This is a genomic window from Olleya sp. UBA1516 (assembly GCF_002323495.1).
In the GTDB taxonomy this organism is placed as follows: Bacteria; Bacteroidota; Bacteroidia; order Flavobacteriales; family Flavobacteriaceae; genus Olleya.
Genome location: NZ_DCQO01000023.1, coordinates 1 through 42,083, shown reverse-complemented (window position 1 = coordinate 42,083; position 42,083 = coordinate 1). Strand labels below are relative to the sequence as shown.

The window sequence follows — 42,083 nt, the reverse complement described above, 5'->3', positions numbered from 1 at the left end:
AAAAATTGCATTTCCATTTGTTCAAACTCACGCATTCTAAAAATAAATTGTCTTGCAACAATCTCATTTCTAAAGGCTTTACCAGTTTGAGCAATACCAAAAGGAATTTTCATTCTTCCAGTTTTTTGCACATTCAAGAAGTTTACAAAAATACCTTGAGCTGTTTCTGGACGTAAATATAAATCCATTGCAGTCTCTGCTGTAGCACCAAGTTTAGTACCAAACATTAGGTTAAATTGCTTCACGTCTGTCCAGTTTCTACTTCCTGATAAAGGACAAGCAATGTCTAACTCTTCAATTAATGCTTTAACATCTGCTAAGTCTTCAGCTTCTAAAGATTTTCCTAAACGTTTTAAGATGGTATCAATTTTTTCTTGATATCCAACAACTCTTGGGTTAGTAGAAATAAATTCTTGTTTGTTGAAAGCTTCGCCAAAACGTTTTTCCGCTTTAGCGACTTCTTTATCGATTTTTGCTTCAATTTTAGCACAATAGTCTTCTACTAAAACGTCTGCTCTATATCTTTTTTTAGAATCTTTATTGTCTATTAATGGGTCACTAAAAGCATCTACGTGTCCTGAGGCTTTCCATGTTGTTGGATGCATAAATATTGCTGCATCGATACCAACAATATTATCATTCATCTGTACCATTGCTTTCCACCAATAGTCACGTATGTTTTTCTTTAATTCTGCTCCATTTTGAGCGTAGTCGTAAACTGCGCTAAGTCCATCATAGATTTCACTACTTTGGAATACGTAACCATACTCCTTTGCGTGAGAGATTACTTTTTTAAATTGATCGTCGTTGTTTGCCATAATAGTACAAAGATAAACGATAAATAAAAGTGTACAACCAAAAATTGATTAGTCTTTTTGACAAGTATAAATAAATGCTGGAGGTGCGTTTAATGGCTCAAAACCTAATGTAATATTGCCATTAAATTTTTCTTTTAATGCTGCGTAGTATGTTAAGCTATACTGAAACTGAAAAAAGTAGCCTTTTGAGTTTAAACTTTTAAAGGCACTATCCATAATAATTTGAGTAATTGGCTTAGGAATGTTTGTTAGAGGCAAACTGGAAACAATATAGTCTGTAGTTATAAAACCATGTTGCTTAATTACCTCTTGTACTTTGTCGGCAGATTGTTTTGAAACAATAAACCTTGGATCCTCTATTTTTAATAAATCTTTGTAAAAGGTTTCATTAATTTCAAAGCTAATCAGCTTGGCATCTGGTTGCAATCGTTTTAAAATCTCTTTAGTAATGACACCATTACCTGGACCAAATTCCACTATTAGTTTAGCTGTACTAAAATCTATCCCTTTTAATAGTTTTGACGCTAAGAATCTAGAGCTTGGAAACAAAGTACCTGAAGTTTTTAAGCTTTTTAAGGATTCTTTAAAAAAATTTATTTTGTTCAAAAAAGGGGTTTTTAGAGATAATATAAACGAATATAAGCTTTTTTATTATTTGATATAAAATGCTAAATTAAAACCATTATAAATGACAATGGTGCTATTTAATTATTGTTTAACTATTACTTAAGCATTATAGAGGTGCTTCCTAGTCTTGTGTTATCGTAAAACACGTTTACAAAATAGACACCTTTAGTTAAAGGCTCATCCAAATCTGTAGTTATTAATGTATTAACGTCAATAGCTTCGTTTTTATAGTCAACTTTAATTTTTTTACTAAAAATTAATGACTGCTCTCCAAACGATATTGATCCTTGGTCTGCTACAACATTATTATTAGGATTTAAAATTTGAATGTATAAATCTTTTACTCCTGTTGTTGCTAATTTATTTTTATCCAACGTAAATGACACATATAGCTTATTAGCTTTACTAGCATTTGATGTGCTTACTATGCGTTTTTTAGTAACTCGTTTTACTGCTTTTGCGTCTAAAGAGGCTATACTTAAAAGACTAGCTTTGTCTAAAGCAGTCGACATTTTAGCGTTAGCGGTAACCAATCCTTTATTTTTAGTAAATAAACTTGAGGTATTGTTTTTTGCTACTTTTAAGTTTTGTGTAACAGCTTCGGTTTGTGATGCTAGACGGTTGTTTTCTGTCTTAAGCGTAGATACAACATTTAAAAATGCTGCATTTTCTTTTTGTAAAAGATTAATCTTAGAACGATATAATGACAATAACGAAGCGCTTGGCTGCAACGTTTTTATAGAATCTAGAATATGCGCTACATTAAGTTTTGACTGTTGTAATTTATTACGAAGTAAATCATTATCCACCTTTATATTATCATAACGTATTACCATATCTGACAATTCGTTTTCTAATAGTTTTTTTTCTTGAGACACGTATGTTTTATAATCTACTAGTTGATTATAGTTAGAAAACGTGTAAGATCCTAATATTACAAAAACAACAATCAATGAGCCTATAATTATCCTATAGTTATATGTATGAGGAAAAATTAACATGATTTAATTTTATTTTAAAAAATAAAAATATTGTTATTTATTAAGGTGTCAATTTAAAATCGATAAAGAGGTAAAAAAATTGTTTAAGTCTCTTAAAATCAAAAAAAACGCCTCGTGCACTTCTGCACTTAGCGTTTTTTAATAAATGGATTAATATTTATAATTTACACTAATTAAAAGTTGTCTTAGCACTTCCAATTAATTGATTATCATGATATATGGTTATATAATATTCGCCTTTTAATAAAATTTCGTTTTCAGAAAGGTTAATAAAAACACATGTCTGCAAACTATTATTATTATAATTAATAACATCCAGTTGACTGTACATCAAAGAAGTATCACTAATAGTAACATCTCCTTTATAAGCAATTACGTTATTTTTAGGATCTAACACCTGAAAATATAATTCTTTTTTACCTTGTGTAGCTATGTCATTTTCAGCCACTGTGTAGCAAATATTTAGCATCTTAACACGTTTTGCAGCTGTGGTTGTTTTAATATTGCCACTGTTAGTGATACGTTTGACACCTTCAACATAGATATCACTAATACTTATCATTTTTGCTTTATCTATTTCATTTAAATAGTCAGTATTAAGTTTTGACAAAGCTCTATTTTGTTGCTTTAAAGATTTAGATTGTAAGATTGTTTTATCCATTGCTTCATCAGCTAATCGTGCCTCTTCTTGTAGTACTTTATTTTCTTTATTTAATTGATTAACTAATTCTAATATTTTAGAATTTTCAAGTTTTATAGCTTGCAATTGTTTTTTATAATGATTTAACAGCTTAATATCTGGTGTTATATGCTTAACAGAATCCAAAATACGAATGATTTTAATCTTGGATTGCTCTAGTCTATCACTTAATAATTGGTTATCCGTTTTAAGTGCACTAAAATCGATTGATAATTGATTAAGCTCTGCTTCTATTAAAGCATTTTCATCTACAAGAAAGTTTTTATATTGATTTAAAGAGCTGTAATTATAATAACTATATAAACCAAGCGCACATAGTATAGTTAGTAGCACAATGATAACTAACTTAAGATTATAGGTTTGGGGTTTAATAATCATGAGTTTTAATAATTACCACTAAAATAATATAAATTAATGGAATTGTAAGAATTTTTCGATAACTTGAACATGTTTTTCACTAAAAACTAGACTATTATAGCTTTTTGTATCTATTTAGCATTATTTTTTAATCCAAAATCCTTAATCGTAAACATGAGTTTAAAAGCTTTAGCCAATTTGTTTTTTCCTTTGGTATGTAATGCTTGTAAGGATACATTAACAGACAACGAATCTTTTTTGTGTACCAACTGTAGACACAATCTACCTACTACAAACTTCCATTTAACTCAAGACCCTTTTGTTAAAAACGTCTTTTATGGTCGTGCAAAAATAGAATCTGCAACAGCATTGCTACGATTTGAAAAAAAAGGAATAGTACAACATTTACTACACCAATTAAAATATGGTAAAAATGAAGCTATAGGATCATTTTTAGGTGATTGGTTAGGCGAAGAGCTAAAAACTAATCACGAATATCAAGCTATAGATGTAGTAATTCCTGTACCATTACATCCAAAAAAATTAAAAAAAAGAGGTTATAATCAAGTCTCTAAATTTGGTCAAAACATTGCAACGCTACTTAATGCAGATTATCATGAAGATATTTTAGTTAAAATTACCAATCCATCAAAATCTCAAGCGCGAAAAACTAGATTGGAACGTTGGGAATTAAACAATGAAGCTTTTGCTGTAAAAGAACTAGAAAAACTACAAAACAAGCATATCTTGTTAGTTGATGACATTATTACCACAGGAAACACCTTAGAGGCGTGTATTATAGAATTAAATAAAGCTAAAAACATAAAAATAAGTATTGCTGCTATGGCAATAGCTTAAGGCATTTTTCGTTAAACGAATAATATGTTGTTAATTTGTATCTTCATTTAAATTAGTATGCAAAATCGTTTTTTAAATTTTTGTTTTTTGTGCGCTATAGCGCTTTCTTTTATCAATTGTGCTAATAGAGGAAATATTAGTGGAGGAGAACCAGATATTACGCCTCCAAAAATTACAAAAACTTTTCCTGAAAATTACTCTACAAACTTTAATAGTAAAGAGATAAGAATCTATTTTGACGAGTATATTAAGATTAAAAACCTATCTAAACAGCTTATTATTTCGCCACCAATGGATATCACGCCAGAGATAACACCATTAGGAAGCTCTAGCGACTTTATAAAAATTAAAATATTTGATACTTTAAAACCAAATACCACCTATGCTTTTAATTTTGGTAATAGTATAGTAGACAACAACGAAGAAAACCCATACACGTATTATAAATATGTGTTTTCTACAGGTGATTATATAGATTCTTTAAAAGTAAAAGGTAAAGTAATGGATGCATTAAACCGTACCACAGACCCTTTTATATCTGTTAATTTATATGAAAAGGATTCCACTTACACAGACTCTGTTGTCTATAAAAAAAATCCAAAATACGTGACCAACACTTTAGATAGTACCACAAATTTTACGTTGGAAAACTTAAAAGCAGGAACTTACAAACTAATTGCTTTAAAAGACAATAACAGCAATAATAAGTTTAACCAAAAAACAGATAAAATTGGTTTTAAAGAAGAATTTATTACTGTATCAACAGACAGTTCTGCTTTTTATGAATTAAAATTATTTAAAGAAGAAATAAATTATAAAGCTGAAAAACCCAAACTAGTTTCTGGCGAAAAAATTATTTTTGGCTTTGAAGGTAAAGATTACAAAAACATGAGTATTGATCTACTGTCAGAGGTTCCTGCAGACTACACGTCAAGCTACTATAAAGATCAAGAAACCGACAGTTTAAACTACTTTTACAAACCTAAACTAGAAGTAGACTCATTAGTTTTTAAAGTTAGTTACAAAACTAAAATTGACACCTTTACGGTTAGAATTAAGGACAATAAAAAGGATTCGTTATTACTTAAAGCGACACCTAATAGCAATATAGATTTTATTGAAACTTTAAAAATTTCGGCAAATATCCCGATTACCAAATTTGACAAAAATCAAATTAGTATCATGGATAAAGACTCTACTAATGTTGTTTTTACAACCAAGTTAGACACATTACAAAATACAATAGAGGTTTTATTTGATAAAAAAGAAGACAACAAATACAAAGTCCGATTGTTACCAAATACTGTAACCGACTTTTTTGACAATACCAATGACACTTTAAACTTTAACTTATCTACCGTTAAAGCATCTAGTTTAGGAAACGTACGTGTTAATATTAAAAATGGTGTTTACCCTTTGATTGTGCAATTAGTAGATGACAAAAACGAGGTTAAATACGAAAAGTATATTACCAAACCAGAACCCTTAGATTTCTTTTTAGTTAAACCTAACAAGTATTATATAAGAGCCATTTTTGACTCCAACAAAAATAAAATATATGATACAGGAGTCTATTTAACTTCTAAAAACCCAGAGCGTGTAAGCTATTCTGAAAAACCTATTGAGGTTAGAGTTGGTTGGGATTTAATTGAAGAATTTATTCTAAAATAAAACCATCTTTATCGTCCAAGAAACGTAGTTTTTTCCTGGTAGTATCTACATGAAATTTAGTTAAAGCCACTAGCTTAACAACTTCGGTATTTGGGTTGACATCTACCAATTTTTCGCCTAAAGCATCATATACAGCAGAATGTCCTGGATACTCAAAATTATTAGCATCCAATCCTACCCTATTAACACCAATACAATAACACATATTTTCTATTGCTCTAGCTTGCAATAAAGTATCCCAAGCTTTAATCCTTTTTTTAGGCCAATTAGCCACGTATAAAAGCACGTCGTAATCCTCAGAGATTCTAGACCAAACAGGAAAACGCAAATCATAACAAATTAAAGGTCTAATTTTAAAACCTTTATAGTTAATAATAAGTTTTTGATTGCCTTTTTTATACACTTTATCTTCTCCAGCTAACGTAAACGTATGTCGCTTATTATATGTATCAGTGAGACCATTAGGATGCACAAAAACTAGTCTGTTATAGTAATTATCATGCTCTTTTATAACCAAGCTACCAACTATTGCTGCATTTTTTGCTTTTGCTAAGGACTGCATCCATTGTATGGTTTTACCATCCATAGCTTCTGCAACAAATTGCGGAAACATAGTAAATCCAGAAGTAAACATTTCTGGTAAAACAATTAAATCTACAGTATCAGATATTGCATTTATTTTTTCAGAAAAATTCAGTCTGTTTTGTTCAGGATTTTCCCAAACCAAATCAGACTGAATAATTGCAATATGTAATACAGTGTCCACTACTTTAATTTATTCAGTTTTTGTTCTGCCTTAGTAATATTTGATCTTAACTTTTCAAGTTTACCTTCCCATTTATCAATGTCATTTGGAGACAGCTTTCCTTTAGCTTCAAGCTTTTGATATTTTTTAGTTTCTTTTTCTAATTTAGCATTAGCTTTTTCCAAGTTGCTTTCTGCTTTTTCTATTTTAGCATTAGCCTTTTCTATTTTTTGACGCGCTTTCTCCGATTTTTTTCTAGCTTTCTCAGATCTTTTACGTTCCTTTTCAGCAGCTTTACGTTCTCTTTCTTGTGCCTTAACTTCTCTTGCTTCAGCTTTAGCTTGCTTTTCCTGTTGGCGTTTTTCCTTATCTACTGCTTTAACTGCTTCTTCTGCAGCTTTAATTTCGGCTTTCTTGGTGTCTGCCAAATTATAAATTTCTATTTTTTGAGATTCAGTTAATGTTTCAGAAACATCTTTACCATTTAAGCTAATAACTTTGTTTTTTACCACATAAGATTGATTATCAAAAGTCACTTCTTGAGCAGTTAGTGTATGAGATACTACTGTAATTAGTAGTATTAAAAGCATTTTTATTGTCTTCATTTTAATTATAAATTAGAAAGTAAAAGTAAGGAGAATTTCCTACAAAATAATCTAGTTTAAAGTATTCTTAACTTTTTAAGTAGCTCACCTTTATAAGTTCTTCCAATAGGCAATCTGTGGGTTGTTATAAAGATTTCATTCCCTGAAATTTTAGTCACACTTTTAGTGTTTATAATAAATGATTTATGGATTTGAACAAACTGAGTACTAGGTAGTTTTTCGATCCAGTTTTTAAGTGAATCTATAAAGGATAGTTTTTGTGTTTTAGTGGTAATAGTAATATAGTTTCTATCAGATTCTAAAAACAAAATATCTTTTAAAATTATTTTATGAAGTGTTTTATCCACATTTAAAAAAATAGAATCTTCAGCAGTTGGATTAACAACATCTTGTTTTACAAATCGGTCTTCAGCCTTATTTACAGCCTTTAAAAATCGATCAAAACCAAAGGGTTTAACCAAATAATCTACAATGGTATCCAACTCAAAACTGCTAACTGCATATTCTGGATAAGCAGTAGTCATAATAATTGCTGGTGGATTTTTTACCGTTTTTATAAAATCTAATCCTGAAATATCAGGTAAATTAACATCTAAAAACACCAAATCTACAATGTTAGTTTTAAAGTAATTATTGGCATCCATTGCTGCCTGAAAAGTAGCTAGTAATTGTAACTCCGGAATTTTACTTAAATAATTTTTAAGCAAATTTTGTGCAGGCAATTCGTCTTCTATAATTATGCAAGTCATACTAAATGTAGTGTTAAAACAACTTTAAACTTATCAGAGTTTTCTATTACTAATTGGTGCTTTTCTGGATATAATAATTGTAACCGTTTTTCTAAATTTATTAACCCTATTTTAAATTGTGTAGTATCCGTAATTTTACTTTCAAAATCGTTGATACAAGTACATTTTAAAAGGTTGTTTTCCTCAATAATTTCAATAGAAATAACACTATTTAAAACACTATGTTTAAAAGCGTTTTCAATAATGGTAATTAACAATAATGGACCTATTTTTAAATAATTAGATGTGATACTTGTCGTATAGTTAATTTGCTTTACACCTTCGGTTCTAATTTTTTGAAACTTAATATAATTATCTAAAAACTGTAGTTCTTTATCTAAATCAACATACTGCGCATTACTATCATACAACACGTGTTTTAAATTATCTGAGAGCATCAAAATAAGTTCTGGAGTTTCGGTAGGTTTTTCAATAGAATAAGAATAAATCGTATTTAAATTATTAAACAATACGTGTGGATTAATTTGCGATTTCAAAAACTTTAACTCCATTTCAGTATGTTGTTTTATCAGGTCTTCTTTTTGTTTTTGTTCGTCCAAAAAACGAAACAACATCCATATAAACGAGAAAAATATTAAAGGCACCAAGGTTTGCCATAAATAATCACTTAAGCATTTCATTATAGAGCAACCACACTGTGCAAAAACATTACAATAGACTTGTGTGGCTAAAAATGAAATTGTCATAAATAACAACCCATAAAAAATATACCATTTTCGTTTGACAAAAAATGGCAAGAGTATAAAATGATTAATATATACAATTACTGCAAGTATAGATAAATACTGCAAAAAAGGGTTTTCGACCCAATAATATCTAGAAAATATATATAGCGATACAAATATAAATAGCATCCATCCCAAGAGGTGCACTAAAATTTGTGACGTGTGTTTTTTTAAATCTGTCATAACAAGTCTGAAAGTAATCTAAAAACCTAAAACCATCAAAAAACAAAGTACAAAAGCCAATAAAAGCAATGCAAACTGCATAAATAATTGTTGTTTGTAATCTTAAGTACGCAGTTGGTTAACATTTTTATTTATTAAAAAATATAATAAATAGGTTTGAGTAAATCAAAAAACCAATACATTATGAAATCATTAGTCACCCTTTTTATTTTTATTATTAGTTATGCAACTGCATTTGCACAAACCATAAACCAAGAGGTTATTGATCCTGACGGAAAACCCAAATTATTGGGTGTAATTAATAAAGAAGGACTCCAAAAAGACACTTACAAAGCGTGGTTTGATACAAACCATGACCATTATATTGTTAATGATAAATTGGTAGAAACTTTCTCAGAATCGTTAAAAGATTATACTATCAAAGTATTTTTAGGTACGTGGTGTGGTGATAGCAAAAAAGAAGTTCCGCGTTTTTACAAAGTGTTAGAAACAGCAAATTATAATCTAGATAATCTAGAAGTTGTCGCTTTAGACAATCAAAAAGAGCACTACAAACAAGGACCAAATGGAGAAGAAAAAGGATACGACATCCATCGTGTGCCTACTTTTATTTTTTATAAAGATGGTAAAGAAATTAACCGCATTGTAGAGCATCCAATAGAAACCCTAGAACGTGATATTGAAAAAATTGTAACCAACCAACCTTATAGTTTTAATTACATTGCTGCAGATTATATCCAATATTTACTATCCACTAAAACAATAGAACAACTAAATACAGAGGAAACAAAATTAGTAGCTCAACTATCAGATTTTGTTAAAGGTAGTCGTGAGTTAAATACTTTAGGCTACGTGTATTTGCGTGCAAAAGCATTTGATAAAGCGTTATATACTTTTAAATTAAACACTTTAATTTTTCCGTATAAATCAAACGTGTATGATAGTTTAGGCGAAGCTTTTTTTATGACCAACAATTATACTGAAGCCTTAATTAATTACAATAAAGTATTAGCGTTGCAGCCAGAGGATAAAAATGCTTTGGAAATGATTCAAAAAATCAATCAAGCAAACAAGCAATAAATGCTTACTATTTAATCTATTTTAACAATTTATTATTTGTTGGTTTTTTATCTTTGATGGCATATAAAATCAAAAAAATATGAAATTTTTAAAATTCCTTTTACTGTTTATTACCATCCAAGTATCCGCACAACAAGGTGGTATGTGGATTCCTTCGTTATTAGAAGGTATGAATGAGACCGAAATGACCAATCTTGGTAGTAAACTTACTGCTAAAGATATTTACGACGTAAACAACTCTAGCTTAAAAGATGCCATAGGACATTTTAATGGTGGTTGTACCAGCGAAGTTATTAGCGATAAAGGTTTAATTTTAACCAACCATCACTGTGGTTTTGGTCAAATACAATCACATTCGTCTTTAGAAAACGATTATTTAAAAGATGGTTTTTGGGCAATGTCTTTGGACGAAGAATTGCCAAACGAAGGTTTATACATCGAGTTTATTGTTAGAATTGAAGATGTAACATCACAAGTATTGGCTGGAATTACAGACAGTATGACTGAAAAAGAAAAACAATCATTAATAGATAGAAATAGTAATACTTACCAAAAAACGGTTGCTAAAGAAGCTTGGCAAGACACTAAAGTAAAATCATTTTACGAAGGAAACCAATACTTCCTGTTTGTTACAGAGCGTTTTGAAGACATCAGATTAGTTGGTGCTCCTCCAACAAGCATTGGTAAATTTGGAAGCGATACAGACAACTGGGTTTTTCCTAGACATACAGGAGATTTCTCAATGTTCAGGATTTATGCAGACGCTAACAACAGACCTGCAAAATACAGTAAAGACAACAAACCATACAAGCCAAAGCATTTTTTACCAGTCTCTTTAGATGGCGTTGAAGAAGGTGACTTTACAATGGTATTTGGTTTTCCTGGTACAACTAGCGAGTATCTTCCTGCTGTAGCAATACAACACATTACAGAAGAATTTAACCCTACAAATATTGCTATTCGTGAAGCTGCTTTAAAAGTCATTGATGCTAAAATGAAAGAAAGCGATGCTGTTAGAATTAAATATGCTTCTAAACAAGCACGTATTGCTAATGCTTGGAAAAAATGGATTGGAGAAAATTTAGGAATCCATAAAAGTGATGCTGTTGCTAAAAGACGTGCTTTTGAAGCTACTTTTACCAAAGCTTTAAAAGAAAAAAATCTAGAAGATAAATATGGAAACATCCTTCCTGAGTTTGATAACCTTTACAAAGATTTTGGTCCAATTAATATTAAACGCAGAAATTTTGTTGAAGTCTTTTTGGTTACCAACGAGTTAATGCAAATGACCTTCAGAGTTTATCAAATGGAAGAAGCTATAAAAGCTGACCCAGAGAATTTTGAAAAAGCAAAAGCGCGTCTTGTTGGTACTTTACAAGGTATTCATAAAAATTATGATACAGATGTAGACAAAGGTGTCTTTAAAAATGTAATGCCTTTTTATAATAAAAATGTTGATGCTTCTATTTATGACAAAACAGCCTTTACTAATTTAGATCAAGCTTTAAAGCTATTAGAAGGTAACGCTAAAGAGGTATTAAAAAAATTGAATAAAGATGCTGCTTATCAATACGCTAAACCAATGATTACTGAGTTTTACAATACTATTGACAAAGCTTACCAAGAAAAAAACCAACCTATAACTGCTTTACAAACTAAGTACATGACAGGTTTAATGGAAGCGTTACCAAATGCACGCTACTTTCCGGATGCTAATAGTACTTTACGTGTTACTTATGGTCAGGTTAGAGGGTATTCTCCTAGAGATGCTGTATACTACAATCCTGTAAGTTACCTAGATGGTGTTGTAGAAAAATATGTGCCAGGAGATTACGAGTTTGATGTACCAGAAAAATTATTAGAGTTACATAAAAACAAAGATTACGGTCAATATGCAGATAGTAACGGAAAAGTACCAGTTTGTTTTTTAGGAACTAACCACACTACAGGAGGAAACTCTGGTAGTCCAGCAATTGATGCATACGGAAACCTAGTTGGTCTTAATTTTGATCGCGTTTGGGAAGGCACAATGAGTGACATGAATTATGATCCTGAAATCTGCCGAAACATTATGGTTGACTTACGCTACGTCCTTTTTATTGTAGACAAATATGCTGGAGCAACACATTTAATTGACGAAATGAAATTAGTACATCCTAAGAAAAAATAGTCTGCTAAATAATTACAAAAAAAGCCTGTCGTGTAACGTATACATTGACAGGCTTTTTTTATGCTTGTAAAATCCTTAATGGTCTTATTGCTCTAAAATTTTAAAGGTCTCAATAATTGACATAGCGTCTTCAATATAAGTATCGACATCTTTTTCAATAACTGAATAATAGATTAAATAGTCTTTGTTGTTGTGATTAAATAAGGTTGACAATCTAATTACTTTAAAACCATCTGTAATACTTTTTGATGTGACAATATAATATTTTCCATAAATTGGATGCACTTGTGACCTAACCTTTGGCGTTAAAAACGAAGCATTTTTAACACTTAAAAAATGACGCTCTAATGCCTCTTCTATGTTTTTACTTTTGAATGACTCTGAATTTGAAGACATAACATATATCCCATTTTTAAATTCATTTTCTCTCAAGTCTTTTAAGTTATTAGGAGCATGAGATACAACATCATGAGACCCTACATAAGTACACCAACTATCAGGAATAGTCATACTGTAAAATTTCATTTTAGCTTTAGCTTCAATAGTATCTAAACATTTATAATAGGTTGTGCGCTTAGATGTTTTTGTAACTGTATCGCTTGAACCACATCCTAGCATTACTAATATTCCAAAATAAAGTAAGTATTTGATTTTCATAGTTTCTTTATTTTACTAATTAAGCTTTAAACAATCTCCATTTTTTTAAGCAAAAAACTAGCATTCATATTTTGACAAATTCCTTTTTTAAAGGTGTAATCAAAATACAATTCGTCATTAATAATTTGCGCATCAAAGTAGTAGTTTTTTACTTCTTCTAAATGCTTTTCTATTTCGCATAAGCTTAAATCATGCGTAGCAATAATGCCAGTTGCATGACTTGCTACTAGTTTTTCGACAAATTTACGTGACCCAATAGCTTTATCTGTACTATTTGTTCCTTTTAGGATTTCGTCTAAAATTATAAAGTAATTATCCTGCTTAATAGCATCTACAATATACTTTAAACGTGTTAACTCTGAAAAGAAATAACTACTATCATCTGTTAAACTATCGCTTGTACGCATGCTTGTAATTAATTTAACAGGACTGTAAACTGATGATACTGCACAAACCGGTAAACCAACATTAGCCATTACAATATGTAAAGATACTGTACGTAAAAATGTACTTTTACCTGCCATATTTGCTCCTGTAATAATAAAAAACTGCTGATTTTTTATTTCAAAATCATTATCAACTCTTTTTTCTGTTTTTAATAAAGGATGTCCTAGTTGCGTTACTTTTGTATCACTTTGTTTATCCACAATTTGAGGATAGATGTACTGTTGATGATTAAAAGCATAGTTTCCTAAACTGTTATAAGCATCAAAAAACGCAACAACCTCAAACCAATCTTCAACTTTGTCTTTGTAATTTTCCAACCATTGTTCAATACGATAGGCGTTTTTTAAATCTGTTAAAAAATAACCATTACCAAAAATTGCCGAAATTAAATTATTACGATTATCCAATGCATCCATTGCTTTAGACAATTCATGTAATATTTGGGATGCTTTTTTGTCTTCTAATTTAATTTTAGCTTGTTTTGCTAATAATAAATTAGAGGTAAACGATTCGTTTTCAATAGCACTTAATAGTGATGCATATTGTCTAAACGTATCTCGCATCCTGTCTGTATTAGCAGATAATGTATTTGTTTTTTTTACGTAGCGACCAGTAATAAATAAACCAACAAATAACCAATATCCTATTATTGCAGCAGGAATAATTTGTGCTACAGCTAAACCGATTATTATTAGTGAAAGTGCGCTAATAATTAACGGAACCAACTTAAAATATTTAGGTATAAACGACTTATGCATTTTTAAAAAACTTAAAATAGTACTAGCTTTAGTATCAACTTTAATTAAGCTAGCATTAGCCTGAAATACTTGTCTCCAATCAGACTTATTAGCTAAGTCCTTAATAGCCTCCTGCCTTGACACAATAGCGTTTGTATTATTTGCTTTTAAGCAATTAGCTAAAGTTTTAGACCCTTCACTATTGGTTGTTCTATTTATAAATTGAAAAAAGCTTCCTCTACCAAATAAATCAATATCTAAAGCATAATTATGATTAGCATCCTGAAATTGTAAACCTTCACTTTTATCAAAAAAAGCACCTTTTGTAAACTGTAATTCTTCAGTATTAATAGTGACTAAAACTTTTTTTAGTTCGTATGTATGTTTTAAATCGGTGTACTTATTTAATAAATAAATAAAACCAATAACACCTATAACAACAATCCCTATCAAAATTTGCCAGTTTCCAAAAGCAAAGTAAACGCTAACTCCTGTTGCTATAAACACTAAAAGTCTTGCTATACTTAATGTTGTAAGTTGCTTGTAAAGCTTTGATACATCCTTAGTATAGTTGTCTATATTGCTTTTATAATACTCTAAATGGTTTGCCATTTTTTTTAAAATTCTAAACTGTCAAATGCGGTAAATACGGTTATAATTGTTTGTACTGCATCCTTAAAAAATTGTTGATCAATATTTTCAAAATCGTCAGTCGGTTTATGGTAGTCTTTATGATCTGCAACACCAAAATAAATAAACGGGATTTTAGCTTTATGAAACGCTGCGTGATCACTAGAATAAGTCCAATTATCTCCATCACCTAAACCTTCGTGACCAATTAAAAGATCTACTTTACCAATATCATTAAAGTTTTCTAAAACTGGCTTTAATTGAGGATAATATCTTGATCCCACAGCAAATAGTTGATTGTTATCACTTCTGCTAATCATATCCATATTTAAATTTAAAACAATATTTTTTTGCTGAATAACATTGTCATTAACAAAGTGGTAAGCACCTTTTAAACCTAACTCCTCAGCATCAAAAGCTGCTAAAATAACATTATGTTTTGGTGGGTATTTGGCAAAATATTCCGCGAAAGCGAACAACGCACTAATTCCTGATGCATCATCATCTGCTCCATTATATATTTGACCATTTTTTACACCTTCATGATCGTAATGTGCAGATAATACAATATACTTTGATGTATGTGTGGAACCTTTAATAACTCCTAAAATATTTGTAGCATTGTATGTTTTACCTGCTTCAAAAGTAAAAGGCTGTTGGAAATTACTTCCTAAAGGATCTACACCTAGTTTTTCAAATTTTTGAATGATGTAATCCTTGGCTAAAGTTGCACCTTTTGTACCTGTGCGTCTACCTTCATATACATCAGATGATAACGTTTTAATATTTTCAATTAAGGCGTTGGTATCAAAATAATAATCGATATCTGACGTAGTACTTGTAACAGTTTCAGATGTGTTTACAGCGTCTTCTTTTTGTTTAGACGTGTTTTGTGTTTTGCATCCTACTATTGTTAAACCAATAATTGCTATGTATAATATATTTATTTTTTTCATAAATCTATAGTTAATTGTAAGAGGTAAATCTAATAAAAAAAACCCAAGCATTTGGCTTGGGTTTTTGTGTATTATTATTTGTGCTTTCGCAGAAATGTATTATCCTTTTAAGGCAGCAGATAAGTACTCACGATTCATACGAGCAATATTCTCTAAAGAAATTCCTTTAGGACATTCTACCTCACATGCTCCAGTGTTAGTACAGTTACCAAAACCTTCTTCATCCATTTGTTTAACCATGTTTAAAACACGCTCTGTAGCCTCAACTTTACCTTGAGGTAATAATGCAAATTGTGATACTTTAGCACCAACAAATAACATTGCAGAAGAGTTTTTACAAGACGCTACACAAGCACCACAACCAATACAAGTTGCTGCTGAAAAAGCATCATCTGCATCTTGTTTGTTAACTGGTATAGCGTTAGCATCGATCGTGTTTCCAGATGTGTTTACCGAAATAAATCCACCTGCATGTTGTATACGGTCAAATGCTGTTCTGTCTACTACTAAATCTTTAATTACAGGAAAAGCACTAGCTCTCCATGGTTCAATAGTAATAGTCTCACCATCTTTAAACGTACGCATATGTAACTGACACGTTGTGATTAAACGGTCAGGACCATGCGCTTCACCATTAATATATAATGAGCATGAACCGCAAATCCCTTCACGACAATCGTGGTCAAAAGATACAGGAGCCTCTCCTTTTTCTATTAATTCGTTATTTAAAACGTCTAACATTTCTAGAAAAGACATATCCGGAGATATATTACTGATTGGATAATCAACCATTTTCCCTTTATCGTTAGCGTTTGCTTGACGCCAAATTTTTAACGTTAAATTCATAGCTTTTCTTTATTTATAACTTCTTTCTTTTACTTCAATATTCTCATATACTAATTCTTCTTTATGAAGTATAGCATCTTTTGGTTCTCCTTTGTATTCCCAAGCTGATACGTATTGAAACTCTTTGCGACGCATCGCTTCACCTTCTGCTGTTTGGTACTCTTCTCTAAAGTGACCACCTGCAGACTCTTCACGTTGTAAAGCATCTTTAGCAAACAGTTCTCCTAATTCTAAGAAATCTGCTACACGACCTGCTTTAGCAAGTTCTTCGTTAAATTCATTTTGTGTTCCTGGCACACGAACGTCCTTCCAAAATTCTGCTCTAAGTTCAGAAATTTCAGTAATTGCAGATTTTAAATCTTCTGCGTTTCTTGCCATTCCACATTTATTCCACATGATTTTACCTAAACGCTTATGGAAATAATCAACAGAATGTGTACCATTATTGTTTATTAAATGGTCAATGTTTTTTCTTACTTCAGCTTCAGCTTCAGCAAACTCTTTAGTATCTGTAGATATTGGACCTGTTCTAATATCATCCGATAAATAATCTCCAATAGTATAAGGTAATACAAAATATCCATCTGCAAGACCTTGCATTAACGCAGATGCACCTAAACGGTTAGCACCATGGTCAGAGAAGTTTGCTTCTCCAATTGCATATAATCCAGGAACAGTTGTCATTAAGTTATAATCAACCCAAACACCACCCATTGTGTAGTGTACTGCTGGATAAATCATCATTGGTGTATTGTATGGGTCTTGATCTACGATCTTCTCATACATTTGGAATAAGTTTCCGTACTTATTTTTGATTACTTCTTGTCCTAATTTTTTAACAAGCGCAGCATCATTTTCGTTTAAACCTTTAACGTGAGCAGCTTCTTTACCATAACGTTGAATTGCCGAAGCAAAATCTAAGAATACAGCTTCTCCTGTTGCATTAACTCCAAAACCAGCATCACAACGCTCTTTTGCTGCACGAGAGGCAACATCACGAGGTACTAAGTTTCCGAATGCAGGATAACGACGCTCTAGGTAGTAATCTCTATCTTCTTCAGCTAATTGAACAGGTTTTAATGTTCCTGCTTTTATAGCCTCAACATCTTTCATATGTTTTGGCACCCAAATACGTCCATCATTACGTAAAGACTCAGACATCAATGTTAATTTAGACTGATGATCTCCAGAAACCGGAATACATGTTGGGTGAATTTGTGTGTAACAAGGGTTTGCAAAGTAAGCCCCACGTTTGTGTGCTTTCCATGCTGCTGTTACATTACTTCCCATCGCATTAGTTGATAAGAAGAAAACGTTACCATAACCACCAGTACCAAGAACTACAGCATGCGCTGAATGTCTTTCAATTTCTCCGGTAATTAAGTTACGTGTTATAATTCCACGAGCTTTTCCATCAACCTTAACAACGTCTAACATTTCGTGACGGTTGTACATTTTGATTTTACCACGTCCAATTTGACGGTTCATGGCAGAATACGCTCCTAATAATAATTGTTGTCCTGTTTGTCCAGCTGCGTAAAAAGTACGTGATACTAACACACCACCAAACGAACGGTTATCTAATAATCCACCATACTCACGTGCAAAAGGAACACCTTGAGCAACACATTGGTCGATAATATTTGCTGAAACCTCAGCTAAACGATAAACGTTAGCTTCTCTAGAACGGTAATCTCCACCTTTTACAGTATCGTAAAACAATCTGTAAGTTGAGTCACCATCTCCTTGATAATTTTTTGCTGCATTAATACCTCCTTGTGCTGCAATTGAGTGCGCACGTCTTGGAGAATCCTGAAAGCAAAATGCTTTTACGTTATATCCTAGTTCTGCTAAAGTAGCAGCAGCAGATCCACCAGCTAATCCTGTACCAACAACAATAACATCTATGTTACGCTTGTTAGCTGGATTTACTAAGTCGATATGATTTTTATAGTTAGTCCATTTGTCTGCAATTGGACCTTGAGGTATTTTTGAATCTAAAGCCATAATATCTCTTATTTTTTAGTGGTTTAAAAAGTGGTAAACAGCAATGAAGATGAAACCTACTGGCACACCAATTGCATAAATTTTACTAAATCCTTTTAATCCCTTTGTGTATTTGTTATTTGCTCCAATTGATTGGAAAGCAGAATTAAAACCGTGTAAAAGGTGTAATGATAAAAATACAAACCCTACACAGTATAGCGCTACACGCCATAAATCTTTAAACTTGTGTACTAACTCTTCGTGGTATCTAAACTCGCCACTTGGAAGTGTACCAGACATGTCACCAACAATATATTTGGTGTTAATTTCTGGAATCCAGAAATCGATGAAGTGAATGATTAAGAATACAAGTATAAAACCTCCACTCCAAATCATGTTTCTGCTCATCCAAGAAGAATTTGCAGCTCCATTGTTTTTAGCATAGCTAATTGCTCTTGCTTTGTTGTTTCTGATTTCTAAAACAAATCCCATTACAAAATGGAATATTACACCAAGAATTAATACTGGTTGCAGTAAATATTGTACTGCCCAAAACGTTCCCATAAAGTGAGACGCTTCATTAAAAGCATCTGGACTAAACACAGAAAGAATATTAATTGCAAAATGTTGTAAAATAAAAATCATTAGAAAGAGTGCTGAAAGTGCCATAGCAAACTTTCTCCCTATTGAAGAATTTAAAATTCCGCTCATTATAATTGAAGTTAATTATTTGTTATACAAAGATAAGCCACAAGCGATATACTAACAAATTTTAAAACTTTTTTGTACTATTTAGAATGGGTTTAAGTAATAAAACTTTAATGTAAGGTAATATTTATATTATTAACCCATAATTGGGATCTGTCCATATTGGCATTCCACTGGTCAATCATAAATACGTCATCATAACCTATGATTTTTTCAAAAACTAAAACATGGTTTACGATTACTTTTACTGGTTTAGATAAATCTACCATTTCTGGTGAAATATAAATATTAAACGACCCAACCTTTTCTGTATTTATATCAAATACATTATCAGTAAATTTAGCATTAATCTTTGCAGATTGCCTAGGAAAATCAAATGCATTTTGATTAACATCAAACGCTATAGCATTATCATTATCATCTAATTTTAGCCATTTTGTAATTTTAAAATTAATTGGTTTTTGCGACACTTTAGTCGTTTTGATAGTATCTAATTTAATAGTATTTAACCAATCAATAGTGCCATGTGCATTGTCGTCAAACTCCCATTGCAATATTTTTGAAAAAGGATTTCTTTTTCGCTTAATAAGATCTTCAAACAATATATCATAAGCAGGTTCTGCCTCATCAAAATCTGGAAACCAATGCGGAAAGCCATTATACCTATAATCTTTATAATCCGCCTTAATTTTAGACATAATGCTATTTAAACTATCATTTGCATTTGGCGGATAATAGTAATCTTGATCTGTAGAAAAATTAACAAAACTTCTAGCTTTTACATTCTCTATAAACGTTCCGCCAGTATAGACTTTTGGATGTGTATTAAAACCATAAAAACCAGCAAATTGTGTTGGTTGCTTCATTAAGTATGAAAACGACCCAGTTGCTCCATTAGAGTGACCAGAAACAAATACTTTATCATCATCAATGTTAATTGCTGACTTTATTTGCTTAATAATTTCTGGAACCATAAAAAAGCCTTCATCTCCAATCATCCAATTAAAATTTTTATCAGCTTTTGGAAACACTAAAACAACATCATTAGCGTCTGCACGCTTGGTATATTTTGTATTAGCGTATTTTAAATTACTTTTTGTCTCATAATCCGATAATGTGGTGTAGCGTATTGCTCCATGTAAAAAAACCAACATTGGATATTGATTGTTTGGATTATACGTTTTGGGTAGATGCACAAAATAAGACGTACTAGACGTATCATTTATTTGAAATGAAATAGAATAATCTTGCTTTTTTTTGGGCAAAAAATTGTTTTGACTTTTAATATAATTATAAAGTTGCTCTGCACTTAGACTATCAATTGAAGCGCCTTTTTTAGTACTAAAAAATTCAGCTTCATCTGATGCCAAATTATCAAAAAACTGCGTTTGATTTAATATCGCAGCTTGCTTTAAACTAGACCATCGTTTATCATTAAATAAATTTGAATAGTCCTCTGTTGCATAGTCTCCTAAGACATAATCCCAACCTGGATAACCTTCGTCATCCTCTATTAATTCTGCCAATGGTTGCAAATACTTAAAAGCAACATCATTCATTTTTAAACGACTAGCAATTACACTTGCATTGTACTTAGAATAATCGTCTATACTATCTGGATATTTATTAAACGCATTTTGATAAGTAACAAGTGCTTCTTTTAATTTTAAAGAATCTTCGTCCTTTGACAATTGCATTGCCTTATCAATTAAAACAGTGTAGGATTCTTTTTTTATTGCGATGCTTTTTTTGCAACTACTTAAACTTAAACAAATGATTACTATAATTAATGCTACCTGTTTCATATGGACGATTTACTATAAAAGAGACTTCATTTAAAAAAATGTTACACTTTTGGTATTATTCGACTTCAAAAGCTTTTTCGACACCATCAATTTTAATTTTATAATTTCCTTTTACAATATAATATTTGTCATTTTTAGCTTTATTAATGTCGATAGTAGTGTTTTCTTTTAAGATTACTTTTCTACCTTTTTCATGAATCGTTAAATCGTAATCAATAAAATTAAATCCTTTATCTAAATTCACGTAAAACGCTCGTATTTGCTTACCGCTTTCTGTTAGGATTTCAACCTCCTTCTTACCAGAAATAGTGCTATACAATTGGATAGTCGTACTAGGCTCATAGGGTTGCATCCATTTGCTCCATGAATTTCCCCAACGTGAATAATATCTAATAGACTCTAGATCAAAAATGGTCATTTTACTACTTAAAGCCATGCTAGAATCATACTTTTGCAACGCAGAAAGATTAGTTTTATAGATACCACGACCATGGGTACCTAATAACAAATCATTACTTTCTTTTTGCGTTTTTATATCATGCACAGCTACAGCTGGTAAATTTTTAGAAAACGCTTCCCATTGGTCTCCATTATTAAAACTTACATAGGCTCCATTATCGGTTCCTAAGTACAGAATATTTTCCTTTACAGGATCTTCTACAATTACATTTACTGGAGCTGTTGGAATATTAGCGTTTATAGACTTCCAAGTTTGACCATAATCGTCACTCATGTAAACATAGGTAGAAAAATCGTCAAATCGATAACCATTTAATGTTGCATAAACGCGTTCCTTTTTATGCATTGAAGCCACTACGCGTGTTACCCATAAATTATTAGGTAAATTGCCTGAAACATTACTCCAAGTTGCTCCTTGATTTTTTGACACATGTATTAATCCATCATCACTTCCAACGTATAATAAACCAAATTCAAAAGGAGACTCACTAATCGTAGTTAAGGTACCGTAAGCCACATTCCCTGATTTTCCACCTTGTGTTAAGTCATCACTAATAGCTTTCCAGGTATTACCTTGATCTAAAGATCGCATTAATTTATTACCACCTAAGTACAAAATATCTTGATTGTGATCCGACAAATGAATTGGTGTTTGCCAATTAAAACGATACGGTTTTTCGCCAAGCTCATGCTTTGGTTGGATGTAAGTCTGCTCGCCAGACGCTCGGTTTAGTCTGTAATAATTACCAAATTGGTAACCTGTATAAACAATATCTGGATTACGATTATCAATCTGGATTTGCATACCATCTCCACCCATTATACTTTTCCATGGATATTCTCCATTTTGATGCCAACTTTTATCTTCAGGTGCATTATTTGCACCAACCCAAACACCATTATCTTGTAAACCACCATAAACACGATATGGTTTTTGATTATCTACATTTATAGCGTAAAACTGTCCTACAGATGGCGAATTATTTTTTATCCAATTAACACCATCGTCATATGTAATATTAACACCTCCATCATTACCATTAATTAAATGATTTGGGTTTTTAGGATTAATCCAAAGCGCATGGTGGTCTGCATGCACATTTTCTGCACTTATAGATGTAAACGTTTTACCTCCATCTTTAGATTTTAAAATTGGCACTCCGTAAACATAAATGTCATTTTGATTTGCAGGAGACACATATACATGTCCAAAATAATACCCATAGCTATAATATAAATCGTCTAAATAATCGCTGTGTGTCTTAGACCACGTTTGTCCACCATCTGTACTTTTATAAACTTCAGCTCCAATTACAGGTGTATCAAACAACATTGAGTTTGCATCTTCTAAATAATGAGCTAAATCAATTGGCTTTACGTTTCCGCTGCGTACCATTTGCTTCACGTTTTCTGCTCTGTATTTTTCCTGAAAGCCATTCATTTTTAAAAAGCCATTCAGTTTTTTATCGTCTAAATTTAAAAATTCAGACGTGCTCATTGTTTTAAAATCATCTTTTTGTAAACCTCGTCTCACTGCATTATTTCCGCTTGACGGTCGTCTAAATTGACTATCATGTATAGCATAAATAATATTATTATCGTAAATAGCCAATCCAATACGTCCAACGCCATCACCTACTGGAAAACCACTGATTTTTGTAGATATTTTATCCCAAGTATCTCCAGCATCTATACTTTTATAAATTGCCGAGTTGTTACCGCTTCCATCAAAATTCCAAGCCTTTCTATCTTTTGTCCATGCAGTGGCAAACATGGTGTTATAATCTCCAGGTACATGTTGCATATCAATAATTCCGCTGAAATCATCCACGTATAATGTTTTAGTCCAATTAAGGCCACCATCTGTGGTTTTATAAACACCTCTGTCTTCAGATTTTGAATATAAAGCACCTGTAATACCAACAGTCACTTCATTAACATTATTAGGATTAATCAATATACGTCCAATATGTTGAGAATTGGGCAACCCAACATGTTGCCAAGTTTGACCATTATCCGTAGACTTTAACATACCAACTCCTGCATAAGACGATCTAGACGCGTTATTCTCTCCTGTTCCAACCCAAATAGTTCTGGTTGGCCAATGCACAGCAATATCACCAACATTTTGGGTTTGAGAATTATCTAAAATAGGCTCAAAAGTTGTCCCATTATTTATGGTTTGCCACACACCTCCAGAAGCATATCCAACATAAAATTCTGATGGGTTTTCTGGGTTTACATCCAAATCTACAACACGACCACTCATTACGGTTGGTCCAATGTTTTGAAACGCTACATTTTTAACTATTGAGTTTGCTTGTAATTGGGCTTTATCTGCCAACATAGTTTGTTGTGCACTTACAGAAGTAACGACAAATAAAAATAAAAAAAGTCTATAAATCATGGTTGTATATTATAAGTTTTGAAGATACAGATAAAAGTAAAATTAACAAAGTAAAAACCTTAAACCAAACAGATTTTAAGATGGATTTATAACTTATCTATCTTAAAGTTCTTATTTTTACAGCTAGTTATAATTTCCGCTTGACGGAAAAAATTATAACTCAAATTTTATGAATACATTTTTTCACTTCTGTGGAAATTAAAAATTAAATTTTTCTTATGAAATATCACAAAATCGACTCGTCATTATTTATAAAAAACCGTAAAAATTTTGCTTCTCAAATGAAGCCAAAAAGTATTGCCTTTTTTAACTCTAATGATATTTATCCAATTAGTGCGGATAGCACATTACCATTCCAACAACAACGCGATATTTTTTATTTAAGTGGTGTTGATCAAGAAGAAAGTATTTTAGTTTTATTTCCGGATTGTCCAAATCCTAAAAACAGAGAGGTTTTATTTTTAAAAGAAACCAATGCACACATTGCTGTTTGGGAAGGTGAAAAACTAACTAAAGAGGCTGCATTGGCTACAAGCGGAATTAAAACCGTTTATTGGTTACAAGACTTAGAAAAAGTTGTGTTTGAAATGATGACGCAAGCCGAAACCGTTTACATAAACACCAATGAGCATTACAGAGCTAATGTAGAAACCGAAACAAGAGAAGACCGTTTTACTAAATGGATAAAAGATAAATATCCTGCACATAGTGTTGCTAAAAGCAATCCAATATTACAACGCTTAAGATCTGTAAAAGATCAAATTGAATTAGACTTAATCCAAACCGCTTGTGATATTACAAATAAAGGTTTTAGACGTGTTTTAAACTTTGTTAAACCTGGCGTTATGGAATACAACATTGAAGCCGAGTTTATGCATGAGTTTTTAAATAATCGTTCTAAAGGCTTTTCATACACACCAATTGTAGGTTCTGGAAACAACGCTAACGTATTACATTATATAGAAAACAATCAAGAGTGTAAAGCTGGAGATTTAATATTAATTGATGCTGGAGCAGAATACGCTAATTACGCTAGTGACATGACACGTACTATACCTGTTTCCGGTAAATACAATGACAGACAAAAAGCGGTTTACAATGCTGTTTTGAGAGTTAAAAATGAGGCTACAAAAATGCTAGTTCCTGGTACAATTTGGGCTGACTACCATGTGGAAGTTGGTAAATTAATGACTAGTGAACTTTTAGGTTTAGGCCTACTTGATAAAACAGATGTACAAAACGAAAATCCAGATTGGCCTGCTTATAAAAAATACTTTATGCATGGTACGTCACACCACATGGGATTAGACACGCATGACTACGGGATTTTAACAGAACCAATGCAAGCTAACAACGTATTTACTGTTGAGCCTGGAATTTACATTCCTGCAGAAGGTTTTGGTATTAGATTGGAAGATGATGTTGTGATCCAAAAATCTGGAGAACCTTTTAATTTAATGAGAGACATCCCAATTGAAATTGAGGAAATTGAAGATATAATGAATAAGTAAAATTTTCAAAATAAACTTTACTTCAAAAGAAATTAAATAATGGATAATTCATCTTTCGAAAAAGGAGAAAAATTCGAAGGTTTTGTAGAAAAGAATCTTTTCCCAAAATCAGAATATGATTTAATACATAGAACTAATGCTTTTAGTCAAAACAGCAAAAGATATTCTGAGAACACTCTAAAACCTGATTTCAAATTTAGATGCAAGAAAACTAAAAAGGAATTTTATATAGAAGCAAAATATCGTTCAAGCTTCAACTCGGACGATATGGTGGAGGTGATTAGCTTTACCCAATTAGAACGATTTAGAAAAATACAAGCAGATGAAAACACTTCAGTCTTTATAGTTCTAGGAATAGAAGGCTCACCCGAAAACCCGAAAAATATAAGCTTAATTCCTTTAAATGAATTAGCATATCTTAAACTATACCCTTCTTTTATCAACAAATTCAAAATTGAAAAATCAGCAGTCACCAATGAAATTTTAAAGTCATACGATGTAGAGTATACCAACAATAATCTAGAGAAAAAGCAATTTAAAGCTAAGCATAAAAACATTTTAATAGGGATGCTTCTTTTGATTATAACTACAACTAGTTTTTTTATTTTTTACGAAAACACTGAAAGTAAAATCAGAAAGAAAACAACTGAATATTATCAACATTTAGAAAATGGCAACATAAATGCTTTAAAAAACTATATAGCTCCGAAAGTCAATAATTGGTATGACAAATCAGATTTAACTTTAGATGAAATAATAATAGAAACCTCAAAGTATTTAAAAAATTTCCCAAAAAGCACTACGAATGTGCAATGGGACACTTTTAAATTTTCAGAACTAGGTGAAGATTACCTATGTACTTACAATTTATTATATAAAATCAAATCAAAGGGAAAATTTAAAGATAAAATTTATCACTTAAAAATAAAGGCGACTTGGGGCAAAGACTTTAAATTAAAAAGTATTGTTGAAAACCGACTTTAAAAAAAAGTAATTAAAATAAAAAAGCAAGCCCTAAAAGCTTGCTTTTCCTCATTTTAAACTAAAACAGAATGACTCTCAAAAACATAGCGTTGTAGCTTTTTCAAGGTTTCTTTTTTATCACTTGTATTAATAAGCAAAGAGATATTATTATTACTTCCTCCATAAGATATCATACGCACGCTTACGTCTTGCAAAATTTGAAACAAATTAGGCGTGTCTGGATGAAATATAATAGCATTACCAACTAAACATACAATACTCATATAATTATCAACCTCAACTACTGAAAATCGATCCAATTCTTCTACAATAGCCTCTAGATGCGTGGTATCATCTATGGTTAATGACACAGCAATTTCTGATGTTGTAATCATGTCTATGGACGTTTCATAACGCTCAAAAATTTCGAATACTTTCTTTAAAAAACCATGTGCCAATAACATTCTGGCAGACTTTATCTTTATGGCAGTAATACCATCTTTTGCAGCAATTGCCTTAATCCCTTCACCATGGACTTGATTTGTTATTAATGTACCATGCGCTTCTGGTAACATGGTGTTTTTTAACCTAACTGGTATATCCAATTCACGCACAGGCATAACGGTTTGAGGATGTAATATTTTGGCTCCAAAATAAGCCAACTCTGCAGACTCATCAAAAGACAAATTAGAAATAGCTGTTGTATTCTCTACAAATCGTGGATCATTGTTATGAAAACCATCTATATCTGTCCAAATCTGCACTTCTTTTGCTTTTAACACAGCTCCAATTATGGTAGCAGTATAATCACTTCCTCCTCGTTGTAAATTAGCAACATTTCCTTTTACATCACGACAAATAAAACCTTGCGTAATATAAATCTCTGCTTTTGGCGACTCATTAATTACACGATTTAAATTTTGTTGTATGTAATAATTATCAGGCTCATTTGTTTTATCAATGCGCATAAAATCCAGAGCAGGCAATAACACAGCATTTATATTCTCTTGCTGTAAATAATGGCTAAAGATAAATGTTGACAATAACTCGCCTTGCGACACTATTTGATTGTATAATAAATCGTCATACAATCTATTGACCAAAACCTCAAGTGAATTAAAAGTATTATTAACATACACAAAAACCGTTTTATAAATTTCTGGTGTTGTAATTAAATTTTTAACGGTCGTGTTATAGGTGTTTCTAAGTGCATCAATAACAATTAAAGCATCTTCTGGCTTATTATATTTAATGTAATCTGCAACTTTGACTAAGACATTTGTGGTACCTGACATAGCAGATAAAACCACAACTTTTTGTTGTCCATTGTTAATAATGTTTTTAACATTAACTATATTTTCAATAGACCCAACAGATGTGCCTCCAAACTTTAATACCAACATATTATTTACATTTATACTGCTAAATTACTTAGGGACTTTTATCTAGCCATAAAAATGAAAAAATTGTACTATTTTTGCACAAATTGTTAAATAATTAACACAATGAAAACCATAGCCTCTTGCGTAGAAGACATACTAATTACTCAACCATTTTTAGAAGAAGCGTTGTCAAGAAGTATTATTAATTATTCTGCTTTAGCAGAAGAGTTAAACGCTCCCATTAGTGCCATGCTACGTAAACCAGTAAAATCTGGAGCAATTATGATGGCTTTGCGACGTTACAATACACCAAATACGCTTAGACATTCTTTAAAATTAAAAAGCACCTTACAAAATTTAGGAGATATTACAGTACGCTCCAATTTAAGTGACTTTACGTTTCAAAACTCAGAAACATTAATACAAAGTCACACAAAAATATTAGATCAAGTAGAGGCTAACAAAGATATTTTTTATGCGTTTACACGAGGTATCTTTGAAAGTAATATTATTATATCAAGTTCGGAAAACAAAAAAGTTATCAAATGTTTTTCTAATGAAAAACAAATTGGATTACAAGAAGGTCTGTCTGCAATAAGCGTGCGCTTACCTAAAGACAACTCCAAAATATCTGGATTATATTACCAAATATTTAAGCGATTAGCTTGGGAAAACATTCCTATTTACGAAGTCGTTTCGACCACAAACGAATTTACTGTATTAGTAGAAGACCATGTGGTTGATAAAGCCTTTTCAGTTATTAAAAACCTAAAAAACTAGGGTTAACTTTAGTCAACTCACCAGAATCTAAAGCCTTTTGATAATCCGCTTCTACAGTAGTTTGAAGTCCAAAAAACTTAGTGCCATCTTTCTTTTTTAAAACAACGTAGGTTTTATTTTCTTTAGCAACTACATCATCAATCAAAACGACAGTATTTATAACAGGCTTATAACTTGCTAGCTTACCACGTTTGACTAAAATGTTTAATCTTGGAAAATCAATATGATTGTAGTGCTCTCCCTTAGGAGCTTTTACCTCTAAAACATCACCTACTTTAGGCTGGCTTTGAGCAAAAGACATAAAACATACAATTAAAAATACTAAAGTTAATACTGCTTTTTTCATAACATTACATTTTAGTTGTTACACAAAGTTAAAAACTTCTACTTAAAAAGTCAAGTCTTTTTAACTAGTAAATTAGTAAAAATAAATCCTAAAAGTGCTGGTAAAACCCATCCTAAACTATATTGAGCAAAAGGAATTAAGCTGACCACGTTTGATAAATTTTTTGAAGGACTTATAACACCTACAACATCAGGAATACTAAACACAAACGTCAATAATACAACAACTCTAAAAACTAAAGCTGTAGCATATTTATTTGGTATTGCATTTAGAATAATCAATACAATAGTTATTGGGTAAATAAATAAAAGTATTGGCAAAGCAATAACTATAATGGTATTAAAATCTAATTGCCCAACCACAACACCAAACACACTAGCAATTATTGCTGTTACCACATAAACCGTCTGAGAGTTATTTATTAAACCTTTAAAATAATCTGCAGTACCTGTCACAATACCAACAGCTGTTGTAAAACAAGCCAACGCAATTAAAACACTTAGCACTGCATACCCAAAATCACCTAAAGCCTTAACACTAATACCTGTTAAAAGGTTAGCACGTTGCATGTCGTTGTTTAAACTACTATTAATATCAATTTCGGTTCCGTATGAAGCACCAACTGCAATTAATCCTGCGTAAATTATAAACAAACCAAAACCAGCAATTAAACCTGATTTTTTAATCAGGTCCTTTTTAGCTTCAAAAGTAGCGTCAGTTTTAATATTAATTGAGATAATAATAACTGCTCCAACGACCACTGCTGCAATAGCATCAAAAGTTTGATACCCTTCTAAAATACCAGCAACAATTGGAGTATCCATTTGCGTTGGGTTAGTAACCATTTGTGCGGAATACAACCCAATACCAATAACCAACAGCAACATAATTACTATAAAAGGCGTTAGATACTTACCTATTATGTTTAATATTTTAGAACGATTTAAAGCAAAAACCAATACTAAAATAAAGTATATACTGCTAGTTAATAAAGGTGAAGTACCAAAATTTGGATGTATTGCAATCTCATGCGTTGCTGCTGCTGTACGTGGTGACGGAATAGCTACTGCAATAAGATAAATTAAAACACAATAAATAAAACTAAATATTGTAGACACTTTTTTACCAAAGTCATATAAAGTCCCTTGTAATTTAGCATGCGCATAAATACCAATAATAGGTATTACTACTGCTGTTATAACAAAACCTAAGGTTACCCAAAACCAATTCTGACCAGCATTATAACCTAAAAGTGGAGGTAACAATAAATTTCCTGCTCCAAAAAAAAGCGAAAATAATGCAAAGCTTGTTATTAAAAGATCTTTAGTTTTATTCAAAATTAGTCTTGCTTAATTAATTTTAAATCTTCAAAATCAAAGCTAAAATCTGTTACAGGAGCAATTGGTTTTAATGTTGCGCTTACCGCTTTAGCTTTTTCGTTAAAACTAAATTGCATAAAACAATCTGCATCATAACTTCTATTATCCCATTTAACAATATAAGTAGTTGCATTGTATGGCAAAACGCTTCCGTTTAGCGTCTTAGATTTCTCTGAAGTAATTCGTAAATCATTTCCACTTTGTGTAATACTAACATTTCCAAACCAAGCATCAGTATAAGTACCTGTAATAGCAGATACATCCACAGTTTTACTACTATTTTTCATTTTAGCTACCTGATCAAAAACTACAGTTTTAAGACTATCGTTATATTGGTACCATTCCTTGTTATTTCGACCTAATTTTTCTAACCATTTACGGTCTTCATAACCTAAATAACTATCTTTAATGGTATTAGTAATGGTATTAAAAGCCGAACCATTCATCTGATTAGTTAATACTACAATTGCCAAATCTAAATCCAGAATCATAGTAAATTGCGTCACTGTACCCAATAATCCTCCAGTATGATATACTTGCTTATATCCACCTTTTACATCAGTTACAAACCAACCTAAACCGTAACCTCTAAAATTAGAATCATAACTATCATTAGCACTTACTTTTAAAGGTGTTTGCAATTGCCAAAGTTCATCAAACTGTTTTTCGCTAAGCAAACGTTCCCCATTTTTAGTTACAGCATCATTCATTAAAAACTGAGCCCAAGTCAACATATCATCCACATTACTAACAATACCTCCAGCTGGATTTGCAGTGGGACTCCAATCATGCGGAATTTGTACTAATTTACCATCTGCTAATGTATGTGCTTCAATAATATTAGATTTATCAGTCACACGATTATAGGACGCTTTACTATTAATCATCCCTACAGGTTTCATAATTTTGGTTTCAATAAACTCTTCCCAAGACAAACCACTTACACGTTTTAAAACTTCTCCAGCAATAATAAACATGTTGTTATTGTAGGCAAATTGACTTCTAAAAGAGCTTTCTGCCTCCAAATGTTGTACATTTTTAATAACATCTTCCACTTTAAAACTAGCTTCCGGAAAAAACATTAAATCTCCTGCACCAAGTCCCATACCACTTCTATGCGTAACTAAATCTCTAATCGTAAACTGTTCTGTTACCCAAGCATCTTGTAGTTTAAATTCTGGAATATGTTGTCTAACTTTATCATCCCAATTAAGCTTACCCTCATCCACCATCATAGCTAATGCAAAACAAGTAAACCCTTTACTATTGGAAGCTACACCAACCAAAGTACTTTTATCCATTGCTTTTTTATTAGATAATGCACGCACGCCATGTCCTTTAGCATATACTACTTTACCGTCTTTAATTATACCAACAGATATTCCAGGAACATCAAACGTTTTTAAGGTGTTTTCAACAAGTTGATCTAACTTATCTTCCTCAATTTGAGCAGATAATGTCATACACGTTAAAAAAGCAAAAGTGTAAAGAATTGTATTTAATCTCATAATTATATTATTTAGCGTCTTGGCAATCAAATATAGTAAATACTTACTCAAAACAACAGACTAAAAACAGTACAAATATTATCTTTGCAGGCTATGATTTTAACTTACAAAGGGATATCAATTGCCTACTCAGTTTCGGGACAAGGTAAAACCGTCACATTATTACATGGTTTTTTAGAAAACAGCACAATGTGGAAAGACACAGTGACAGTATTAGAAAAAACACACCAAGTTATTACCATAGATTTATTAGGTCATGGCAAAACGGAATGTTTAGGCTATGTGCATACTATGGAAGACTTTGCAAATGCAATAAACGTCGTGTTGATACATTTAAATATTACAAGCACAACACTTATTGGTCATTCCTTAGGTGGTTATGTTGCTTTGGCTTTCGCCGAAATTAAGCCAGAACTAATAAAAGGGCTGTGTTTAATGAACTCGACACCATTTGCAGATAGTGAAGAACGTATCTTACTTCGAAACAGAGCCATTAAAGTCGCAAAATCCAATTATGAAAACCTAGTGAGTATGTCTATAAGCAATCTGTTTTTTGAAGATAACAGATTACGTTTTGAAAAAGAAATTGAACACATTAAAACCGAAGCTTTAAAAACACCACTACAAAGTTACGTTGCCACGCAAGAAGGCATGAAAATTAGAATTGACAGAACTGCAATTTTGGAAAACCTAAACTGTAAAAAGTTAATTATAGCAGGTAAAAACGATCCTATTTTATCCAAATCGGACGTACTTCATCTGGAACAATTAAACGGTATTACAATTACTATTCTAGATGGTGGACACATGTCTCACATAGAAAATAAAGAAGAATTCCTACAAGAAATAGTGTGTTTTAACGAATAAATATAGCTTTTTGACCGATTTTTAAAATATTGTTCATATATTCGGAATTGCTATCTATCAGATTTCTAAGACCTAACCATAATTATCTGATTACAAAAAGGCCTATAAGTATGAATAATGCACAACAAAAACCATCACTAAAGGGACGTTTATACTGTTCTGTTTTTGGACACAATTTTAGCGTAAGCAAAAAAGTAACCTATCATATTAAAGAGTATAAGTGCTGTCATTGCAAAAAAGAAATGACTATAAACAGCAAAGGATACTTAACCGACTTGACACCAAAGTATAAAGAAATTAACTCGGTGTTAGAGCGTATTCATCGAAACAAATTAACTAGATATAGCAACAGTCAAATTATACAATCAACTGTTTTAAAAATGACATCTTAGTTAGTTTCAAAACTATTCCAGCCTTGAGCTGTTAGTTGTATTTTTTGATCACCTCTTGTAACTAAATGTGCACCTGAAGCTTCATCTGTAATATAACCTATTACAGTTAAATGTGGATTCGCTATAATTTTAGGAAAATCTTCTTGAGATATGGTCATTAACAGCTCATAGTCTTCTCCTCCACTTAAAGCAATAGTAGTACTATCCATATTAAACTCTTCGCTAGTAGAAATAACTTGAGGATCTAAAGGTATTTTGTTTTCATACAGATCACAACCTACTTTACTGGCTTTACACAAGTGTAAAATTTCTGAAGATAAGCCATCACTAATATCAATCATAGCAGTAGGTTTAACTTCTAAATCTGCAAGTAATTTTATTATATCTTTTCTAGCCTCAGGCTTTAATTGACGCTCTATTATATAAGTGTACCCATCTAAATCAGGTTGATTATTAGGATTCACTTTAAAAACTTCTTTTTCACGTTCTAAAACTTGCAAACCTAGATAAGCACCTCCTAAATCTCCAGACACTACTAATAAATCGTTTGGTTTGGCTCCACTTCTATAAACCTCTTTACCTGTTTTTACTTGACCAATTGCAGTCACAGAGATAATTAATCCAGAAGTCGAAGAGGTCGTATCACCTCCAACTAAATCAACATCGTATAACTTACAAGCAGTTTGCACACCAGCGTAAAGCTCCTCTATAGCTTCTAAAGGAAAACGATTAGATACAGCAATCGACACTGTTATTTGAGTCGCCTCTGCATTCATGGCATAAATATCTGATAAATTGACAATTACCGCTTTGTAACCTAAATGCTTTAAAGGCATGTAGCTTAAATCAAAATGGACACCTTCAACTAAAAAATCTGTAGACACTACTACTCTATCTTTATCAAATTCTAAAACAGCAGCATCATCACCTATTGCCATAATTGTAGATTTTTGAGTTACCTCAAAACTTTTAGCTAAATGATCGATTAATCCAAATTCTCCTAATTGGCTTAAATCTGTACGTTGTTGGTTTTTATCTTCTATCATACTGCAAAAATACTAAGCTTAATTCAATCTTAACAAAAAAAGCATTTAAATTGTTTAATTATTAAAAACAAGAGGTATCAAATGTAATTAATTCATCAATTTAACAAGTTAAAAGTAAGTTTTATCGCTATTTCTGCTTAATTTGTGTCCAAAAATTATGAATAACTTAACCTAATGAATATTTCAAAAAAACTACTCCTTATCTTATCATTAGCTACTAGCACTCTAATATTTGCACAAAGTCCATGTGTAGGCGGATTTGCATCGCATACCATTGATGGTGTTACAACTAATTATCCTTGTGATGGTTATGATTTATTATCTAGAGTTCCAATCTCTACATTAGCTACAACTTTAGGTAATGAAGAAGGAAGTGATATTTGGGGATGGACAGACCCATTCGACAGTAAAGAATATGCCATTATAGGAACCACTAACAGTACTGCTTTTGTAGATATTAGTGACCCAATAAACCCGATATTTTTAGGCCGAATAGAAACCGTAAACAATAACACATCGTTTTGGCGCGATGTTAAAGTATACAATAACCATGCTTACATTGTGGCAGATGGTGTTGGTGCTCATGGCATGCAAGTCTTTGACTTAACCATTTTAAGAAATGGAGTGGATAGCGATTTAACCTTTGATGGTCCTCAAGTATTACGATTTACTGGAAATGGAGGCTCTGGCGATTTAACCATTGGAAGTTGCCATAATATTGTTATAAATGAATCTGAAGGGATAGCCTATTTAGTTGGTTGTAGTGGAGCTGCAAGTGGAGGACCTGTTTTTGTAGACATTACAAATCCATCAAGCCCTACTGTAGTTGGTAGTTATGCTGAAAAAGGGTACACACATGACGCACAAGTTATAACCTACAACGGAACAGATAATAACGTAACAAGCCCTACAGTAAGTGGAGTAAGCAGTTATATTGGACGCGAAATTTTACTAGCTAGTAATGGTGGCTCAAATGACAGAGTTGTATTATTAGATGTAACAGAAAAAAACAATCCTCAATTTATTTCAGAAATCTCTTATCCTAACCCAGGTTATGCACATCAAGGTTGGTTTACAGATGATCACAGATATTTTATTTTTGGTGACGAAACAGATGAGCAAAATTTTGGTTTCGGAACCAGAACATTTGTTTTTGACATGTTAGATTTAGATAATCCAGTACTAATTTCAACTTACGAAGCTTCATTTACAGCAATCGACCATAATGGTTATGTTAAAGGCGACAAGTTTTATTTAGCAAATTACAGAGCAGGTTTACGTGTATTGGATATTCCTACTCTAATTTCTACCAACAACACTAATTCAGAAATTGGATATTTTGACACATTTCCTTCTAGTAATAGCGCCAATTTTAATGGAGCTTGGAGTATTTACCCATATTTTTCAAGTGGAAATATTATAGTCAGTGATATTGAAAGAGGATTATTTGTAGTACGTGCAAGCGATAATCCTTTAAGCACAAAAACTTTTGAATTAGATAACACTATTTCTATATCTCCAAATCCAGCAACACAATCTAATGTAACAATTAAAGCTTCAGCTACTATAAACACAGTAGAAGTTTACAATATAATTGGTAAAAAGCTAATTTCTAAAAGCAATATTAACACAAATTCATACGTTTTACCTATTCCTAATTTATCCAACGGAATTTATTTGGTTAAAATCAACAATTCTGTTTCCAAAAAACTAATAGTCAATAATTAACACCATGAAAAACATTTCTAAAACAATAAAATCTTTTATGCTTAGCTTAAGCATCCTTTGTTTTTTAATTATATATCAAAGTTGCTCTAAAGATGACGAAAACGGGACAGGTACACCTGTAGCAACAATTGCAGATGCTGATCAAGACGGAATAGCAGATGATATTGATAACTGTATTAATATTGCAAACCCTAATCAAGAAGATTCTGATAGCGATGGTATTGGAGATGTTTGTGATGACGATTTAGACAATGATGGTATTACTAACGATTTTGATAATTGTCCTTTAACTGCAAATCCAGATCAATTAGACGAAAACAACAACGGAATTGGAGATGTTTGTGAAACAGAAAACGCACCACTTTATCCATGTATAGATGGTATGGCAGGACCATATCCTTGCAATGGTTACGACCTATTAGGACAAATCAATGTTTTTATATTAAGCGGTAACAGTAATCAGGAAGGAAGTGATATTTGGGGTTGGACAGATCCTTTGGATGGTAAAGAATATGCAATTATTGGGTTATCAAACAGTACCGCTTTTGTTGACGTATCGGATCCTATTAACCCAATATTCTTAGGTCGATTAAACTCAAGTGCTGGATCAAGCGCCTGGCGAGATGTTAAAACTTATAACAATCATGCGTTTATAGTAGCAGATAATGTTGGATCACATGGTATGCAAGTCTTTGATTTAACACGATTAAGAAATGTAATTAATGCACCTCAAAATTTTACTGCAGATGCATTGTTTAATGATGTTGGTAGCTGTCACAACATCGTTATTAACGAATCTGAAAGTGTAGCTTACCTAGTAGGTTGCTCGTCAACAAATGGTGGAGGACCTATATTTGTCGATATTAGTAACCCAACTAATCCCGTAAATTTAGGAGACTATACAGCTGTAGGATATACGCATGACGCACAAGTAGTCACTTACTCTGGTCCAGATTTAGATTATACAGGAAAACAAATATATGTAGGTAGTAATGGTAATACAGATCAGGTTGTAATATTAGACGTTACAGACAAATCCAATGTGATTGAAATTAGTAGCTTCACATATCCACAGACTGCTTATGCGCATCAAGGTTGGTTTACAGAGGATCAACAATATTTTATTTTAGGCGACGAACAAGACGAACAAAATTTTGGATTTAACACCAAAACACTAGTTTTTGATTTCACAGACTTAGATAACCCAATTGAGCATGCCACCTATCTTGGCCCAACGCCAGCAATTGATCATAATGGCTACGTAAAAGGTAACGAATATTATTTAGCTAATTACAGAGCAGGATTAAGAGTGTTAGACATTTCCAACATAGCATCTACAACTAATTCTATGACAGAAACTGGATATTTTGACACCTATCCATCAAGCAATAGCGCTGCTTTTAATGGTGTTTGGAGTGTCTATCCGTATTTTGAAAGTGGTAATATAATTATTGGAGATATTGAAGGCGGATTACTTATAGTACGTAAAAGCAATTAATTAAATGAAAATTAAAACAATCCATAAAACTTTAACCCTTTTTACTATTTTAATAGCATTATCGTGTAATGACGATACTGAAAACACAACTCCTAATCCAACGATTACAACGCAAGGAATTGTAAAAAGCGTTAAAACAATTGGAGGTTCTAAAAACGAGAGTGGACAAGCTGTTAAAAACACTTCTGATGGTGGTTATATCGTTTTAGGTTTTACACAATCAACAGATGGTGACGTAACAACTAAACTAGATAACAGTTATGATGTTTGGGTTGTAAAATACAATCAAGACAACCAATTACAATGGTCTCAAACATATGGAGGATCAGGTGACGAAAGAGGTAATGATATTATTCAAACTAACGATGGAGGTTATGCAATAATTGGATTTACTTACAGTAACGATGGAGACATCACTAACAATAATGGACAGGAAGACTTTTGGATTATAAAAATAGACGCTCAAGGCAACTTGATTTGGCAAAAAACGTATGGCTTTTCAGGTATAGATACAGGCCACTCTATAATACAAACTAGCGACAATGGTTTCTTTGTAACCGGAGTTTTAGATGTTACAGCATCCAATGGAGCAGGAAATACCAGAAGCAACCAAACATTACATGCTGGCGGAGATTATTGGGCTGTAAAATTGGATCAATCCGGAACGTTAGAATGGAGTAAATACTTTGGTGGTTTTTTCTCAGACACTGCCTATGATGCCATTCAAACAGCAGACCAAGGTTTTATTATTGTCGGATCATCAGATAGCGCAGACACAGATATCTCTAATAATAAAGGTTCTTATGATTTTTGGGTTGTTAAAATATCAAACTTAGGTAACTTAGAATGGGAGAAAAATTTTGGAGGAGATGAAATTGATGAAGCAAGAGCAATAACACCTTCAGGAGACGGAAACTATTTAATTATAGGAGATACCAGGAGCGAAGATATTGACGTAAGCACAAATTTTGGAGCTGCAGATGTCTGGCTAATAAAAATTTCTCCGCAAGGAGAATTACTTTGGGAAAAAACATATGGAGGAGAAGATTTTGACGTTGGTAGAGCAATCTCTTCAACTCAAGACAATGGATTTGTTATCTGCGGAAGCTCAAGAAGTTTAACCGGAAATTTAACTAATAATAAAGGTCAAAATGATGGTTGGGTTTTGAAAATCGACGCTAATGGTAGCTTAAAATGGCAACAAAGTATTGGAGGTAGTAACATTGACTTTTTATACGGAATTACGCAACTTAATAATGGCACAATAATATCTGTTGGAGAATCCAGCAGTAATGATTTTGATATCATAGAAAATAAAGGATTTACAGACTTACTCTTAATTGAAATAAAATAAAAATGAAAAAAACAATTGCCCTTATATTGCTTTTAGCAATTACATTTTCTTGTAACGAGGATATGGATGACAACACAACATTATCTGCAAGCGTTAACTTTAAATTTACGCATGATTGGAATGACACTCTAATTAATAGTAGCAATCTAGAAACAGAAACAGTTACAAATGCTAATGGTGAAGTAATAAACATGGTTAGATTTAGATATTTAACATCTAAATTCAAACTAACAAATACAGCAGGAGACACCTACAGTTTTGAAGGCTTTAAATTTACAGACTTAGCAGTAGAAGAGACATACAATTTTGCGCCAGACATAAATGGAATTCCTTCCGGAACTTACACTTTAAGCTTTGTCTGGGGTTTTGATGAAGAAGATAATATTGATGGAGCCTATCCATTATTAAATACAGCCAGTTGGAATTGGCCAGAAATGTTAGGTGGTGGTTATCATTTTTTACAATTTGATGGTATGTATAATGTAGACACACCAGACCCTTTACCTTTTAACTATCATAATGGTACAGCAAGAGTTGAAGATGGATTATTTGAACAAAATTTTGCAACGATAACTTTAGACACACCAATAACAATAACCACCGAAACTACAATAGAGGTTAAAATGAATATCGCTGAGCTATTTACAAATCCTAACACATGGGACTTAAACGTATTAGACACACCTTTAATGCCTAATTATGACGCTCAAAAAATGATGCAAGAAAACATTTTAAGTGTGTTTACTATTGGCGAAATCACACAATAACTAATGAAACACTGGTTAACATACAGCCTATTTTTTATAATTCTTTTTAGTTGCTCTTCCGAGGAAGCATCGCATGACAACGCCTATGTACCTATTCCGTTTCAATTAGAAATACCTTCACTATTTGAAGACAAATTAATTGATCCCATAATTCCTGTGAGTAACAAATTAACTGTGGAAGGTGTGGCATTAGGCAAACAGTTATTTTTTGACAACATATTATCCGTTAACAACACCAAAGCGTGTGCTAGTTGCCATTCACCACAACATGCTTTTGCTGATCAAAATCAGTTTAGTGTTGGTGTGACAAACATTGAAGGCACCAGAAATAGCATGCCTCTATTTAATTTAGCTTGGAATTTTGACGACAGATATTTTTGGGATGGACACGCATTAGGATTAGAAAGCCAAGCGCTAGAACCAGTAATAGATGCTAACGAGCTGGGAAATGATAGTTGGGAACCAGTAGAAGCAAAACTTAATAATCATCCAGAATATCCGCAACTATTCAAACAGGCTTTTGGTACCTCAGTAATTACTAAAACATTAGTTTCAAAAGCAATAGCTCAATTTGAACGCACTTTAATTTCCGGTAACTCAAAATTTGATAAATTCTCAAACGGAGAAGTTGCATTAACACCCCAAGAACAAAACGGATTGGATGTTTTTATGGACGAATCTAGAGGTGATTGTTTTCATTGTCATGGTAATCCAAACAATCCACTTTGGACAGATAATAAGCTTCACAACAACGGTTTGGATGCCACATTTTCAGATTTAGGATTTGGTTTAATAACTGGTAATCCTAATGATAATGGTAAATTTAAATCACCATCTTTACGTAATCTAGCCTACACTGCTCCTTATATGCATGATGGTCGATTCGCAACATTAGAGCAAGTTATAGAGCATTACAGTACAGGACTACAAGCGTCTTCAACCATTGATCCTTTAATGAAAAAAGTAGCACAAGGAGGTGTCAATCTTACAACACAAGACAAAGCTGACCTAAAGGCCTTTTTGCTAACGCTTTCTGACCCTTCTTTTTTAAACAATCCAGCATTTATTCCTGAATAAAAAAAACCTATAAAACCATATACTAATATAATGTTAGTTGATATGGTAAAAAGCGACTGATGTTGTATCTTTGCACTCTATTTAGATAAAATCTAATTAACAAGTATGATAAAAGTTTCTGATACCGCTAAAAAGAAAGTCATCGAATTGATGAATGATGATGGCTTTAACCCAAGCACAGACTACGTTCGCGTTGGTGTAAAAAGTGGTGGTTGTTCTGGATTGTCTTATGATTTAAAATTTGACAAAGCAAAAGAAGATGAAGACAAAGTGTTTGAAGACAATGACGTTAAAATTATTGTAGACAAAAAAAGTTTTCTTTATCTTATAGGTACCACTTTAGAATACTCTGGCGGATTAAACGGAACTGGGTTTGTGTTTAATAACCCTAACGCTAACCGTACTTGCGGTTGTGGCGAATCATTTTCATTATAACAAAACTGATAGACAAATTATGTCAAAATATACAGAGGACGACCTTAGAGAAGAATTAAAAACCAAAGAATATGAATATGGTTTTTTTACAGATATAGAATCTGAAACATTCCCTATTGGTCTAAACGAAGATATCGTTCGTGCTATTTCTATGAAAAAAGAAGAGCCAGAATGGATGACAGAATGGAGACTTGAAGCATTTAAAGTGTGGCAAGCAATGGAAGAACCGGATTGGGCTAATGTAAATTATACCAAACCAGATTTTCAGGCAATTGCATATTACTCTGCTCCTGTTGCTGTGGACCCAAACAAGACATTAGATGACGTAGATCCAGATTTGCTAGCAATGTATAAAAAGCTAGGAATATCTGTTGACGAGCAAAAAAAGATGAACAATGTCGCTATGGATATTGTTGTTGACTCTGTGTCTGTTGCCACAACATTTAAAAAGACTTTAGCAGAAAAAGGTATTATTTTTATGCCAATATCTGAAGCTATAAAAGAACATCCAGAATTAGTAAGAAAATACATTGGTACCATCGTACCAACAACAGACAACTTTTATGCTGCATTAAATAGTGCTGTATTTAGTGATGGTTCTTTTTGTTATATTCCTAAAGGTGTTAAATGTCCAATGGAATTATCAACATACTTCAGGATTAATCAAGGAGGTACAGGACAATTTGAACGCACATTATTAGTAGCAGATGAAGGTAGTTATGTATCATACTTAGAAGGTTGTACTGCACCTAGTAGAGACGAAAACCAATTACACGCAGCAGTTGTAGAGCTTATTGCTTTAGATGATGCTGAGATAAAATACAGTACAGTACAAAACTGGTATCCTGGTAATGCCGAAGGAAAAGGTGGTGTTTACAACTTTGTAACCAAACGTGGTTTATGCGAAAAAAACGCAAAAATCTCTTGGACGCAAGTTGAAACTGGAAGTGCTGTAACTTGGAAATACCCAAGTTGTATACTAAAAGGGGATAATTCTGTAGGCGAATTTTACTCTATTGCTGTTACTAACAATCACCAACAAGCAGATACTGGAACAAAAATG

The 42,083-nt window shown here is 32.1% G+C and carries 37 protein-coding genes; 16 read left to right on the top strand and 21 right to left on the bottom strand.

Features of this window, described 5'->3' with window-relative positions; genetic code table 11:
* From B2989_RS15345 to B2989_RS15330, 4 genes are all read right to left on the bottom strand, one after another.
* Positions 1-818 (bottom strand): glycine--tRNA ligase (locus B2989_RS15345; protein ID WP_292950177.1); only part of this gene is annotated, 818 nt, incomplete at its 3' end.
* Between the two features lie 48 nt (positions 819-866).
* A complete protein-coding gene (locus tag B2989_RS15340; RefSeq protein ID WP_292950175.1) occupies positions 867-1,424 on the bottom strand; it encodes a class I SAM-dependent methyltransferase in 558 nt (185 codons plus the stop codon).
* A 116-nt stretch (positions 1,425-1,540) separates the two neighbouring features.
* Entirely contained in the window at positions 1,541-2,446 is a 906-nt protein-coding gene (locus B2989_RS15335) for a hypothetical protein (protein WP_292950173.1), read from the bottom strand.
* 169 nt (positions 2,447-2,615) lie between these two features.
* Entirely contained in the window at positions 2,616-3,524 is a 909-nt protein-coding gene (locus tag B2989_RS15330) for a hypothetical protein (protein WP_292950171.1), read from the bottom strand.
* A 153-nt stretch (positions 3,525-3,677) separates the two neighbouring features.
* Here B2989_RS15330 and B2989_RS15325 point away from each other — a divergent pair, with 153 nt between their 5' ends.
* Together B2989_RS15325 and B2989_RS15320 are read left to right on the top strand one after the other, a co-directional pair.
* On the top strand, positions 3,678-4,361 hold the full coding sequence (locus B2989_RS15325; RefSeq protein ID WP_292950169.1) for a ComF family protein: 684 nt from the start codon (positions 3,678-3,680) through the stop codon (positions 4,359-4,361).
* Between the two features lie 87 nt (positions 4,362-4,448).
* Positions 4,449-6,032 carry an Ig-like domain-containing protein gene (locus B2989_RS15320; RefSeq protein WP_292950167.1) on the top strand — a complete coding sequence of 528 codons (1,584 nt, stop codon included), beginning with the start codon at positions 4,449-4,451 and terminating at the stop codon, positions 6,030-6,032.
* Here the strand turns inward: B2989_RS15320 and B2989_RS15315 are convergent.
* From B2989_RS15315 to B2989_RS15300, 4 genes are read right to left on the bottom strand one after another with little or no spacing between them, the layout of a single operon-like run.
* On the bottom strand, positions 6,019-6,798 hold the full coding sequence (locus tag B2989_RS15315) for a nitrilase family protein (RefSeq protein ID WP_292950165.1): 780 nt from the start codon (positions 6,796-6,798) through the stop codon (positions 6,019-6,021). The two genes, B2989_RS15320 and B2989_RS15315, sit on opposite strands and share 14 nt — an antisense overlap.
* Positions 6,798-7,382, bottom strand: a complete 585-nt coding sequence (locus B2989_RS15310; protein ID WP_292950163.1) for a hypothetical protein — start codon at positions 7,380-7,382, stop codon at positions 6,798-6,800. Before B2989_RS15310 ends, B2989_RS15315 begins: the two co-directional genes overlap by 1 nt.
* A 56-nt stretch (positions 7,383-7,438) precedes the next feature.
* Positions 7,439-8,131, bottom strand: coding sequence for a LytR/AlgR family response regulator transcription factor (locus tag B2989_RS15305; RefSeq protein WP_292950161.1), 693 nt, complete (start codon positions 8,129-8,131; stop codon positions 7,439-7,441).
* Entirely contained in the window at positions 8,128-8,877 is a 750-nt protein-coding gene (locus B2989_RS15300; RefSeq protein WP_292950159.1) for a sensor histidine kinase, read from the bottom strand. The genes B2989_RS15305 and B2989_RS15300 overlap by 4 nt, the downstream gene beginning before the upstream one ends.
* Before the next feature lie 405 nt (positions 8,878-9,282).
* On the opposite strand from B2989_RS15300, the gene B2989_RS15295 reads away from it, so the two are divergent.
* A complete protein-coding gene (locus tag B2989_RS15295; RefSeq protein ID WP_292950157.1) occupies positions 9,283-10,179 on the top strand; it encodes a thioredoxin domain-containing protein in 897 nt (298 codons plus the stop codon).
* Positions 10,180-10,258: 79 nt separating this feature from the next.
* Positions 10,259-12,349: a S46 family peptidase gene (locus tag B2989_RS15290; protein ID WP_292950155.1), complete on the top strand. Its 2,091-nt coding sequence runs from the start codon at positions 10,259-10,261 to the stop codon at positions 12,347-12,349.
* An 84-nt stretch (positions 12,350-12,433) separates the two neighbouring features.
* Here the strand turns inward: B2989_RS15290 and B2989_RS15285 are convergent, their stop codons facing one another.
* The 8 genes from B2989_RS15285 to B2989_RS15250 all read right to left on the bottom strand — a co-directional run bounded on the left by B2989_RS15285 (position 12,434) and on the right by B2989_RS15250 (position 23,987).
* A complete protein-coding gene (locus B2989_RS15285) occupies positions 12,434-13,006 on the bottom strand; it encodes a hypothetical protein (RefSeq protein WP_292950153.1) in 573 nt (190 codons plus the stop codon).
* A 26-nt stretch (positions 13,007-13,032) separates the two neighbouring features.
* Complete coding sequence (locus tag B2989_RS15280; RefSeq protein WP_292950151.1) at positions 13,033-14,802, bottom strand: MutS-related protein; 1,770 nt, start codon at positions 14,800-14,802, stop codon at positions 13,033-13,035.
* A 5-nt stretch (positions 14,803-14,807) separates the two neighbouring features.
* Entirely contained in the window at positions 14,808-15,776 is a 969-nt protein-coding gene (locus B2989_RS15275) for a M28 family peptidase (protein ID WP_292950149.1), read from the bottom strand.
* A gap of 99 nt (positions 15,777-15,875) precedes the next feature.
* Positions 15,876-16,622, bottom strand: coding sequence for a succinate dehydrogenase/fumarate reductase iron-sulfur subunit (locus B2989_RS15270; RefSeq protein ID WP_028282322.1), 747 nt, complete (start codon positions 16,620-16,622; stop codon positions 15,876-15,878).
* A gap of 9 nt (positions 16,623-16,631) precedes the next feature.
* The gene (locus tag B2989_RS15265) at positions 16,632-18,629 is read right to left on the bottom strand and encodes a fumarate reductase/succinate dehydrogenase flavoprotein subunit (protein ID WP_292950147.1); all 1,998 of its coding nucleotides are present in this window, start codon (positions 18,627-18,629) and stop codon (positions 16,632-16,634) included.
* 15 nt (positions 18,630-18,644) lie between these two features.
* Positions 18,645-19,319, bottom strand: a complete 675-nt coding sequence (locus B2989_RS15260; RefSeq protein WP_028282324.1) for a succinate dehydrogenase cytochrome b subunit — start codon at positions 19,317-19,319, stop codon at positions 18,645-18,647.
* Positions 19,320-19,426: 107 nt separating this feature from the next.
* On the bottom strand, positions 19,427-21,121 hold the full coding sequence (locus B2989_RS15255; RefSeq protein WP_292950144.1) for an alpha/beta hydrolase-fold protein: 1,695 nt from the start codon (positions 21,119-21,121) through the stop codon (positions 19,427-19,429).
* Positions 21,122-21,176: 55 nt separating this feature from the next.
* Positions 21,177-23,987 carry a WD40/YVTN/BNR-like repeat-containing protein gene (locus tag B2989_RS15250; protein ID WP_292950142.1) on the bottom strand — a complete coding sequence of 937 codons (2,811 nt, stop codon included), beginning with the start codon at positions 23,985-23,987 and terminating at the stop codon, positions 21,177-21,179.
* 218 nt (positions 23,988-24,205) lie between these two features.
* Between B2989_RS15250 and B2989_RS15245 the strand changes: the two genes are divergently transcribed.
* Entirely contained in the window at positions 24,206-25,498 is a 1,293-nt protein-coding gene (locus tag B2989_RS15245) for an aminopeptidase P family protein (protein WP_292950140.1), read from the top strand.
* A gap of 39 nt (positions 25,499-25,537) precedes the next feature.
* Positions 25,538-26,482: a hypothetical protein gene (locus B2989_RS15240; RefSeq protein WP_292950138.1), complete on the top strand. Its 945-nt coding sequence runs from the start codon at positions 25,538-25,540 to the stop codon at positions 26,480-26,482.
* A gap of 53 nt (positions 26,483-26,535) precedes the next feature.
* On the opposite strand, the gene B2989_RS15235 is transcribed toward B2989_RS15240, so the two are convergent.
* Positions 26,536-27,864: an aspartate kinase gene (locus tag B2989_RS15235; protein WP_292950136.1), complete on the bottom strand. Its 1,329-nt coding sequence runs from the start codon at positions 27,862-27,864 to the stop codon at positions 26,536-26,538.
* Between the two features lie 102 nt (positions 27,865-27,966).
* Between B2989_RS15235 and B2989_RS15230 the strand changes: the two genes are divergently transcribed.
* Positions 27,967-28,623 carry a hypothetical protein gene (locus B2989_RS15230; RefSeq protein WP_292950134.1) on the top strand — a complete coding sequence of 219 codons (657 nt, stop codon included), beginning with the start codon at positions 27,967-27,969 and terminating at the stop codon, positions 28,621-28,623.
* Here B2989_RS15230 and B2989_RS15225 read toward each other — a convergent pair.
* The 3 genes from B2989_RS15225 to B2989_RS15215 are packed head-to-tail and all read right to left on the bottom strand — an operon-like array spanning position 28,604 to position 31,856.
* Entirely contained in the window at positions 28,604-28,969 is a 366-nt protein-coding gene (locus B2989_RS15225; RefSeq protein WP_292950132.1) for a hypothetical protein, read from the bottom strand. The genes B2989_RS15230 and B2989_RS15225 overlap by 20 nt on opposite strands.
* Before the next feature lie 50 nt (positions 28,970-29,019).
* Positions 29,020-30,306 carry a branched-chain amino acid transport system II carrier protein gene (brnQ, locus tag B2989_RS15220; RefSeq protein WP_292950130.1) on the bottom strand — a complete coding sequence of 429 codons (1,287 nt, stop codon included), beginning with the start codon at positions 30,304-30,306 and terminating at the stop codon, positions 29,020-29,022.
* 2 nt (positions 30,307-30,308) lie between these two features.
* Positions 30,309-31,856, bottom strand: a complete 1,548-nt coding sequence (locus B2989_RS15215) for a serine hydrolase (RefSeq protein WP_292950128.1) — start codon at positions 31,854-31,856, stop codon at positions 30,309-30,311.
* A 93-nt stretch (positions 31,857-31,949) separates the two neighbouring features.
* On the opposite strand from B2989_RS15215, the gene B2989_RS15210 reads away from it, so the two are divergent.
* Together B2989_RS15210 and B2989_RS15205 are read left to right on the top strand one after the other, a co-directional pair.
* A complete protein-coding gene (locus tag B2989_RS15210) occupies positions 31,950-32,723 on the top strand; it encodes an alpha/beta fold hydrolase (RefSeq protein WP_292950126.1) in 774 nt (257 codons plus the stop codon).
* 110 nt (positions 32,724-32,833) lie between these two features.
* Positions 32,834-33,115 (top strand): hypothetical protein, encoded by a 282-nt coding sequence (locus B2989_RS15205; RefSeq protein WP_292950124.1) that lies wholly within the window; start codon positions 32,834-32,836, stop codon positions 33,113-33,115.
* On the opposite strand, the gene thiL is transcribed toward B2989_RS15205, so the two are convergent.
* Positions 33,112-34,161 carry a thiamine-phosphate kinase gene (thiL, locus tag B2989_RS15200; RefSeq protein ID WP_292950122.1) on the bottom strand — a complete coding sequence of 350 codons (1,050 nt, stop codon included), beginning with the start codon at positions 34,159-34,161 and terminating at the stop codon, positions 33,112-33,114. The genes B2989_RS15205 and thiL overlap by 4 nt on opposite strands.
* A 174-nt stretch (positions 34,162-34,335) precedes the next feature.
* Here thiL and B2989_RS15195 point away from each other — a divergent pair, with 174 nt between their 5' ends.
* The 7 genes from B2989_RS15195 to sufB form a co-directional block, all read left to right on the top strand.
* Complete coding sequence (locus tag B2989_RS15195; RefSeq protein WP_292950120.1) at positions 34,336-35,889, top strand: choice-of-anchor B family protein; 1,554 nt, start codon at positions 34,336-34,338, stop codon at positions 35,887-35,889.
* A 4-nt stretch (positions 35,890-35,893) separates the two neighbouring features.
* The gene (locus B2989_RS15190) at positions 35,894-37,387 is read left to right on the top strand and encodes a choice-of-anchor B family protein (RefSeq protein ID WP_348661396.1); all 1,494 of its coding nucleotides are present in this window, start codon (positions 35,894-35,896) and stop codon (positions 37,385-37,387) included.
* A 4-nt stretch (positions 37,388-37,391) separates the two neighbouring features.
* Complete coding sequence (locus B2989_RS15185) at positions 37,392-38,741, top strand: hypothetical protein (RefSeq protein WP_292950118.1); 1,350 nt, start codon at positions 37,392-37,394, stop codon at positions 38,739-38,741.
* 2 nt (positions 38,742-38,743) lie between these two features.
* Positions 38,744-39,508, top strand: a complete 765-nt coding sequence (locus tag B2989_RS15180; RefSeq protein ID WP_292950116.1) for an MbnP family protein — start codon at positions 38,744-38,746, stop codon at positions 39,506-39,508.
* A 3-nt stretch (positions 39,509-39,511) separates the two neighbouring features.
* Positions 39,512-40,585: a cytochrome-c peroxidase gene (locus B2989_RS15175; protein WP_292950114.1), complete on the top strand. Its 1,074-nt coding sequence runs from the start codon at positions 39,512-39,514 to the stop codon at positions 40,583-40,585.
* 105 nt (positions 40,586-40,690) lie between these two features.
* The gene (locus B2989_RS15170; RefSeq protein WP_028282341.1) at positions 40,691-41,020 is read left to right on the top strand and encodes a HesB/IscA family protein; all 330 of its coding nucleotides are present in this window, start codon (positions 40,691-40,693) and stop codon (positions 41,018-41,020) included.
* Positions 41,021-41,039: 19 nt separating this feature from the next.
* A partial coding sequence (sufB, locus tag B2989_RS15165) for a Fe-S cluster assembly protein SufB (RefSeq protein ID WP_292950111.1) occupies positions 41,040-42,083 on the top strand: 1,044 nt, incomplete at its 3' end.

Bases quoted from the DNA above. Each gene is read 5' to 3' on its own strand.
- B2989_RS15335 (WP_292950173.1), bottom strand. From the start codon at position 2,446: ATGTTAATTTTTCCTCATACATATAACTATAGGATAATTATAGGCTCA.
- B2989_RS15330 (WP_292950171.1), bottom strand. From the start codon at position 3,524: ATGATTATTAAACCCCAAACCTATAATCTTAAGTTAGTTATCATTGTG.
- B2989_RS15325 (WP_292950169.1), top strand. From the start codon at position 3,678: ATGAGTTTAAAAGCTTTAGCCAATTTGTTTTTTCCTTTGGTATGTAAT.
- B2989_RS15310 (WP_292950163.1), bottom strand. From the start codon at position 7,382: ATGAAGACAATAAAAATGCTTTTAATACTACTAATTACAGTAGTATCT.
- B2989_RS15305 (WP_292950161.1), bottom strand. From the start codon at position 8,131: ATGACTTGCATAATTATAGAAGACGAATTGCCTGCACAAAATTTGCTT.
- B2989_RS15300 (WP_292950159.1), bottom strand. From the start codon at position 8,877: ATGACAATTTCATTTTTAGCCACACAAGTCTATTGTAATGTTTTTGCA.
- B2989_RS15295 (WP_292950157.1), top strand. From the start codon at position 9,283: ATGAAATCATTAGTCACCCTTTTTATTTTTATTATTAGTTATGCAACT.
- B2989_RS15290 (WP_292950155.1), top strand. From the start codon at position 10,259: ATGAAATTTTTAAAATTCCTTTTACTGTTTATTACCATCCAAGTATCC.
- B2989_RS15285 (WP_292950153.1), bottom strand. From the start codon at position 13,006: ATGAAAATCAAATACTTACTTTATTTTGGAATATTAGTAATGCTAGGA.
- B2989_RS15280 (WP_292950151.1), bottom strand. From the start codon at position 14,802: ATGGCAAACCATTTAGAGTATTATAAAAGCAATATAGACAACTATACT.
- B2989_RS15275 (WP_292950149.1), bottom strand. From the start codon at position 15,776: ATGAAAAAAATAAATATATTATACATAGCAATTATTGGTTTAACAATA.
- B2989_RS15270 (WP_028282322.1), bottom strand. From the start codon at position 16,622: ATGAATTTAACGTTAAAAATTTGGCGTCAAGCAAACGCTAACGATAAA.
- B2989_RS15265 (WP_292950147.1), bottom strand. From the start codon at position 18,629: ATGGCTTTAGATTCAAAAATACCTCAAGGTCCAATTGCAGACAAATGG.
- B2989_RS15260 (WP_028282324.1), bottom strand. From the start codon at position 19,319: ATGAGCGGAATTTTAAATTCTTCAATAGGGAGAAAGTTTGCTATGGCA.
- B2989_RS15255 (WP_292950144.1), bottom strand. From the start codon at position 21,121: ATGAAACAGGTAGCATTAATTATAGTAATCATTTGTTTAAGTTTAAGT.
- B2989_RS15250 (WP_292950142.1), bottom strand. From the start codon at position 23,987: ATGATTTATAGACTTTTTTTATTTTTATTTGTCGTTACTTCTGTAAGT.
- B2989_RS15245 (WP_292950140.1), top strand. From the start codon at position 24,206: ATGAAATATCACAAAATCGACTCGTCATTATTTATAAAAAACCGTAAA.
- B2989_RS15240 (WP_292950138.1), top strand. From the start codon at position 25,538: ATGGATAATTCATCTTTCGAAAAAGGAGAAAAATTCGAAGGTTTTGTA.
- B2989_RS15235 (WP_292950136.1), bottom strand. From the start codon at position 27,864: ATGTTGGTATTAAAGTTTGGAGGCACATCTGTTGGGTCTATTGAAAAT.
- B2989_RS15230 (WP_292950134.1), top strand. From the start codon at position 27,967: ATGAAAACCATAGCCTCTTGCGTAGAAGACATACTAATTACTCAACCA.
- B2989_RS15225 (WP_292950132.1), bottom strand. From the start codon at position 28,969: ATGAAAAAAGCAGTATTAACTTTAGTATTTTTAATTGTATGTTTTATG.
- B2989_RS15215 (WP_292950128.1), bottom strand. From the start codon at position 31,856: ATGAGATTAAATACAATTCTTTACACTTTTGCTTTTTTAACGTGTATG.
- B2989_RS15210 (WP_292950126.1), top strand. From the start codon at position 31,950: ATGATTTTAACTTACAAAGGGATATCAATTGCCTACTCAGTTTCGGGA.
- B2989_RS15205 (WP_292950124.1), top strand. From the start codon at position 32,834: ATGAATAATGCACAACAAAAACCATCACTAAAGGGACGTTTATACTGT.
- thiL (WP_292950122.1), bottom strand. From the start codon at position 34,161: ATGATAGAAGATAAAAACCAACAACGTACAGATTTAAGCCAATTAGGA.
- B2989_RS15195 (WP_292950120.1), top strand. From the start codon at position 34,336: ATGAATATTTCAAAAAAACTACTCCTTATCTTATCATTAGCTACTAGC.
- B2989_RS15190 (WP_348661396.1), top strand. From the start codon at position 35,894: ATGAAAAACATTTCTAAAACAATAAAATCTTTTATGCTTAGCTTAAGC.
- B2989_RS15185 (WP_292950118.1), top strand. From the start codon at position 37,392: ATGAAAATTAAAACAATCCATAAAACTTTAACCCTTTTTACTATTTTA.
- B2989_RS15180 (WP_292950116.1), top strand. From the start codon at position 38,744: ATGAAAAAAACAATTGCCCTTATATTGCTTTTAGCAATTACATTTTCT.
- B2989_RS15175 (WP_292950114.1), top strand. From the start codon at position 39,512: ATGAAACACTGGTTAACATACAGCCTATTTTTTATAATTCTTTTTAGT.
- B2989_RS15170 (WP_028282341.1), top strand. From the start codon at position 40,691: ATGATAAAAGTTTCTGATACCGCTAAAAAGAAAGTCATCGAATTGATG.